Below are 57,671 nucleotides of genomic sequence, written 5' to 3'. Positions count from 1 at the left end.
TTTCTCGCCACGTAGTGACATAATATGTATTTACATACGATACATTTATCGTGTACATACGAAGGCAAGAGGTTAGCACTTTGTAAGGGGTGTGAAAATATGTTTAAATTTAATGATGAAAAAGGTCAATTAAAATGTTCTTTCTGTGGTAAAACACAAACGCAAGTTCGAAAGCTAGTTGCAGGTCCAGGTGTTTACATTTGTGACGAGTGTATCGAGCTTTGTACTGAAATTGTACAAGAGGAGCTTGCGAAGGACGAAGAAGTAGAATTCAAAGATGTACCGAAACCGGTAGAAATTCGTGAAATCTTAGATGAGTATGTCATCGGACAAGATAACGCGAAAAAAGCACTAGCGGTAGCGGTATATAACCATTACAAACGCATTAATTCTAACAGCAAAATTGATGATGTAGAATTGGCGAAGAGTAATATTTCACTTATTGGGCCAACTGGTAGTGGTAAAACATTATTGGCACAAACATTAGCGCGTATTTTAAATGTTCCATTTGCGATCGCGGACGCAACATCTTTAACAGAAGCTGGATATGTAGGGGAAGATGTAGAAAACATCTTACTAAAATTAATCCAAGCAGCTGATTATGATGTAGAGAAAGCGGAAAAAGGAATCATTTATATTGATGAGATTGATAAAGTGGCACGTAAGTCCGAAAATCCATCAATTACACGTGATGTATCTGGTGAAGGCGTACAGCAGGCACTTCTGAAAATTTTAGAAGGTACTGTAGCAAGCGTTCCACCTCAAGGTGGTCGTAAGCACCCGCATCAAGAGTTTATTCAAATTGATACAACGAACATCCTATTCATTTGTGGTGGAGCGTTTGATGGCATCGAGCCTATTATTAAACGTCGCCTTGGTGAGAAAGTAATTGGATTTGGTGCTGAGAAGAAAAATGCTGATGTAAATGAGAAGCATGTTTTATCTCACGTTTTACCAGAGGATCTTTTAAGATTCGGTTTAATTCCGGAGTTTATCGGTCGTCTTCCAGTTATTGCGAACCTAGAGCCGCTTGATGAAGATGCTCTTGTAGATATTTTAACTAAACCGAAAAATGCACTTGTTAAGCAATTCCAAAAACTATTGGAGCTTGACGATGTTGAGTTAGAGTTTGAAGAAGGTGCACTAGTTGAGATTGCGAAAAAAGCAATTGAACGTAAAACAGGTGCTCGTGGACTTCGTTCTATTATTGAAGGCTTGATGCTTGATGTAATGTTCGAACTGCCATCTCGCAAAGATATCGAGAAGTGTATTCTTACGAAAGAAACAGTAGCTGATAATGAACCGCCGAAATTGGTGTTACAAGACGGCACTGTACTTGATACAAAAACATCTGCATAATGCGAAGAAGAAACAGCAATTTTTATAATTGCTGTTTTTCTTTATGTTTAGCACTATTCCTCCCAGGAAATACTAAAAGGTAAAACATAGCGGGAGGAAATGAATTATGAGCTGGACAAATATATTTTTACTTGTTCAACTTGTTTTTGGCGTAATTGTCGGATTGTATTTTTGGCACTTACTTCGAAATCAGCGAACACAAAAAGTTTCAATTGATCGAGAATCGAAAAAAGAATTAGAGCAGCTTCGTAAAATGCGTGAGGTTTCTTTAACAGAGCCACTTGCGGAAAAGGTACGTCCTACATCCTTTATAGATATTGTAGGGCAAGAAGACGGGATTAAGTCGTTAAAAGCGGCTCTTTGTGGTCCTAATCCGCAACATGTGATCATATACGGTCCGCCAGGTGTCGGAAAGACAGCGGCAGCACGCCTTGTATTAGAAGAAGCGAAACGAAATCCGAAATCTCCATTTCGTACAAATGCAACATTTATCGAACTTGATGCAACGACAGCTAGGTTTGATGAGCGTGGTATTGCGGATCCATTAATTGGTTCAGTGCATGACCCGATTTATCAAGGAGCAGGTGCAATGGGGCAAGCGGGTATTCCGCAACCGAAAAAAGGGGCTGTAACAGATGCGCATGGTGGTATTTTGTTCATTGATGAGATTGGTGAATTACATCCAATTCAAATGAATAAAATGCTGAAGGTGTTAGAAGATCGGAAAGTATTTTTGGAAAGTGCGTACTATAGTGAAGAAAATTCGATGATTCCAACGTATATACATGATATTTTTCAAAAAGGTTTACCTGCAGATTTTCGCTTAGTTGGTGCAACGACGCGTTCACCAGAGGAAATTCCTCCTGCAATTAGGTCGCGTTGTTTAGAAGTATTCTTCCGTGAGTTAGATACAGAAGAAATTCAAAAAGTAGCGAAAAATGCAGCTGACAAAGTGGAAATGCAAGTAGGTGAGAACGGTATCGAAATGATTGGAATGTATGCAAGAAATGGACGAGAAGCAATTAATCTCGTGCAAATTTCTGCTGGTATGGCGATAAATGAAGAACGACCTTTCATTAAAGATGAAGATATTGAGTGGGTTGTTCATTCTAGTCAGCTTACACCAAAGTACGAAAAACGTATTTATCCAATTCCGAGAATCGGTCTTGTGAACGGGCTTGCTGTATATGGGCCGAATACAGGTACGTTATTAGAAATTGAGGTAACAGCTATTCCTGCGAAAGATAAAGGGTCAGTAAATGTCACTGGAATTGTAGAAGAGGAAAGTATTGGTAGCCAAACGAAATCAATTCGCCGTAAAAGTATGGCGAAAGGTTCTGTTGATAATGTGTTAACAGTCCTTCGTTCTCTAGATGTGTTGCCAGAAGGGTATGATATACATATTAATTTTCCTGGTGGTATCCCGATTGATGGTCCTTCAGCAGGTATTGCTATGGCAACAGGTGTCTATTCAGCAGTGCATCGTACGTATGTAAATAATGAAGTAGCGATGACAGGTGAGATAAGTATCCACGGAGAAGTGAAGCCTATTGGTGGTGTGTACGCAAAAATAAAAGCTGCGAAAAAAGCGGGAGCTAAGAAAGTCATCATTCCAGCTGAAAACATGCAACCATTTTTGTATACAATAAAGGGAATTGAGATCATTCCTGTTCGCAAATTAAAAGAAGTATTTGAATTAACATTTATGCAGGAAAATATGCATCGTGAGCTTGATGCACATACTGCTTTGGACGAAACAGATGCGCAATCAATGTGAGAATATATAATAATAAAAATTTGCCAGACTTCGTTTAAGTTTGTATGCTTAAGCGGAGTCTTTTTTCTTTTCGTGAGGCACAAAAAAACAGGGGATTTACAATTGCGAAGAATCTCTGCAATTGCATCTAGATGTATTGTAATATAAAATAGTTGAACAGGAGTTTAATTTATTATGGAGGTGCTATGTCTAGTATGAATACGAATGAAAGAATTGTGCCCCTCCTACCATTAAGAGGCATTCTCGTATATCCAACGATGGTTCTGCATCTTGATGTAGGACGTGATAAATCGATACAAGCACTAGAGCAGGCGGCAATGGATGAAAATATCATCTTTTTAGCAATGCAAAAAGAAATGAATATCGACGATCCGAAAGAAGATGACATATATAGTGTAGGTACAGTGGCGAAAGTGAAGCAAATGTTAAAATTGCCGAACGGTACGCTTCGTGTCCTTGTAGAAGGTTTACATAGAGCAGAAGTAGTAGAGTTTATCGAAGAAGAAAATCTGGTACAAGTTTCTATTAGAACAGTAACTGAAGAAGTAGAAGATGATTTAGAAGAGAAGGCTCTTATGCGTACGTTACTGGAGCATTTCGAACAATATATTAAAGTTTCGAAAAAAGTTTCAAATGAAACATTTGCAACGGTAGCTGATGTAGAAGAACCCGGAAGACTAGCTGATTTAATTGCTTCTCACTTACCGATTAAAACGAAGCAGAAACAAGAGATTTTAGAGATTGTATCTGTGAAAGAACGACTACATACACTTATTTCAATTATTCAAGATGAACAAGAGTTACTTAGCCTAGAAAAGAAAATTGGACAAAAAGTGAAACGTTCAATGGAGCGCACGCAAAAAGAATATTTCTTACGTGAGCAAATGAAGGCGATTCAAACTGAACTTGGTGATAAAGAAGGCAAGGGCGGGGAAGTTGAAGAACTTCGTGAGAAAATTGAACAGTCGGGAATGCCTGAAGAAACAATGCAGGCTGCACTGAAAGAATTAGATCGTTATGAAAAGTTACCTGTAAGTTCTGCTGAGAGCGGTGTAATTCGTAATTATATTGATTGGTTATTAGCGCTTCCGTGGACAGAAGCAACAGAGGATATGATTGACCTCACTCATTCGGAAGAAATTTTAAATAAAGATCATTACGGTCTTGAAAAAGTGAAAGAGCGAGTACTTGAATATTTAGCTGTACAGAAGTTAACGAATTCATTAAAAGGACCAATTCTTTGTCTAGTAGGCCCTCCTGGGGTTGGGAAAACTTCGTTAGCGCGTTCTATTGCAACATCGTTAAATCGTAATTTTGTACGTGTTTCTCTTGGTGGTGTGCGTGATGAATCTGAAATTCGTGGTCACCGTCGTACATATGTAGGAGCGATGCCAGGACGTATTATTCAAGGTATGAAAAAGGCGAAAACAGTTAATCCAGTCTTCTTATTAGATGAGATTGATAAAATGTCTAACGATTTCAGGGGAGACCCATCAGCGGCGTTACTTGAAGTGTTAGATCCAGAGCAAAACCATAACTTCAGTGATCATTACATTGAAGAGCCATATGATTTATCGAAAGTTATGTTCGTTGCAACTGCTAATACACTTGCAAGTGTTCCGGGCCCATTGCTTGACCGTATGGAAATCATTTCGATTGCTGGTTATACAGAACTTGAAAAGGTGCATATTGCTCGTGAGCATTTATTGCCGAAACAATTAAAAGAGCACGGCTTGCGAAAAGGTAATTTGCAAGTGCGTGATGAAGCGCTTCTTGAAATTATTCGTTATTATACACGCGAGGCTGGTGTTCGTACGTTAGAGCGTCAAATTGCAAAAGTTTGCCGTAAAGCAGCAAAAATTATCGTTACAGCAGAACGCAAGCGCATTGTTGTGACAGAGAAAAATATTGTTGATTTACTTGGTAAGCATATATTCCGTTATGGTCAAGCTGAAAAAACAGACCAAGTTGGTATGGCAACAGGTCTAGCTTACACAGCAGCGGGCGGCGATACACTTGCAATTGAAGTGTCTGTAGCGCCAGGAAAAGGGAAATTAATTTTAACAGGGAAACTTGGGGATGTTATGAAAGAATCCGCACAAGCCGCGTTTAGCTATATTCGTTCTCGTGCAGAAGAACTTCATATTGATCCGGATTTCCATGAGAAAAACGATATTCATATTCATGTTCCAGAAGGAGCAGTTCCAAAAGATGGACCGTCAGCAGGTATTACGATGGCAACGGCACTTATTTCTGCACTAACAGGTATTCCTGTAAGTAAAGAAGTTGGTATGACAGGTGAAATTACACTTCGTGGTCGTGTATTACCAATTGGTGGTTTGAAAGAAAAAACATTAAGTGCTCACCGCGCGGGATTAACAAAAATTATTTTACCGGCGGAAAATGAGAAAGATTTAGATGATATTCCAGAGAGCGTAAAAGAAAACCTTACGTTTGTGCTTGCATCTCATTTAGACGAAGTATTGGAGCACGCATTAGTAGGAGTGAAACAATGAAAGTAACAAAAGCAGATATTGTAATTAGTGCCGTTAAACCGGAACAATATCCAGACAGTGATTTACCAGAAATTGCCTTAGCAGGTCGTTCTAATGTCGGGAAGTCTTCCTTTATTAATAAAATTTTAAATCGTAAAAAGTTAGTACGTATTTCTTCTAAACCAGGAAAAACGCAAACGCTGAACTTTTTCTTAATCAATGAAATGATGCATTTTGTTGACGTTCCAGGTTATGGATATGCGAAAGTATCTAAAACAGAGCGCGCGGCATGGGGCAGAATGATTGAGACTTACTTTACAACACGTACGCAATTAGACGCAGCTGTATTAGTAGTTGATTTACGTCACCAACCAACAAAAGATGACATTATGATGTATGATTTCTTAAAGCACTATGAAATCCCAACAATTATTATTGCAACGAAAGCCGATAAAATTCCGAAAGGGAAATGGCAAAAGCATTTAAAAGTTGTAAAAGAAACGCTTGCTGTTGAAATTGGCGATGAAATCGTTCTATTCTCTTCTGAAACAGGTCTTGGAAAAGAAGAAGCATGGAAAGCAATTCATAAAATGACAAAAACGAAAAACGCGTGACGAATGTCGCGCGTTTTTTTTTATTTACTAAACTTTTAGCGTACGTTTAATGTAACTTCAATATTTCCTCTTGTTGCTTTAGAGTAAGGACATACACCGTGAGCGGCTTCTACAAGTTCTTGTGCTTCGGCATGAGAAACACCAGCAACATGTACGTCAAGTACAGCAGACAGTCCGAAACCACCATCTGTATCTTTATCGATAGAAACGTGTGCAGTCACTTCTGTACTTTCCACTTTCACACGTTTTGTACGAATTACAAGTTGCAATGCGCTATCAAAGCAAGCTGCATAACCAGCTGCAAATAATTGTTCTGGATTTGTTGCCTCTCCGCCTGCGCCACCTAGTGCTTTTGGCATTTTTACATCAAGATTTAATATGCCATCATCTGAAACTACCTTACCGTTTCTTCCACCTGTAGCTGTTACTGAAGCAGTATATAATTTATCCATGTTTATTCCCCTTTTCTATTATTAATTTTTTTCATTGTTTCAATTAATGTGTTTAATTGGATTAATAAAGAATGATATTCTTGCTCTGTAATTCCTAAATTTGTAGCCATCGTTGTCGGTAATGAACAAGCTATTTCTTTTAAATCTTTACCTTGTTCTGTTAATTCAATACAAACTTTTCGCTCGTCTTCTTTTGAACGAACACGTTGTACAAGTTTTAATGATTCCATCCGTTTTAACATAGGTGTTAAAGTACCAGAATCTAAAAATAGACGTTCTCCAATTTCTTTTACTGTTAGTCCGTCTCGTTCCCAGAGTACGAGTAAAGTAATGTACTGGGGATACGTAATGCCCATTTCTTCTAAATAGGGTCGGTAAAAACGAGTAACCTCTTTAGAACAAGCGTAAATAGAAAAACAAAGTTGGTTATCTAGATGTAGAGGATTTTCTTTCATAAGCAACTCCTTATGTTTTTTGAATTGTGCACAATTTAATTTTGTAAAATCAATATAACGAAAAATAAATACAATGTCAAATGCATTGCATTGAGAAAGTGAGTACTATATTTTGGAACAATCATACATATTTTCCTTCATGATGAAAGAAGATAGAAAAGATGATGTTATAATTAATATGGAATAGTTTCCATCACTTGATTATGAGGACTTTTTTTGGTAACGTACAAATAGAGTTATTATTTTATAATCATTATAAAGTAGAGAGTTCTTTATTAATCTTACTGAAGCTCCTTTATTACATATGGAGAAAAAATAATCAGTTGTTCACACGATTGTCAGATTCATAAGAGGAAAGTTGTATTATGATAGTAGATAAAGTGATAAAACGGGTGAAGGGGGACATGCTGCGTGCATATTCTTGTTGTTAGTGTAAATTATCGAACAGCCCCTGTAGAATTTCGTGAGAAACTCACATTTCAGGCAGCAGAGCTAGAGCAAGCAATGACTACATTACAAAACCAAAAGAGCGTACTAGAAAATGTCATTGTATCAACTTGTAATCGCACTGAGATTTACGCTGTTGTCGATCAATTACACACGGGACGGTATTACATTAAGAAGTTTTTAGCTGATTGGTTTCAGCTTGAAATAGAAGAAGTCGCACCATACTTGTCTATTTTTGAACAAGATGGCGCAATAGATCATTTATTCCGCGTAACGTGCGGTCTAGATTCTATGGTTGTTGGAGAAACGCAAATTTTAGGTCAAATAAAAGATAGCTTTTTAGAAGCGCAACAAGTAAAAGCGACAGGTACAATTTTTAATGAGTTGTTTAAGCAAGTGGTTACGTTAGCAAAACGTGCGCACTCAGAAACAACGATTGGTGAAAGTGCGATGTCTGTTAGTTATGCTGCTGTTGAGCTCGGAAAGAAAATATTTGGCGATTTAACAGATTGTCATGTACTTATTCTTGGTGCTGGTAAGATGGGTGAACTTGCACTGCAAAACTTATACGGAAGCGGTGCTCGTAAAGTAACAGTTATGAATAGGACGCTTACGAAAGCGGAAGTGATGGCTGAGAAATATATGGGACATGCAAAGCCTTTAAGTGAATTGCAATGTGCATTATTAGAAGCGGATATTTTAATTAGTTCAACGGGTGCATCAGAATATGTCATTACGAAAGAGATGATGACGAAAGTAGAGAGAATGCGCTCTGGTCGTCCGTTATTTATGGTTGATATTGCAGTACCACGTGATATTGATCCTGCGATTGATGAATTAGAAGGCTCTTTCTTATATGATATCGACGATTTGCAAGGTGTAGTTGAAGCAAACCGTGCTGAACGTTTAAAAGAAGCAGAGAAAATTCAATTTATGATTGAAGAGGAAATGGTTTTATTTAAAACGTGGTTAAGTACGCTTGGTGTTGTACCGTTAATATCGGCTCTTCGTGATAAAGCGCTAGCAATTCAAAGTGACACGATGGAAAGTCTTGAGCGAAAAATACCAAACCTTAGTGATCGTGAGAAAAAAGTAATTAGTAAACATACGAAAAGTATTATTAACCAATTGTTAAAAGATCCAATTTTAGTAGCTAAAGAATTAGCTGCTGAAGAGGGAGCTGGCGAAAAATTAGCTTTATTTGCGAAGATTTTTGATTTAGAAGTGGAAGAAGCGGGAAATACGGAAGAAGTAGAACATAAAAGAGCGTGGACACCATCCGTTCCATCTTTATAACTTGGAAGGATGATCGGATGAGTTTTTTAAATAACAGTATTATTTATCATATTGCAATTATTTTATATGCTTGTAGCATTAGTTTATATTTTATAGATTATTTTCAAAGTAACCGAAAGGCGAACCGATTTGCTTTTTGGTTACTTTCGATTGTATGGGTATTGCAGTCTATCTTTATGTTGCTTAGGGCTACAGATTCAGAAACGAATCCTATTTTAACTTTATTGTCAGGGATTTATTTTTATGTTTGGTTATTGATTACGATGTCATTAGTCATTAATCGATTTATGCGCATTGACTTTTTAGTCTTTTTTACAAATGTTGTAGCATTTGGCGTAAGCGCTTTTTCTATTTTTACACCGCTCGGAAAGATGTCGCCAGTACTTGCAGAGCAATTAGTTTCAGAACTTGTATACGTGCATGTCGGTATGGCGATTATTTCTTATGCAACGTTTACTGTATCGTTTATTTTTTCTATTATGTATTTATTGCAATATCGGCTATTAAAAAAGAAAAAATGGAATGCGAGATTAAGAAGGTTAGGGAATTTGCCGAAGCTTGAATCTATGTCTTACGGATTAAATTTATTTTCTGTTCCGTTTTTCTTATTAGCAATTATATTAGGATGCATATGGGGATATACAAAATTGGATAATTTCCATTGGTATGATACGAAAGTAATCGGGTCTTTTGTCGTTCTATTTGTATATTGTGCGGGCTTATATTTACGAGCGGCAGATGTGTTGCAAGGTAAGAAAATTGTGCTGTGGAATATCGGGGCATTTCTCGTAATGCTAGTTAACATTTTTCTATTAAGCAGTTTATCTAATTTCCACTTTTGGTATTTATAATGAGGAGAGAGAATTATGCGCAAAATTATTGTAGGTTCACGAAAGAGTAAACTAGCATTAACACAAACAAATTGGTTTATCGATCAATTAAAAGCGCTTGGTTTACCATATGAATTTGAAGTGAAAGAAATCGTCACAAAAGGTGATGTTATTTTAGATGTTACTCTTTCAAAAGTAGGCGGAAAAGGTTTATTTGTAAAGGAAATTGAACATGCGTTACTTACGAAAGAAATTGATATGGCTGTACATAGTATGAAAGATATGCCAGCTGTACTTCCAGATGGATTAACGATTGGTTGTACGCCAAAGCGCGTTGACCCTCGTGATGCTTTTATTTCTAAAAACGGAGAATCGTTTAAAGACTTAGCAGAAGGCGCGATCTTAGGGACGAGTAGTTTGAGACGTAGTGCACAATTACTAGCTGCGAGACCAGATTTACAAGTGAAATGGATTCGTGGGAATATCGATACACGCTTACGTAAGTTAAAAGATGAAGATTACGATGCAATTATTTTAGCGACAGCTGGATTACAGAGAATGGGCTGGGACGGAGAAGTTATTACAGAACATTTAGACGAAACGTTATGTGTACCAGCCGTAGGACAAGGTGCATTAGCGATTGAATGTCGTGAGGATGATAAGGATTTACTTCAGTTGTTAGCACATATTAATGATGCAGTAACAGAAAGAACAGTGGCTGCTGAACGAGTATTTCTTCATAAACTTGAAGGTGGATGCCAAGTTCCAATCGCTGGATATGCAACTCTTAAAGAAAATGATGCAATCGAATTAACAGCGCTTGTCGGTTCTATGGACGGTTCTGTTTTATTGAAAGAAATAGTAGTAGGCACTGATCCGAAGCAAGTAGGATTAGAGGCTGCGGACCGTTTAATTAAACAAGGAGCAAAAGAGCTCATTCTTGCTGCAAATAAGGAGCAACAATAAATATGGATGCTCTCGCTGGCAAAATAGTATTGATTACACGTGCCCAGCATCAAGCGAAACAAATGAGTGTAGCAGTGAAAGAAAGGAGCGGAATTCCATTGGAAATTCCGCTTTTGCGTATGGAAGGCACATCTCATAGGCAAATTCAACGTATAACAAGGCAACTACATTCGTATGACTGGGTTATTTTTACGAGTAAAAATGGAGTAGCTTTTTTTCTAGATGGTTTGAAAAAGAAAATACCATTAACTATTAAAATCGCTGCGGTAGGCGTGAAAACAAAATTAGAGTTAGAAAAAAGGGGCTATCAAGTTCATTTTGTTCCGACCTCATTTGTTGCAGAAGCATTTGCCGAAGAGTTTCTAAAAGAATTAAGTGGAAACGAGCGTATTTTATTTCCGAAAGGGAATTTAGCAAGAGATGTAATCCCGGTTAAACTTAGGGAGTTTGGTGTTTTTCTAGATGAGCTAATCGTATATGGTACGAAGGTGAATGTAGAGAAAAAACAAGAACTTATAGCAGCATTGAAATTAGGGGAAGTAAATATTATTACATTTACGAGCCCGTCAACTGTTGATAGTTTTGTTCATTTACTTGGGGGTACAAACTGGAGAGAATGGACAAAAAAATGTACAATTGCTTGTATAGGGCCTATTACGGAAAAAGAGGCGAACCTTTATTTTCCACATGTTATTGTGCCAAAAGAGTACACTGTAGAAGCATTACTGCAATGCATTTGTGAATCTATAAAATAAAAGAATGGGGATAGAAATCTATGAATTCTTTACAATTTAATCGTCATCGTCGTCTAAGACAAAGCGGGGGCATGCGTGCACTTGTGCGTGAAACATTTTTACATACAGAAGATTTTATTTACCCTATTTTTGTATTAGAAGGAGAAAATACTCGTAATGAAGTTCCTTCTATGCCAGGCGTATATCAAATGTCGTTAGACTTATTGCAAGCTGAAATGCAAGAGGTCGTTGATTTAGGTATTCGTTCTGTTATTGTATTTGGTTTACCTGCTGAAAAGGACGAAGTTGGATCATCGGCATATTGTGAGCATGGAATTGTACAGCGTGCAATTAAGCAAATTAAAGATGAGTTCCCAGAGCTAGTAGTAGTTGCAGATACATGTTTATGTCAATTCACAAGCCATGGTCATTGCGGTGTTATAGAAGATGGCGTTATTTTAAATGATGAGTCTCTTGCAGTTCTTGCAAAAACAGCTGTAAGTCAAGCGAAAGCAGGCGCAGACATTATTGCACCATCAAATATGATGGACGGATTTGTAACAGCAATTCGTCATGCATTAGATGAAAATGGTTTCGCACATGTACCAGTTATGTCGTACGCTGTGAAATATTCATCAGCATTTTACGGGCCGTTTCGTGATGCAGCACATGGTGCACCGCAGTTCGGTGACCGTAAAACATATCAAATGGACCCAGCGAATCGTATGGAAGCATTCCGTGAAGCAGAATCAGATGTAATGGAAGGGGCAGACTTCTTAATTGTAAAGCCAGCTCTTTCTTATTTAGATATCGTTCGTGATGTGAAAAATAGCTTTAACTTACCAGTCGTTGCTTATAACGTAAGTGGTGAATATTCGATGATTAAAGCAGCAGCGCAAAATGGTTGGATTAATGAAAAAGAAGTTGTACTTGAGAAATTAATTAGCATGAAACGCGCAGGAGCAGACTTGATTATTACGTATCATGCAAAAGATGCAGCAAGATGGTTACAAGAAGGAGGCGCTAAATAATGAAAAAGTTCGATAAGTCGATTGCGGCGTTTGAAGAGGCACAAAATTTAATGCCTGGAGGCGTAAATAGCCCTGTTCGTGCCTTTAAGTCTGTTGGTATGAATCCGCTGTTTATGGAGCGCGGAAAAGGCTCTAAAGTATATGATATCGATGGGAATGAATACATCGATTACGTATTATCGTGGGGACCTTTAATTCATGGTCATGCGAACGACCGTGTTGTTGAGGCTTTAAAAGCTGTTGCTGAAAAAGGAACAAGCTTTGGTGCCCCAACAGAAATTGAAAATAAATTAGCGCAGCTTGTTATTGAGCGCGTGCCATCAATTGAGATTGTACGTATGGTTAACTCTGGAACAGAAGCGACAATGAGTGCACTACGTTTAGCTCGAGGTTATACAGGGCGTAACAAAATTTTGAAATTCATTGGTTGTTATCACGGTCATGGTGATTCTTTATTGATTAAAGCAGGTTCGGGTGTAGCAACGCTAGGTTTACCAGATAGCCCTGGTGTACCAGAAGGTGTAGCGAAAAATACGATTACAGTAGCGTACAACGATTTAGAAAGTGTAAAATATGCTTTCGAACAATTCGGTGATGACATCGCTTGTATAATTGTAGAACCAGTGGCAGGGAATATGGGTGTTGTTCCCCCGCAACCAGGATTTCTAGAAGGACTTCGTGAAGTGACAGAGCAAAACGGTGCACTACTTATTTTTGATGAAGTAATGACTGGATTCCGTGTTGCTTATAATTGTGGACAAGGTTACTACGGCGTAACTCCTGACTTAACTTGTTTAGGTAAAGTAATCGGTGGTGGCTTGCCGGTAGGAGCATACGGTGGTAAGGCAGAGATTATGCGTCAAGTTGCACCAAGCGGACCGATTTACCAAGCTGGAACATTATCGGGTAATCCACTTGCAATGACAGCAGGCTATGAAACGTTAGTGCAGTTAACACCAGAATCATATGTGGAATTTGAGCGTAAAGCAGAAATGTTAGAGGCTGGACTACGTAAGGCAGCTGAAAAGCATAATATCCCGCATCACATTAATCGTGCAGGTTCTATGATTGGTATTTTCTTTACAGATGAGCAAGTTATTAATTATGATACAGCAAAATCTTCAAACTTAGAATTCTTTGCAGCTTACTATCGTGAAATGGTAGAACAAGGTGTATTTTTACCACCTTCTCAATTTGAAGGTTTATTCTTATCGACAGCACATAGTGATGCAGATATTGAGGCGACAATTGCGGCGGCCGAAATTGCAATGTCAAAATTAAAAGCATAATTTCTTAGAGAAAATCGCTTTCCATTAGGGGAGCGATTTTTTTTATTCATAAAGTAGCCTTAGGGAACATAAATCTGTAATGACCTATAGTTTGGGAGGGGGAAAAGAAGTGGCAACAGATCATTCATTACGATTTTCATTAAAAGAATCTGTTTGGTTCCAGAAGGGACAGGAAGTCGAAGAACTTTTGTCAATTTCGTTAGATCCAGACGTTGAGATAGAGGAGCTCGATCATGAAGTTATCGTGAGAGGGCAATTAGATTTAACGGGAGAGTACGTTGCAAGGCAAGATGATTCAGCTTATTCATTAAGAGAGCTATCACCAGCAAAGGCAATTGATTATGTAGAAACAAGGGCAGATGGGGTTAATGAGCTTGTCCATTCCTTTCCGCTCGAAATATCAATTCCAAGAAATCGAGTGAAAGTAATTGAAGAATTATATGTATCAATCGAGGAATTTGATTATGAATTAAAGGAAAATGGTTGCTTACAACTATTAGCGGATATATCTATTACAGGTTTATGTGACGAAGAAAGAACCGAGGATGAAGAGGAAGAGACGGCGTATGCCGAGTTGGAAGCTGATTCAGCTGATTCAGCTGAAGATGATGAAAGTAGACCTGCGCCGCACGAAGAGGTACCAGCCTATAAAGAATCAGATGGATGGGAAGATTATGCATTTGAACCGTTTCAGTTAGAAGAAAGAAAAGAGCAAGAAATAGAAGAAGAGGAATTAGAAGAACATGAACTTGTGGAGCGTGAAGAGGAGCAAGAAACGACGCCACAATTTGAATTGTTTGGGCGGAAAAATTTCAAGAAAGAAAAAGCGAAAAAGCAGGAAGAGCCAGAGGAAGAAGCATATTCACAGCGAGATGAAAATGCACTTTATTTAACGAAATTATTTACGAAAGAACCAGAAGAAGAATTTACGAAGTTAAGAATGTACTTCGTACAAGAAGGAGATACAATTGAAGCTGTTGCAGAACGTTATGAAACGACTGTACAAAGCTTATATCGTGTAAATCAATCAGAAGATATATATTTAACTACAGGGCAAATTATATATATTCCTGTTTCAAAAGCAACAGCGAAATAAGTGAGTGAGTTTTTTCACTCACCTCTTTTCTTTTCCTAGAAGCTATGTTTTGAATAAGAAAGGGTTATTCGTATGGATATTGAATTACGAAATCGCTATGAACCCATTGTGAGGCAATATAGATTGGACACTCAACATATGGAAGAGCACGGAAGTGTAATGAAAATTTATACGAATCAAGGTCCGTATGCGTTAAAGAAAATACAAGATAGAAAATTAGAGCGGAATAATTTTTTGCACCATATTCAATATTTGAAGGAGAAAGGTTTTTCGAATTATGTACCTATCTATCATGCGACGGACGGGAATTATGTTTTAAGTGATGGGACGTATAGCTATTATTTAATGCCTTGGTTAGAACGTGCGGAAGGAAATGGCGAAGATAATGATCAATACCATAAGATGTTTCAAACGCTCGGGACGTTGCATCAAAAAACGGTGAAAGAGGAAACTTATACAGAAGAAGATTTAGAAAAACATTATACAAATATATCCGAACGTTGGGAAAATGATGGTGAGATATTAGAAGAGTTTCTTGTAGAATCTGAAGCGAAGTGGTATATGTCGCCATTTGAATTACAATATTGTACGTATTATCACCATGTTATGAGAGCACGTGAGTTCGCAACGAAACAATTAAGTGAATGGCATGATGCAATGAAAGAAAAGGAAACGACACGTACTACTTTCGTTCATGGAAATGTATCGCTTAATCACTTTTTATTTGATTATGAACGAAACGGTTATTTTATTAGTTTAGAAAAGTCTCAGTTTGCTACACCGGTACAGGATATCGTCAGCTTTTATTCAAGGTCTTTAAACACATATCCAATTGCGCGGAGTGACCGCTTTGAATGGTATCAAATGTATCAAAAAAATTTTCCATTTACGAAAGAGGAGCAGATTCTTATGTTTGCGTATATGACGTACCCGTCGCATTTTATTCGGCAAATTCAGTCGTATACGAAAAGAAGAAAGAGTCGTAATGAAGAAAATGAGCTTCGCGGGGTGAAAAGCCTGCAGCAATCGCACTGGCTCATTAGCAATACAGAATATTTCCTTTCGCAATTACAAGCTGCCCAGCAAGGGAACGGATAAAGTGAAACTTTAATCAGTGGGGGTTTTGTTCATCCCCCACTGATTATTAGCCTTCACCAATCGGGCGTTTACGGGCAGTGGATCTCCCACCTAACTACTTTGTTTCAGCCGGATTTTGAGGTGGGGGTCTTACTGCTCGTTAACGCGGGATAAAGAAGATAAGTAGGGAGAACCCTGCTTATCTTTTTTTATTAGTTCCATAAAGAGATAAAGGTCATAGTTTCAAATTTATCTTGACGAATAAGGTTTCGTTTTTTACACTATTGTATATAATAATTAACAATCACATAAATGCAACGAAGGGGAAGAGTATAACATGAAACGTCTTCAGAGAGGGGAACCATTGGCTGGGAGGTTCTCTAGATAGTTATGTTAGAAGGTAGCCCTGGAGCATCTTTTCTGAACGGAATGGTTCTCATTAGGAAAAGACGGATTTGTCCGTTATCAAATTAAGAGTATAAGCAAATTCTGAATTTGTTTGTAAATAAAGGTGGTACCGCGATGTCCCTCGTCCTTTTTTGGATGAGGGGCATTTTTTATTTTAAGGAGGGAAAATAATGTCAAATACGGAAAAGAATTTACCAACTAAATATGATCATATGTCCGTTGAAGAAGGCCTTTACAAGTGGTGGCTTGAAGGCAAATATTTCGAAGCAACAGGAGACGAGAAGAAACAACCATATACAATTGTAATCCCACCTCCGAACGTAACTGGTAAGTTACACTTAGGTCATGCTTGGGATACAACTCTTCAAGATATTTTAACTCGTACAAAGCGTATGCAAGGTTATGATGTATTATGGCTTCCAGGAATGGACCATGCTGGTATCGCAACGCAAGCGAAAGTAGAAGGGAAACTTCGTGAAGAAGGTATTTCACGTTACGATCTTGGCCGTGAGAAATTCCTTGAAAAAGCTTGGGAATGGAAAGAAGAATACGCTTCTCACATTCGTCAACAATGGGGGAAAGTTGGTTTAGGACTAGACTATTCTCGTGAACGCTTCACATTAGATGAAGGTTTATCTAATGCTGTTAATAAAGTATTCGTTCAATTATATGAAAAAGGCTTAATTTACCGCGGTGAGTATATCATCAACTGGGATCCAGCAACACGCACAGCTCTTTCTGATATTGAAGTAATTCATAAAGAAGTTCAAGGTGCATTCTACCATATGAACTATCCGCTAACAGACGGTTCAGGTCACATTCGCCTTGCAACTACTCGTCCAGAAACAATGCTTGGTGATACAGCAGTAGCAGTTCATCCAGAAGATGATCGTTACAAACATTTAATCGGAAAAACAGTAACACTTCCAATTGTAGGCCGTGAGATTCCGATTATTGCTGATGAATACGTAGAAAAAGACTTCGGAACAGGCGTTGTAAAAATTACACCAGCTCATGACCCGAATGACTTTGAAGTAGGTAACCGTCATGACTTACCACGTATTTTAGTAATGAACGAAGATGGAACGATGAACGAAAAAGCTGGTAAGTACAACGGTATGGATCGTTTCGAATGTCGTAAAGAGTTAGTGAAAGACTTACAAGAAGCTGGCGTATTAGTAGAAATCGAGCCTCATATGCACTCAGTAGGTCATAGTGAGCGTAGCGGTGCAGTTGTTGAGCCTTACTTATCAACACAATGGTTCGTAAAAATGGCTCCACTTGCAGAAAAAGCGGTAAAACTTCAACAAAAAGAAGAAGAAAAAGTAACGTTCGTACCAGAGCGTTTTGAAAACACATACTTACGCTGGATGGAAAACATTCATGACTGGTGTATTTCTCGTCAATTATGGTGGGGTCACCGCATTCCAGCTTGGTATCATAAAGAAACTGGTGAAGTATACGTAGGTACAGAAGCACCAGCGGATATTGAAAACTGGAATCAAGATAACGACGTACTTGATACATGGTTTAGTTCAGCACTATGGCCTTTCTCAACACTCGGCTGGCCGAATGAAGATGCAACAGACTTTAAAAAGTTCTATTCAACAGATGCTTTAGTAACTGGTTATGACATTATCTTCTTCTGGGTATCTCGTATGATTTTCCAAGGTTTAGAGTTTACAGGAGAGCGTCCATTTAAAGATGTATTAATTCACGGTTTAGTTCGTGATGAGCAAGGACGTAAAATGAGTAAATCTCTTGGTAACGGTATTGATCCAATGGATGTTATCGAGAAGTACGGTGCAGATGCAATGCGCTATTTCTTATCAACAGGAAGTGCACCAGGTCAAGATTTACGTTTCAGCATGGAAAAAGTAGAATCTACTTGGAACTTCATTAATAAAATTTGGAACGCATCACGTTTCGTATTAATGAACATGGATGACATGAAGTATGAAGAAATCGATTTAACTGGTGAAAAATCAGTTGCAGATAAGTGGATTTTAACTCGCTTAAACGAAACAATCGAAAGTGTAACACGTAACATGGATAAATATGAGTTCGGTGAAGCTGGTCGTTCATTATACAACTTCATTTGGGATGATTTCTGTGACTGGTATATTGAGATGGCGAAACTGCCACTATACGGTGAAGATGAAGCAGCTAAGAAAACAACTCGTTCTATTTTAGCTTACGTATTAGATCAAACAATGCGTCTATTACACCCATTCATGCCATTTGTAACAGAGAAAATTTGGCAGCATTTACCGCATGAAGGCGAGTCTATTACAGTAGCAGCATGGCCAACAGTTCGCGAAGATTTACAAGATAAAGAAGCGGCAGCAGAAATGCACCTTCTAGTTGATATCATTCGCTCTGTTCGTAACATCCGTGCGGAAGTAAATACGCCAATGAGCAAAAAAGTTCAAATGCAAATTAAAGCAAAAGATGAGGCAGTACTAGCTCAGCTTACGAAAAACAGCTCTTACATTGAGCGTTTCTGTAACCCAAGTGAACTAACAATTAAGATTGATTTACAAGCGCCAGAAAAAGCGATGACTGCAATTGTATCAGGTGCAGAGTTATTCTTACCGTTAGCTGATCTTATCAATCTTGATGAAGAGAAAGCGCGTCTTGAAAAAGAACTTGAGAAGTTCGGTAAAGAAGTAGAACGTGTACAGAAGAAACTTTCAAACCAAGGATTCGTAGCGAAAGCTCCTGCAGAAGTTATTGACGGAGAGCGTGCGAAAGAGCAAGATTATCTAGAAAAACGCGAAGCGGTTCGTCAACGTCTAGCTGATCTTGAAAAATAAAATGTTTTTCAGAGACTCACTATATTGGTGAGTCTCTTTTCTTTGCGTATAATAGAATTATGAAGTTTGTCTTTTGAAAGGGGAATAGCAAACGTGATACATACATACGAAGAAGCGATAAGCTGGATTCATAGCCGATTGAAATTTGGGATAAAACCAGGACTAGAAAGAATGCAATGGATGTTAGAAGAACTCGGAAATCCAGAGCGTCATATAAAATGTGTTCATCTTGCCGGCACAAATGGAAAAGGTTCAACTTTAACATATATGCGCTACATGTTAGAAGGCGCGAAATATAAAGTAGGAACGTTTACATCGCCTTACATAGAAACATTCAATGAACGTATTAGTATAAACGGAATACCGATTGCAGATGAAGAGATTGCGGAACTTGTAAATATGGTAAAGCCAGTCGTTGAAAAATTAGATGAGACGGAATTAGGAGAAGCGACTGAATTTGAAATCATTACAGTAATGGCAATTTGTTATTTCGGTAAAGTTAATTTCTGTGATGTTGTTTTATTTGAAACGGGGCTTGGGGGAAGATTTGATTCTACAAATGTTATTCATCCGGTTCTCACGATTATTACGAATATCGGTCACGATCATATGCATATTTTAGGCAATACACTAGGAGAAATTGCATATGAAAAGGCAGGAATTATTAAGTCTGGTGTTCCAGTTATTACTGGTGTGAAAAATGAAGAAGCATTACAAGTAATTCAAAAGGTTGCTAAGGAAAATCATGCAAGCTTATATGAATTTGGAAAACAGTTTACAACATTACATAAACATTCTAATGAAGATGGGGAACATTTTGATTTTGCTTGTCCATTCGCCTCATTTGAAAATGTTCGGATTTCAATGAAAGGTATTCATCAAGTAGGCAATGCAGCGCTAGCGCTTATGGCAGTCATGTATTTAAAAACATATTTATCATTTTTAATTGATGAAGAGGAAATAAAAGCTGGCTTACAAGAAGCATACTGGATTGGTCGATTTGAAAAGTTACAAAGTAATCCAGATATTATAATAGATGGTGCCCATAATCCAGAAGGTATTGAAAGTCTTGTAAAAACAGTAGAGGCACATTATAAAAAGAAGAATGTAATAGTTTTATTTACTGCTCTTGGTGACAAACAGTTACATAACATGGTAGGGCAATTAGAAAAAGTTGCTGATGAAATAATATTTACGACGTTTGCCTTTGATCGTGCCATTTCTGCTGACAAGCTTGCATCGTATTCACAACAAGAGTCAAAATTAGTTTTTGAAGATTGGAAAGAGGCAATTGATACAAAAGTTGGTATGATTGGAGAAAATGATGTCTTTATCATAACAGGTTCTCTTTATTTCATTTCTGAAGTTCGAAAATATATTCGTGAGAAAAACTAGATAGTCTTTGCTATCTAGTTTTTTGTTCTACAAATGAAGTCAAATGCATACATATAAGATAAATATATAGGGTTATTTGGCGAATTTCTCTGACAAATATCTCGTTTTTTTGCGAAGTGAATATGATATGATGCGGACAACGATAAGAGGTGAGGTGTGAGTGTATGGACAAGCAATCACGAACGATCTCAGTGAAAGTAAATGGAACAGAAGCGAAGTATGAGGAAAAGAAGAAAGATGAGTTTGACTGGATGGTAGTAGAAAGTGAAAGACTAAAAAACGTTGTTCCGTTTCAAAAAGCGAAATTAGTGTCTAAGGAAAAAAAACGAAAGAAGTGGAGTAATACAATAATTGCAATCGTTGCAACTGCAATTGTTATTGGTACGGCGTTTGGAATGGGAATGCTGCATTTACTTAAAGGACAAGGAACGACAGGGGGAAGCGAAGTAACAGCTTCGAAGCAGATGGGGAATGAAGAATCAAAGGTGGGTGGAACGGCAGAACAAACACCGGCACCAAAAGAGGAAAAACAAAAAGCGCAGGTAGGAACGTCATTAGACCCGATGAAATTATTTTTTGTTCAAGGAGGGATTTATTCCTCTGAAGAAAAAGGACAGGCTGCTATTGAAGAGTGGAAAAGTAATGGGGGCGTGGCTACTTTGAAACCGAGTGGTGATAAGTATGCGTTAGTTGTTGGTATTACGAGCGATGAACAGGGTGTTAATCAATTAATAGATCAGTATAAGCAAGATGGTGTGTCAGTTTTGAAAAAAAATTGGGATATTACAGATACAGCATTGCTCAAAAATGATAAAGAAGTAGGAATGTTTTTAGCGAAAGTGCAGCCATTATATACTCATTTAACAAAATATGTGTCCAGCGTACAAACTAGTGGAAAAAGTAATTCAAAAGATGTAGAGGCGATTGAAAAAGAGTGGAAAGCTATTGAAAAGGAAGGGAAGAGTATGAAGCGTGAAGATGCGAAGAAGCTTTATACGTATACGTCAATAGCGGTGCAAACGATTAAGGAAGGGAAGAGTGATAAGGGATCTGTGGCTAAATTAAATCAAGTTATTATTGATGGATTACTTTCGTACGAAAAAATGGTTTCACAAAAAGTAAAATAACAAGATAATAAGATGAAGGAGAAAGAAGTATATATACTTCTTTCTTTTCTTTTGAATTTAGAGCAAAGTGCTTTCTGTATGGGCAGAATATAATCGTATTTAAACAGAACTATTATTTTGTTTAGAGAAAATGATATTTCTAGAATTTGTGGGGAAACTATTCCTTTGATACGATTGATTTGAATTATTCTGCTTCATGCGAGAAGGGAAGGAGAAAATATGAGGAAAATTATTTTAGCTTCAGGATCACCTAGGAGGAAGGAACTGCTTGAATTAGCTGATGTGCCATTTGAAATCGTTGTTAGTGAAGTAGAAGAGACGATTGGTGCATATTTGTCACCTTCTGATATTGTTATGTCGCTTGCTTTGCAAAAAGCATCTGCTGTGGCAGAAAATCATAGTGATCACGTTGTATTAGGTGCAGATACAATTGTTACATATGATTCACGTATTCTTGGAAAGCCGTCTAATGAGGCTGAGGCGAAAGAAATGTTACGATTATTATCGGGGAAAACACACGAAGTATACACAGGTGTTGCAATTATATTGAAAGAAAAAACGGTAACTTTTTATGAACGTACAGAAGTAACATTTTGGGAATTAACAGAAGAGGAAATAGACGTATACGTTGCATCGAAGGAACCACTTGATAAAGCAGGAAGCTATGGAATTCAAGGTAAAGGGTCTATTTTTGTTCAACATATTCAAGGGGACTACTACAGTGTAGTTGGCTTGCCAATTGCGCGTCTTGTCCGTGAATTAAAACAGTTTGATAGCGATGTAACCCATGCGTAAAATTGCATGGGGTTTTCTTTAGGAGAAATCGTAAAAAAAGGGGTGGAGAGATGAACGGTATTCGTGATGTTGTGAGAGAAGAACAGCCACGGGAGCGTTTATTGTTAGAAGGAGCAGGAAGTTTATCGAATCGAGAACTTCTTGCAGTTTTACTCAGAACGGGTTCTAAAGAAGAAACGGTGTTAACGTTATCAGATAATATTCTACATCATTTTGACGGCTTACGAATGTTAAAGGATGCAACGTTAGAAGAGATGATGAGCATTCATGGTGTTGGGATTGCAAAGGCGTCGCAGCTTATGGCTGCTTTTGAATTAGGTAGAAGAATGGTACGTTTAGAATATCAAAATAGATATAGTATTCGAAGTCCAGAAGATTGTGCGAGTTATATGATGGAAGAGATGCGTTTTTTGCAACAGGAGCATTTTGTTTGTTTATATTTGAATACGAAAAATCAAGTTATACATAGGCAAACTATTTTTATTGGAAGTTTAAATACGTCGATTGTGCACCCAAGGGATATCAAGACTTTTATTTTAAATAAACATATTTGTAAGGCTTTTTACGTTATTTATATGTATTCTATGTAGAATTTCGTACTGACATAAACAAATGAGACAAATAAAAACGCCTTATGTTGAAAAACGGGTATTGAGCCTTTTCAAAGCAACGTGGAGGTGTTTTTTCTAGGGGAACTAGAGTTAGTTCTCCAATTGAAGTGAAAATAAAAGAACTCTTATTATTGATAATATCGCATAACAAATAAAGCTCAGAAAAAAATTGAAAAAACTGAGCCTGGAGAAGGATCACATTGAATTGATAGGTAAATCAAAAAACAGCAACATTCTTCAGAGAATATAGATAAGGCTTGTGCTGTGTAGAAATAATAAAGTTGTTTAATTTAGATGAGATACTCGGTTATTAGATGTACATTTTTAAAAAATATAATAGTTTTTTTGTAAAGCAGAACATTACTATCCATATTTTTCGTGACTGGAACTAAAGACATTAATTTTATTTTGCTGTCGTACATTTATCCATTTGTGGAACAAAAGTTCTGGAAAAAAATTAGGTGTTTATATATAATTATAAAAATGATATGATAATAAATTTGCTGTAAATGGGGATAAAGTTATGAATAAAGAAGTGTATTTAAAGATGATTATAGATTCACTTTCGATTTTGAAATATCAAGTAGAATGTAGAAATGCGATAAATTTATATGATATTAATATTATTTCTGAAGATTTTTTTAGGGGTTTATTAAATAAGGTATACGGTTATGACCTAGTTAACTTAAATATCTTAGAGAAAAATTCAGCAGCGATAGATTTAGGGGATTTAGAATCGAAGATTTCAATACAAGTGACTTCCACTAATGATAGTAGTAAAATTGACAAAACAATTACCAAATTTATTGAAAAAAAACTATATCATAAGTATGATAAATTAATTTTTTTAATGCTCGTTAATAAAAAAAAATATACAAAGACGTTTGATACAAAAGGATTGTTTGTATTTGATAAAAGTGCCGATGTAATTGATGTTTCTGATGTTATTAAAAAGATTAAGGAAAAAGATACTGATGAAATACAGGAAATAGCTGATTTTATGAAAATAGAATTAGATGACAAAGTTAATAAAGTAAAGAAAACTCAAGCAAGTGAAATAGAAACTATAGTTAAGTTAATAGAGCATCTAAGTAGTAATAAAAATATAGTTGCAAATAAAAAAGCATCAGTAACAGATCCAGATCATAAAATATATACTAGATTCAAAGAATATTCTGAATTTTTAACGCGACTTTATATAGGTTTAGTTACTATATATGGTGCTACTGTAGAAAGTGCGTATCAAACATTAGGATTAGATAGTGTTAAAAGCTTATTGATAAGTTTTTATTTACAGGATATAAGTAACACGTTTTTAGATGAAGCAGAAGGTAATCCTAAAAAGGCTTTAGAAAATCTTACTGTTCATTTTGAGGAACTGATTAGTACGTCTGGTATGAAATACGATACAATGGCTATAAAATTTTATTTAATATCAGAAACAATAAAATGTAATGTTTTTCCAAATGGTGGTGAATAAAATGAGTCAGTTGGTTGCTAATAATGAAGATATAAAATCATCAGCAGTATATATTGGTTTTTTAATACTTAAAGAAATAAATAAAAGTAGTGTGAAAAAGATATCTATATATAAGATTTCGGATGAGCTTAAGAAAAATGGTATTGTTCATAGCAGACAAATAGTTTTCGGATTATCATTTTTATATTCATTAGGAATTATAAAATTTGAGGAGCCATATATATGGAAAGAATAGTTAATAGAATAAAATTAAAAAAGTTGTATTCATGTCCGGAAATTTTTGAGCCCATTATTTTTGAAGATGGTGTTAATATAATTTTGGGAGAAAGGTCGGATGCATCAACTATCCGTGGAAGAAAGACAAATGGTGTAGGAAAATCAATGTCTATAGAATTTTTAAATTTTTGTTTACTTAAAAAATATAGTGATAGTCGAATTAAGTTAATTCCCAATGATGTTTTAAAAGATGATGTGCTTATTAAATTAGATATGGAAATAGGAGATGTTGCTCTAACAATATGTAGAAATAGAGGAGAGCAGGAAAAACCTATTATTATTAGAGATGGTAATAAAATTACATTTGAGAAGTTAGATGAAGCTCAAATATATATTAAAGATCTTTTGTATAATAACTTTAGAGGAGAAATTGTTCCTTCCTTTAGAGAATTGATATCTCCTTTAATAAGAGATGAAAGATCAGGGTTTAAAAAGATTTTAGAGTGTTTTGATATGAGTAGAAAAATACCAATTAATTTTACACCATTTTTGTTTTACCTAGATATTTCATTACAACTATATAAAAAAATCTTAGATACGGTAAAAAAAATCAAAGAAATAAAAGAAATTGTGAAAAATACAAAAAAAGAAGTTACAGATGGTAATCGTAAAAAGATAAGCGATGTAAAGGCTGAACTAAATGAACTTGATTATGAACTTCAAAAAATAAGTGGGGCTATTGAAAGTTTTAAAAATAATGATGCTTTTGATTCATTAGAAAAGGACCTTTTGCGTTTAGAAGATTTACTTGATAAATTACGCTTAAAGCAGAACTCTTTAAAATATGAGTTACAAAAAATAAATTCTTTGCCTAAACCTGAGACAATCGAGAATGATGAAATTGAAATTGCCTATAATCAATTTAAAGAAGGATTGGGAGATTTGATTGTTAAGTCTTTAGAGGAAACAATAGGCTTTAAAATGAAAATAGAAAAGTTTCAAAGATCTTTAGTGAATCAAAGAGCAGATGATATCCAAAAAGAATTATATAATTTAGCAGATGATATAAGAAAAGTGGATGAAGAGTATTCTAATAAGATAAAAATTATAGATCAAAAAGGTGTGCTGAAAAATTTAAAAATAAGCCTGAAAATTTTCGAGCAAAAGAATATAGAATATTCGAAGAAGAAAATTCTATATGAAGAGTATGAGCGTGCTGAAAAAGAAAAAAAAGCTTTGTTCTTAAAAAAGACACAGGAAATTGCAGAATTAGATATTGCAATTGACGAAAAAAAGCCATTATTGGATAGTTTTTTAATGACTTTATTAGACATCCATCAAGTTATAATGGGAAATAAAGAGTGTTCTTTTAGTATTGATACTATTAATAGTAAAACAAATAATAAAGTGGTTGATATAGAAATGAGAATTTTTGATGATGGCAGTCATAGTGTAGATAGAACGAAAGTTTTTATTTTTGACATGGCATTATTATTTAATGAGTATACAAGGAAGCGACATCCAGGGCTATTGATACATGATAATATTTTTGATGTGGATCAGGATACGCTTATTCAAAGTTTAAACTTCTTATCAAGCCAAGAAAGTAAATATCATGATTTTCAATATATACTTACTCTTAATAGAGATAAAATTGAAAATGAAGAAACCTTAAAGCATGTTGTTCTTGATATTGATATCCATCAGAGAGCTAAATTTACTAAAATGTCTAAGTTTTTAAAGCAAGATTATCAAGAAATATAAGAAGGATGAACACATTGAATTCATCCTCTTATAACTATAGTGAGTACATCCTTGCTAACTAAACCAGTATGATCGTTCAGCATCTACCCTTTTTCTGTTTATAAAAACATTGAGGATGAAAAGTTTAGGTAGTATATATTGAAGAATAAGGCAGATGCTTTTAATTGTTTAAAAATATCTTTTAAAGGGAATTAAATAAAAAATCTTTTGGAATTAGAGAAATGATAAAGTGAAACTTTTATCAGTGGGGGATTAATGTCTATTGATATAAGGATGAAGCTAAGATAAATAAGTTTATTGGGGGTAGCTACTATTCTTAGGTTGATGGGCATGAGGTGCTACCCCATTGTCATCAACCTAAGAAATCAAGTCATCCCCAAAACGAAAAAGCTAACTTCTTATCTGAAAAAAGATAAGAAGTTAGCTTTTTTTGATACTACCGATAATGATGGATATAGAAGGAGTTGATTATTAGTGAAAATTAATAGAGAAGCGTTTGATGAATTTAATCAAGTGTGTAATGATTACTTTGAAAAAGACGCAAATCAACATTTTGACAGAAACACTAAAATTATGTCAGCTAGAGCAGTTATAAATTATGCTTTGCAAGATATAAACAATAAAAATGATGATATTAATGTGTATGAATTAATATCAGTTTCAGACAAAATATTAACATCAATAGAATATTTGTTAAGAAAATTAACAGTCTATGACAAAAAGAACGACAAAGACGAGTTTTATGGTGCTAAAAGTATAAATAGGGATAAATATGATTATTTCAAAGCGATTAGATCATATATAATTGCTCATCCTCTAGAAACAACATATAAAGAGTATTTAAGATTTGGATTTGGTGAAAATGTAGTATTTGAGGATATTCAAAAGACAAAAGAATTTCATAAAACTTTAATGAAAGAAATAATAGAAAATATTGAAGCGGCTGATTATGTTATGACGTTTACAAGAATTAATTTTGATTTTGAAAATAGTGATATTGAGAATATTGATAACTTGGGCGAAACGTTTAGAAAAGGACTTAATATAGAAGAAGACATATTGAGTCTAATTAGATATGCTATTGATAATATGAAGGTCATAACAGAGCATTTAAAAGTTATGTTTTCTCAAAATGAGACTACAATAAATGGTGTTGAATAAATCGAGAATGGAGGTTTACGATATGAAAAATATACAGGGATTCCTGAAAAATCCATTTATTAAATACCCATTAGCCTTAATTTCAGCTATAGCTATAATAAAAACAGGCTATGAATTAGGCTATTTTATTATAAAGTTAAAATACATTTAAATCATAAAAAAGAAATTAATCTTTTTAAACAAAAGATTAATTTCTTTTTTTATCGTAACTTTCTTTGAACTTTTCTTTCAAAATGGATTCTTCTTATTTGTCTTAAATTCACTTAAATTACCCGGATTTTGGTGAGGAGATGTCGAATCTCCCGAGTGAGAATATGTTTTTTCTTTTTTAAAGTTTATCGTATAATTTTCCGAGAAGGAGTTTATTTTCACCAGTAAGTTTCTTATTTTCTTTTTCTAACTCTTTAACTTTATGTCTTAAGGCTTCAATAATTGTATCTTTACTTTTGTCACTTGTATTATGTTTAATTGATTTTACATTTTTAACTTCATTTTGTTGTCTGCGTAAAGTTTCAATTCTCACTCTAAAATCTTTATTATTATAAAGATAAGATTTTGAAACATTTGCAGAGGTAGCTATGCTATTAAAATTAATTCTTGCTCGTTCCTTTATTGCTTTTTTAATGGCATTTTCAACTCTTGTTGATGTCGCTTTACTTTTATGCATCGCATGTTTTAAAACGCCATCAGTATTACGCTTATGATTCATGAATAAAATTCTCCTTTGAAATCTTAGCATTTAAAAGTACCTTTTTTGCATTTATACCATTAAAAGAAGCTCCATTACTTATTAAGTCTCTAATTCTGTTAAGATTTTTAAGTTGTTTTTGATTTTTCTCATTAAATATTGGCATGTCTTTAGTTCTTTCTATGACTTCTTTTACATTTTGTATTTCTTTCTCAAATTCTGAAATATGTTCTGGAGTAGTACAAAAGTTTGGACAATTATCAAGACAGGGAGTGATTACAAATGGACATCCCTCTTTTTTTGAGGCCATACAGTAACCTAATGGAACTTTTGCTGCCTCTATATTACTCTTAATATATTCCCAATGAATTAGGTCATCATCTAATTTAATCTCTTGTACAGTCCCTTGGCTAATATTTACTTTTAAAAGTGGTCCTTTTTTTTCAAGCGCTTTTTCCCATTCTTTTCTTAAAGTATCATCAGCTAACTTTGCATATGTCAACGTCATTTCTGGAGATGCATGTGCAAACCATTTCATTATGTGTGTTAAATTCATACCTAAATTGATTAATTCTACACCTTTTGAATGCCTAAAAGCATGATTCCTAAAGTGGAATACTTCACCTTTTGAATCAACAATATTATATCTAAGTGCCCAGTTGTTTAGATTTCTTTGAACAGAGGTAGTTGCAAATGGTCTGCCCATACGCTTTCCACTTGTCCGTACAAAAAGGAAACGATTAGGATTGTTTTGATCATTTGATTTTTCCCTAGTACTTTCAATTACCGTTTGAAGAACCATTGCTATATCTTTATCTACAGGAACACGATGATTATTTACCTTAGTCTTATTTATATCTCCTTGAAGATAATATTTTTCACTATTAATTACTATTAGGCAATTATCGTATCTTAGATTTAAGATATCACTTATTCTCCAACCAGTAGCTATTAATAATACTATAATTGGTACATACTCCAATTCCTTTCCGGTCATTTTGGGGGTCAGCTTAGAAGGGTCATAATTTAGTAAATTTTGAAGCTGATTCAAAATATCTTCAGGTATATACTTAATTTCATTTTCATTTAGATTTCTCTTTTTTGAAGGTATATCTTCTGGGAAAACAATACTTAGAATAGGTTTGGTGGGGCCAATAGGTAATTCATTCTTTTGAAGATATTCAAGGAAAAGTTTAACTCCTGAAATATAAGGATGTTTTGTTGAATCAGTACAATTCTTAAAGCTTGTATGAAAAAACACTAAAAACTTTTCAAAGTCTTTTCTTGAAAGAGCACTCAAATCGTTCCAATGTCCGAAATATTTAGAAATAAATTCAAAAAAACATTTTATTCCAACTAAGTCTGCATTATAAATCCTTCCTGATGATTTAAACGTCAGGGAGTACCAACAATATTGTTTAACAACTGTTCTAAACTTCTTGTCAATACTTTCAAAGTTAAGTTTAAAGCGGGAATAATTAATTTCTACTGAAGCATGGGGGATATTTCTTACATCCCATATGTCCTTATCAAACTCATCTCTCATGTCATAAAAATCATATAGAAATTCAAAAAAGGTAGTAAAAAAATGAATATTTGCCTTTATGGAACTAATCCTCTCTTGTCTTAAGAAGAACTTATATTTGGACAAAGCTTTTTCAAAAGGAATATCTATAAAACTGTTAATATTGAAATAATATTTTTCTAAAAATCTACCTAAGCGCTTAAAGGTTTGTCCATATGTATATATAGTTCTTATTGAAAATCTATAATTTAATAAACTATGAAAAAGAAAATACTTGGCTTCCAATGAAACTAGGTTTGGAAGTGAATTAAACCTAATTGTTGAGTTTTTAGATGCACCCTTTTCTTCAATTTTTCCATATTCCCTAAAAACTGGGGAACTTAATAACCATACATCATCACTCCAGGGGGATTTAAGAGACGTTACAAGCTCTCTAACTTTTAAATTAGTAACATCTGGTTTGAACTTAGATATAATCATTACATCACTCCACTGTTGTTTTTTTTGCCATTGCATTTTCCCAGTCCTGTCTAATATCTTCTTCTGAAGGATGCACGTACATCTGCATAGTAGTTTGTATATGAGCATGTCCAGCCCGTTCTTTAAGAGTTTCAGGCCGCATCTCGCCTGTTCTCCATAATTCGGTAAGGTTAGTATGTCTAAACATATGTGCAGTTACAGGGATTCCTGTCCGTTGTTCTAATCGGTTAAATATTTTTTGGGTAGAGAGGTAATCTAATGGTTCAAACTTATTAGAACCGGTTAATTTAATAAAAATAAAGTCAGTATCAACCTCTTCGGTATGAATATCAAATATGTAAGTCCGGTACAGGCTAGCTAGACTTTCAGGAATATCTAGTATGCGGGGACTACACACTGTTTTTATTTCTGCGCCATTTATTAATTCTCCACGGTCTTGTATATATAATTTTTTCATTGCTGGTACAATATCGCTTAAATGAAGAGATAATGCTTCTCCTATACGCATTCCAGTTTCATAAAGAAGTAATAGAAGAAACTTATCGCGTATGTTTTTACAAGCATTAATAAGTGTCTCAACTTCATCTCTTGTTAAAATTTTTAAACGTTCTTTTGGTTCGGGGACTTTTAATATTCTTTTCATACTTGCTCGATTGTTTTTAATGTGGTAAAGAAAACTTTTGTAACCAGATATATTTCCAGAGATTTGTTTTTTTAACCTTTCAGACAAGGTTAATGTATAATCCTCGTGTCTCATAATGTATTCATAAAAATTATATACCTTATTTATATATTGATTTATTGTCCTAGTCTTTCTTATTTTATCTTTATTCTTAGGAGTTATTGTAATTACTTTAAGTTCTTGATAGGGATTTTGTAGCCACCTAATATATTCTGCAAAATCGTCGATACCAACATCATAGTAGAGGAGTTGTTTTTGTTCCAAAAATTTAAAGTATAAGCATAGTCCATAAGCATATGACCGAAGAGTCCCCCTTGCAGAGTTACTGTTATCTTTGAATTTAAGAAATTTATTGACTGGATCCACTAAATTACCTTTTTTGTCCACTAATACATACCTTGTTTTGTTATCTGTTGTAATTATTTCTTCTACTCTCACTAATAATTGCCCCCCATATTTATTAGGACTTGTTTAGGTTATTAATTTTATATTAATAATAATCCTATTTCGTGGCTACTATAACTACTGTGAAAAAACGGTATAGTTTATTTATACTTTATGAATAGATAAATTGTATTCGTCCTTCATAGATTACTTTGAATTCTATATTTTATTATAGTCTAGTTTTCAAGGGAAGTTTTTAAAGAAGCGTTCCGTCGGGCAGCAGCCTCTATTATATGTCTTCATAACCATCCCTCAGGAGATCCGGCGCCGAGCCGTGAAGATATTGAAGTTACAAAACGACTAGTAGAATGTGGTCGGATTATTGGAATTGAAGTGCTTGATCATATCATAATAGGTGACCATAAATTCGTGAGTTTAAAGGAAAAAGGTCATATTTAAGACTATTCTTTTTACCTATTTTGTTTTATAATGTGATTTATGAGTTTTTTGTAGAAAATTATCTACAAGAAGGATACAGATATAAAAAAACGTACTGTTTTTATAAATATAAAGTAAGAAAAATGAGTCCGTGAAAATAAGAAGGGAAGATAAATGATATGTTTGGATTTGGTGGATTTACTCGCGATCTTGGAATTGACTTAGGAACAGCGAACACGCTTGTATATGTGAAAGGAAAAGGTGTAGTTTTACGTGAACCTTCAGTAGTAGCATTACAAACTGATACGAAACAAATCGTTGCGGTAGGTAGCGATGCAAAACAAATGATTGGTCGTACACCAGGAAACGTAGTGGCACTTCGCCCTATGAAAGATGGTGTAATTGCTGATTATGAAACAACAGCAATAATGATGAAATACTACATTCAGCAAGCTCAAAAATCAAATGGATTCTTCTCACGTAAACCATACGTAATGGTATGTGTACCATCTGGTATTACAGCTGTAGAAAGACGTGCGGTAATCGATGCGACTCGTCAAGCTGGTGCTCGTGATGCTTATCCAATCGAAGAGCCATTTGCAGCAGCAATTGGTGCAAACTTACCTGTTTGGGAGCCGACTGGTAGTATGGTTGTTGATATCGGTGGTGGTACAACAGAAGTTGCAATTATTTCTTTAGGTGGTATTGTAACAAGTCAATCAGTTCGTGTTGCTGGTGATGATATGGACGATTCAATCATTCAGTACATTAAGAAAAGCTACAACTTAATGATCGGTGAAAGAACAGCTGAAGCACTAAAATTAGAAATCGGTTCTGCAGGCGAGCCAGAGGGTATCGAGCCTATGGAAATTCGCGGTCGTGATTTAGTAAGTGGTTTACCAAAAACAGTACTAATTCAACCAGAAGAAATTGCAGATGCATTAAAAGATACAGTAGATGCAATTGTAGAATCAGTTAAAAACACGTTAGAAAAAACTCCACCTGAATTAGCAGCGGATATTATGGACCGTGGTATCGTATTAACAGGTGGGGGGGCATTACTACGTAACTTAGATAAAGTTATTAGTGAAGAAACAAATATGCCAGTTCTTGTTGCAGAGGATCCATTAGATTGCGTAGCAATTGGAACGGGTAAAGCATTAGACAATATCGACCTTTTCAAAACTGCTGCTCGATAATATTGCAAAATAAAAATCAATGAAATTAAGAGGGTGTGAACGTGCCACAGTTTTTCTTAAACAAAAGATTAATTGTTTTGTTAGTTAGTATTATTCTTCTCGTGGCATTGATTGGAATCTCATTGAAAGAACGGAACAGTTTATCATGGCCAGAGCAGTTTATTAAAGATACTGTCGGTGTTGTAGAACGTGTATTCCAAAAGCCAGCGAATTATGTTGCCGGATTCTTCGAAAACGTAGAAGATGTAAAGCGCACGTATGAAGAGAATAAAAAGCTGAAAGCAAAATTAGATACTACCGCAGATTTATCTGTAGTAGTGAAAAATTTAGAGGATGAGAATAAAAAACTACGAGAATTAACTGGTAAAGAAAAGTCCCGTGGTGATTATACGGAAGTACAAGCTAGTGTGGTTTCTCGTAATCCCGATAAATGGTACGATTTAGTTGCAATTGATAAAGGAGCACAGCAAGGGATTAAAAAAGATATGGCTGTTGTAACTCCGAAAGGTTTAGTTGGACGCGTAAAAAGTACATCTCAGTTTACATCGTCAGTAGAGTTGTTAAGTTCTATGAGCCGAACAAACCGTGTTTCTGCTATTGTACAAGGACAAGAAAATATCTTTGGATTGATTGAAGGTTACGATAAAGAAAAACAACTACTTCTTTTCACAAAGATTAGCTCTGATGCAAAAGTAGAAAAAGATCAACTAGTTGTAACATCTGGACTTGGTGATATCTTCCCAAAAGGTCTTGCGATTGGGAAAATTGTTGATGTTCAGCCAGATCCATACGGTTTAACAAAAACAGCTTATGTAAAACCATCCGCTGATTTGAATGATGTAGAGCATATTATAGTTGCAAAACGTGATATGACTACAGCGTCGTTAGAATAGGAGGGGGAGAAGAGATGATGACGATTTTAAAAAGAGCAGCTCTTCCTCTTCTGCTCCTTTTTGTTTTTTTATTTGAAAATATGTTCTCTACTGTTGTTCCAACAGACGTCTTTTGGAAAAACAGTATAGCAGCACCGCATTTCTTTATAATTGTGTTATGTTTTATTACAGTGTACTATAGTCCGATTCAAGGGATTTACTACGGACTATTATTTGGTTTCTTATTTGATACCGTATACACAGAACTTGTCGGTATATATATTTTTGCTTATCCGATTTTAGCTTATTTAGTTTATAGTGTGATGAAGGTATTACAATTGAATTTATTTATTGTCGCTTCTATCGTACTGGCTGGCATTGCAGCATTAGAGTATTATGTGTATGGGTTTTTAACTTTGTTAGGACGTACTCACATGTCAGCATCTGTCTTTTTCACAGATCGTCTCCTTGCTACTTTATTGCTAAATGGAATTTTCTTGTTAATAGTTTGTTTCCCACTGAGACGATATTTAGTGCGTCTTTCAAAAGCGATAGAAGAAAAGGAAAAAAGGATTTTCTAATTTTATGTCGAATTGAATCGGTGGGGTGAACTTTAGTGGAAGAAAAAAAGCAACAAAATGTAACGATAAAAGGGACAAAAGATGGAATAACACTTCATTTAGATGATTGCTGTTCATTCTCTGAGCTACTAAAAGAATTGGATGAAAAGCTTTCTACACATTACTATGAGGGTGACGGACGTTCTTTAATTGAAGTGCGTGTTAAAGTAGGAAATCGCTATTTAACAGAAGTACAACAAGAAGAGATTCGTACGTTAATTCGCAATAAGAAGAACCTTGTTGTGGAATCAATCGAAAGTGATGTTATAACAAAAGCAGAAGCAATAGCTTGGAAAGAAGAAACAGAAATTGTCCCTATTTCCAAAATTGTTCGCTCTGGACAAGTGTTACATGTAAAAGGCAATTTATTATTAATTGGAGATGTTAATCCAGGCGGAACGGTTATCGCTGGGGGGAATATTTTTGTCTTGGGATCATTAAGAGGAATTGCACACGCGGGGTATGATGGAGATTCAGAAGCTGTTATTGCTGCATCTAGTATGAACCCTATGCAACTTCGAATTAGTGATGTGACAATGCGGGCTCCGGAAGAGAAAGAAGACGGAGCAGAGGCGGCAGAATGTGCGTACATTAATGAGAACAATCACATTGTTGTCGATCGCCTGCAACTTCTCACTCATCTTAGACCTAATTTAACCAAGTTAGAAAGGGGAATTGTATAGCTGTGGGAGAGGCAATAGTAATTACATCTGGAAAAGGCGGAGTAGGTAAAACTACAACGTCTGCGAACATTGGTACAGCCCTTGCGTTATCTGGAAAAAAAATATGTTTAATTGATACAGATATCGGTTTACGCAATTTAGACGTAGTAATGGGGCTGGAAAATCGTATTGTATTTGATCTTGTTGATGTCGTTGAAGGACGTTGTCGTTTACCTCAGGCTCTTATTAAAGATAAGCGTTTTGATGATCTTTATTTATTACCTGCAGCACAAACGAGCGATAAATCGGCGGTAACACCTGAACAAATGGATGAATTAATACAAGTATTACGTCAAGATTATGATTACATATTAATTGATTGTCCTGCGGGGATTGAGCAGGGGTTTAAAAATGCAGTAGCAGGTGCGGATAAAGCAATCGTTGTAACAACACCAGAAGTATCCTCAATGCGTGATGCGGATCGTATTATCGGGCTTTTAGAGAAAGAGGATATTGAACCACCGAAACTTGTCATTAACCGTGTGCGTAGTCATATGCTTCATGAACAGGATATGTTAGACGTTGATGAAATCGTACGTACACTGTCAATCGAGCTTCTTGGAGTTGTCGAGGATGATGATGAGGTTATTCGTGCTACGAATACAGGTGAACCTGTAGCACTGCAACCTAGTGGGAAAGCAGCAATAGCTTATCGTAATATTGCAAGACGCTTGTTAGGTGAGAATGTACCATTACAAGCATTTGAACAAGAAAAAGTATCGGTATTTACAAAGATGAAAAATTTCTTTGGAATCCGTTAAAAGCACTTCGCATAAATGCGGAGTGCTTTCTTTTTTCTTCGCATGAATATCTTCCTTCTATAACTCATACATATGTACAAACTGTATATAACTGTTTCTATTTGAATAAGGCTAACGAAAGAAAGGAGACAGTATGAAGAATAGACGTGTGGAAGAAATTAAAAAGCGGATTGCGAAAAGGAAAGCAGAGCAAGAAAGGATGGAGGAAGAGCGGTATTTTGCGGGAGGAGATTTTGATAGCGAAACGGTCTTTATTGAAGAGGGGGAGAAGGAAATTCATCCTCTATTTCGAAAAGAAGTTTTTCTCTTCAAAGTGTTGCTATCAGCAATATTAGTTCTTTCTGTTGCTATTTTATACAAGAACGCTCCTTCTTCTTTCGATGGTGCTAAAGCTGTTACAGAAAAAGTGATGAAAGAGGAGTTTCAGTTTGCCACTGTAGCGAAATGGTACGAAAAGCAGTTTGGAAAACCTCTCGTATTCTATTCGCCTAATGAAAGAAAGGAAGGAACGATTCAGCAAAAAGATTATGCAATTCCTGCCTCTGGAAAGGTGATGCAAGGCTTTCAAAAAAATGGTCAAGGTGTATTTGTCCAAACAGCTACAAATGCAACAGTTGAGTCAGTGAATGAAGGGCTAGTTGTTTTTGCGGGCAAGAAAGAGGAACTTGGAAATACAGTTCAAATTCAGCACGCTGATGGCACGGAGTCATGGTATGCAAATTTAAATGATATGTCAGTAAAATTATATGATTACGTTTCAAAGAAACAAAAAATTGGAATAGTGAGTAATGATGAAAATAATAAAAATGGGAAATTTTATTTTGCAATAAAAAAGAATGAAAAATTTATTGATCCAATTCAGGTGATTTCATTTGATTAAATATAGGGATGTTTTCACGAAAATTTCCGTGCATCCGTTGTTTTGGGTTATTATTGTCATTGGTATTTTTACGGCGCGTTTTAAAGAGTTACTATTGTTATTTTGTATCGTTCTCATTCATGAACTTGGGCATGCTTTTGCCGCAGCGTATTATAATTGGCGTATTAAACAAATTCAGCTTTTGCCGTTTGGTGGCGTAGTTGAGATGGAAGAGCATGGGAATAAATCGTTAAAAGAAGAATTAATTGTCGTTATGGCGGGGCCAATTCAGCATATATGGATGATTGCAGCCGCTTACATTTTGTATCAAGCGGGCTGGGTAACTGATGATTTGTACCATTTCTTTGTATGGAATAATGTCATTATTTTAGGGTTTAATCTATTGCCTATTTGGCCACTTGATGGCGGAAAAGTATTATTTAATGTATTATCATATCGTTTTCCCTATTTACAAGCACATGAAAAGATGATGAAATTGTCATGTGTTTTTTTTAGTGTAATATTAGGATGGCAGTTACTTTGGAATAGTAATAACATTATGATGTGGGTATTACTCGTTTTTCTAGCGATTTCTTTATATCAAGAATGGAAACAAAGACGGTACGCATTTATGCGTTTTTTATTAGAGCGTTATTATGGGAATAAAAGAGATATTGAAAAAATAGCACCTATTGAGGTGAAAACGGAAGATCATTTATATACGATTTTCACAAAATTTCGCAGAGGATATAAACACTCTATTATCGTCCATGGAAAATATAAAGAGCATTACACATTGGACGAAAATGAATTGTTGTATGCGTATTTTGCTGAAAAACGAACAACCTCATCTGTTGAAGAATTAATTGGTTAGTGTTGACGACGACACTAACCTTTTATATTGTAAGGAAAAGAAGTGAAAAGTGAGGAAATAATTTTGAAGACGTTATATATTAACTACACTGGTTCGGAAAAGCGTGTTGCGATAGAAGAGAAACAAAAAATTGTCGAGCTTTTATGGAAACGGAATGAAGAGCAGGAGATCGTCGGACATATTTATGTTGGGCGTATCGTAAGAACAATTGCTGGAATGAACGCAGCCTTTGTAAATATCGGATTAGAAAAACATGCATATCTTTCGTTTGATGATGTACCATCTTCATATCGCATACATGAAGGGCAGGCGATACTTGTACAAGTTGTGAAAGAGGCAATTGATACGAAGGGGCCAAAATTAACGGCGAAGGTAGAATTTACCGGAAAATATGTCGTTTACATGCCGTATGATGACATGCGCGCTGTTTCTCGGAAAATAAAAAATAATAAAAGAAGACAACAGTTACTGGGAATTGAAGTAGAAGGAACGGGTGGATACATTTTCCGTTCTGCTTCTGAAAAAGGAACAATCGATGAAATACAAGCTGAAATGCAAGGGTTGCAGAAGTTATATGAAGAGTTAAAAAGAAAAGAAGATCAAGGGAAGGCGCCCTTACTACTTCATCAACCAGCGACGTTTTTAGATCGTGTATTTCAGGAGAACCCAATTGAAACAATTGAAAAAATAGTTGTAGATACGAGAAGTATAGTAAAAGAATTAGAAGAAAAAGTAGGGAAAGAAAGAGTATCCTTTTATAATGAAAAATCTTCGATGTTTAACCATTTTGGAATAGATCGTGAAATCGAGAAAGCACTTCAACAAATTGTGTGGCTACCAAATGGTGCCTATCTAATTGTAGAACAAATGGAGACGATGACTGTAATTGATGTGAATACAGGTAAATTTACTGGAAAACAAAATTTACAAGATACCGTATTTCGCACAAATGAAATGGCTGCTGAAGAGATTGCTCGTCAATTAAGACTTCGTGATATTGGCGGAATGATATTAATTGATTTTATTAATATGAAAAGACGGGAAGATAAAGAGAAGGTAAGAGAACGCCTCATAGCTGCTATGCAAGATGATCGCACATATACAAGAGTGCTTGGGTTTACAGAGTTAGGTATTTTAGAGATGACGCGAAAACGTAAGAAACATTCGTTACGTGACGTATTATTAGAAGAATGTGTACCTTGTAAAGCGACGGGGTATGTTATGTCTTATGAAACAATTGCATATGAGCTAGAGAGAGAGTTAATTACATATGGCAATATAGAAGATGAAGCAGTATTAATCGCTGCACCAAAAATTTTGCAAAAACATTTTTCACAAAAAAAATTACAAAAAAATATTCCATTTGAAATTTATTTCAAAGATGATATTATCGAAAAGTATGCTATTATCCGTTTTGGAAGTAAGAAAGAAATTGTAGAACGGAAAAAATAGTTAGCAGAACATTCATTGACAATAGTCAATGAGTCATGGTAATATTTTTATGTTATAGTTTATAGCACCTAAACTGCTATATGCTACAACCGCACAAGACAGGTTCCCTAAAGACATTTTATGTCTACCTCGTTTTTGGCGAGTCTTAGTAATTAAGAGGAGGTGCAAGTATGTACGCAATTATCGAAACAGGTGGAAAACAAATTAAAGTTGAAGCTGGTCAAGCAATCTACATTGAAAAATTAGATGTTGAAGCTGGTGAAACTGTTACTTTTGACAAAGTTCTTTTCGTTGGTGGCGAAAACGTGAAAGTTGGTAGCCCAGTTGTAGAAGGTGCAACAGTTACTGCGAAAGTTGAAAAACAAGGTCGCGCTAAGAAAATCATCGTTTTCAAATACAAAGCGAAAAAGAACAATCGTAAGAAACAAGGTCATCGTCAACCTTACACTAAGCTAGTAGTTGAAGCTATCAACGCTTAATTCTGGTTAAGATGATTAAGATTACGATAAGTCGCACGAAACTAGGAAGTATCCAATCATTTAAAATGACTGGACATGCCAATTATGCGCCACATGGACAAGATCTTGTCTGTGCTGGAACTACAGCGGTTGTGTTTGGTTCTATAAATGCAGTGGAAGAACTTTGTAATGTGCAGGCAACTATTGAACTCGGAAGTGATGGCGGATTCTTGACGTATGAATTGCCTAATGATTTAGACGCTCATACAGCAGAAAAAGCACAAATACTTTTAGAAGGATTGGTTGTTTCACTTAAGACGATTGAACTTGATTACGGAAAATATATCCGTTTAATAGAAAAAGTGCAGGAGGTGTAACGTATGTTAAGATTAGATCTTCAGTTTTTCGCATCTAAGAAAGGTGTAGGTAGTACAAAGAACGGTCGTGACTCTCAGTCAAAACGTCTTGGTGCTAAACGCGCAGATGGTCAAACGGTTTCAGGTGGTTCAATTCTTTACCGTCAACGCGGTACAAAAATTTATCCAGGTGTTAACGTTGGTCGTGGTGGCGATGACACTTTATACGCGAAAGTTGACGGCGTAGTACGCTTTGAGCGTCTTGGTCGTGACCGCAAACAAGTGAGCGTATATCCTGTTGCTCAAGAAGCATAAGAACTCACGGAAAACTCTAACCTGAGTGCAGGTTAGAGTTTTTCTATATTAAGGGGTATCTAAATGAATGAAAAATGGACAATTATAGATGCGTTGAGCCACTCAAGACATGATTGGCTCAATCGTTTGCAGATGGTTAAAGGAAATCTTTCCCTTGGAAAAGTGGAAGAGATTCATATGCTCATCGATCGTTTTGTCCAAGAAGCGAGACAAGAATCCAATCTGATGGGGCTATCAATGCCTTTATTTTCAGAGTGGATTTTAACATATAATTGGAAACAGCAACCGTGCTTATTGGAGTACGAAGTATTAGGGAAATTACATAACTTATCTCATCTAGATGAGACTGTATGTACATGGACGAATCAGTTTTTCTTAATGCTTCAGCATAGTTTAGACGTATATGTTGAAAATTATGTTTGTATCACAATTGAATGTGACGCGGAGAATGCTCGTTTCTTTTTTGATTTTCGTGGAAAGCTAACGAATGTAGAAGAACTACAAACGTGGCTTGCGAACCAAAACAATAAATGGTATTCCATTTCTTATACAGTACGAGACGAAGAAGTCTCAGTTATATTACAACTAATCGAAAAAAGTGTGGTGAAATAATGTTTGTAGATCAGGTCAAGATATATGTAAAAGGCGGCGACGGTGGTAACGGAATGGTTGCGTATCGTCGTGAGAAGTATGTACCTAAAGGTGGCCCAGCAGGTGGCGACGGTGGTAAAGGTGCAGATGTTGTTTTTGTTGTTGAGGAAGGCTTACGTACATTAATGGACTTCCGCTACCAACGTCATTTCAAAGCTGATCGCGGTCAGCACGGAATGAGTAAAGGTCAGCACGGTCGTAAATCTGAAGATTTAATCGTAAAGGTTCCACCAGGAACAATAGTGAAAGATGAAAAAACAGGTGAAATTCTTGCCGATTTAGTAACGCATGAACAAACAGCTGTAATCGCAAGAGGTGGCCGTGGTGGCCGTGGTAACTCACGTTTCGCAACAGCGACGAACCCAGCGCCAGAAATCGCTGAGAACGGGGAACCAGGTCAAGAACGTGATGTCACGCTAGAACTTAAAGTGCTAGCAGATGTTGGACTTGTTGGATTCCCAAGTGTAGGTAAATCTACATTATTATCTGTTGTATCATCAGCGCGTCCGAAAATTGCAGAATATCACTTTACAACAATCGTTCCGAATCTTGGTGTTGTTGAAACTGGTGATAACCGCAGCTTCGTTATGGCTGACCTTCCTGGACTAATTGAAGGCGCACACTCGGGCGTTGGACTTGGACACCAATTCTTACGTCATATCGAACGTACACGTGTAATTGTGCACGTTATCGATATGTCTGGTTTAGAAGGACGTGAGCCATATGAAGATTATGTCACAATCAATAATGAACTAAAAGAATACAATATGCGTTTAACTGAGCGTCCACAAGTTGTTGTTGCAAACAAAATGGATATGCCAGATGCAGAAGAAAACTTACAAGCATTTAAAGAGAAATTGGGAGACGAAGTGAAAATTTTCCCAATCTCAGCTGTAACGAAACAAGGTGTTCGTGACTTACTATTTGAAGTAGCGAACTTATTAGAAACAACACCAGAATTCCCAATGTACGATGATGTAGAAGAATCTGAAGCAAGTGTAATGTACAAATTTGAATCTGAATCTAATTTTGAAATTACACGCGAAAGTGATGGTACATTTGTTATTTCTGGTTATGACATTGAGAAAACATTCAAGATGACAGACTTCTCACGTGATGAATCTGTACGCCGATTTGCTCGTCAAATGCGTGGAATGGGTATTGATGAAGCCCTTCGTGCACGTGGTGCAACAGACGGAGATATTGTAAAAATTCTTGAATATCAATTTGAATTTATCGATTAAGACTGCCGAAATATGGCGGTCTTTTTTTTTTCACTATTTGAGTCCAGTAAAGATCTGATTCGTATAGGTGAACCATAAGTCGATATAGGAAAAAATCCCCATTGATTAAAGTTTCAATTTATAATAGAAAAAGGAGTGATTTTAGAAGAATATTTTATGGGGAGAAAAGGAACATGTATAAAATATTAATTGTAGAAGATGATGAAAAAATTGCAGAGATATTAGAGGAGCATTTAGAAAGGTATGGATATCAATCTTTCAGAGCGAGCGATTTACGGCATATAAAAGATGAGTTTGTAAAAGTAAGTCCTCATCTTGTGTTACTTGATATTAATTTACCATACTTTGATGGCTTCTACTGGTGCCGCCAAATCCGCATTGTATCGAATGCACCAATTATTTTCGTTTCTGCAAGGACAGGGGAAATGGATCAAGTGATGGCGATTGAGAATGGCGGGGATGATTATATTACAAAGCCGTTCCATTTAGATATCGTAATGGCAAAGGTGAAGAGTGCACTTCGCCGCGGGTATGGTGAGTATGCTTTGGCCGCGGAAAGTGATTGTTTAGGTGTTAATGGATTGTTATTATTTCCATCACAGCACACAGTAGAGTGGAAAGGGCAACAAACTGAACTTACAAAAAATGAATTTTATTTATTAGAATGTTTAATGAAACAAGCGAACCAATATGTAACACGTGAAGAGCTGTTAGAGGCTTTATGGGATGAAGTAGCTTTTGTTGATGATAATACATTAACTGTGAATGTAAAGCGTGTAAGGAAGAAACTTGAGGAGTTAGGCATTAAAAATGCAATTGTCACAAAGCGTGGGTACGGTTATGCTCTTCTTACTGAGTGGGGCGAAGGGCATGAAGGTTAAAAGCTACCTCATAGACCGTTTTTCCTTAATCCTTTCTTACATTATAAGCCTTTGTTTATTTGGGCTCGTATTGCAGTTGCAAAGTCTTTTAGAAAAGCGTTCGCTGGACTGGAGTACATGGCTATACGGACTGTTATTAGGGACAGTTGTGTTTAGTGTATACCTTATTTACGATTACCGAAAACGAAGTGTGTTTTTAAAGAGAATAGAACAGTATATTGCCGGTGGACATACATTACATGACTCTTTACTTATCGATACTTCTTATACGTCAGAGCAAGAACTGGTTGTTGAAGCGTTTACGCTATTAAGGCAGCAATATATGAATGAAGTTCATAAACAGCATGCAAAAGAGCAACAGCAAATGATTTTCATGAATCAATGGATCCATCAAATGAAAACACCAGTATCCGTTATTGAATTATTGTTACAGAAATATGGTAAGGAACACCGTGAAGCAAGGGGAACGATTGAAAGTATTCGTGAAGAAAATAACCGTATTTTAAATGGGTTAGATTTAGCGTTACATATGGCAAGGTTAGATCAGTTTTCGAAAGATTATAAAGTAGAAGTAGTAAATGTTATAGAGGTCATTCGAGATATTATTAATGAAAATCGAAAGTCGTTCATTCAATCTTCTGTATTTCCGAAACTGATGTTTGAAGAAGAGACTTGTATGATTGCGTCTGATAGAAAGTGGCTTAGTATCGCTATGAGCCAAATTGTTGTGAATGCAATTAAGTATACAAAAATTTCAGAAGCAGGGAAAAAAGAAATTCAATTTCAAATTGAAGAGAAAGATCAAAAGGTGCTATTACATATTAAGGACAATGGAATCGGTATTCCAGAGCAAGATGTAAAGCGTATATTTGACCCATTCTTTACGGGGGTAAACGGCCGTAAAACGAGGGAAGCGACTGGAATGGGCTTATATATTACGAAAGAAATTTGCGATAATTTACATCATAGAATTTATGTTCAATCGGCTGAAGGAGAAGGGACAACTTTTACGTTCCAATTTGCAAAAGATGAAGAATATCATACATTAATGAGAAAAATGACAAAACTGTAAGATAACAAAACGTTTTGTAAGGAAAATCACTCGTTTCTTTTTCTTATTTTTCTTATAGTAAATGTAAGAAGAAAACACATAGGGGGATTAGAAATGAGTGTTCTTGAAGTAAAAGGGTTAACAAAGGTGTATCAATCAAAAGGTTCAGTAGCGACGACTGCTTTAAATGATATAAATTTTAAAATTGAAGAAGGCGAATTTGTAGGAATTATGGGGCCTTCAGGGAGCGGTAAAACAACGCTTTTAAATTTATTAGCGACAATTGATAAGCAAACTTCAGGTCATGTGCTTGTAAACGGTGAAGAAATTAATCAAATGCGTGCTGCAAAATTGGCGGAATTTCGCCGTACACATTTAGGATTTATTTTCCAAGATTTCAACTTACTTGATACGTTATCCATTAAAGAAAATATTATTTTGCCGCTTGTAATGGCGAAGAAGTCTGTAAAAGAAATTGATGCGAAAGTACTTGAAATTGCGAGGTTTTTAAACATCGAAGAAATTTTAAATAAAAAAGTATACGAAGTATCAGGCGGGCAACAACAACGTGCAGCTGCTGCAAGGGCAATTATTCATGACCCAACATTAATTTTAGCGGATGAGCCAACTGGAAACTTAGATTCGAAATCAGCGAAATCATTAATGGGAGCACTTCAAGATTTACATGAGCAAAAGAAAGTAACCATTGCAATGGTAACGCATGATCCGGTAGCGGCTAGTTATTGTGAGCGTATCCTCTTCATACGTGATGGAGAGATCTTCTCAGAAATACATAAAGGAAGAACGAAACAAGCCTTTTTCCAAGAAATTTTGGACGTACTTGCGATGCTAGGGGGGGAATATCATGAACTTTCGCCAGCTCGCGCTTAACAATGTAAAAGGAAATTGGCGTAATTATAAAGCGTTCCTTATTAGTAGTTGTTTATCGATTGTCGTATTTTTCATGTATGCTTCCTTCATTTATCATCCAGATGTCGTAAGCGGTAATATTAGTATGAAGACGATGATTACAAAAGGATTAGAATCGATGAATTATATTGTAGTCATCTTCTCAGCGCTCTTTATTTTATATGCGAATTCAACGTTTTTACGAGCAAGAAAAAAAGAATTCGGTTTATTAACATTAATAGGTGGAACGAAGTCTCAGCTCGGCCGAATGATTATATTAGAGCAACTGATGTTAGGTAGTATTGCCATTGTAGTAGGTATTGGGATTGGAATGCTTTGTTCAAAACTTTTCTTCCAAGCATTAAGTGTATTGTTGAAAATAGATAAAACACTTCCGCTTGTATGGAATGGAAAAGCAGTTCTTATTACAGCTGGCATATATTTTATCCTCTTTTTAATCCTATCACTGTTTAGTGTTTGGACAGTAGGACGCTTGCAAATTATTGATTTATTAAGAGAGGCAAGAAAACAAAAAGTAGAGCCTTTTGCATTTACATGGTTAGGTGTAGCTGGTATAGGATGTATTATTGCCGCATATGTGCTTAGCTTCCAAGTGACATTTATGAATTTTATAATGCTGTTTTTACCGATTGTAGGGCTGACAATAGGCGGAACGTATTTACTGTTTACGCAAGGTAGTACAGTCGTATTAAAAGCATTGCAAAAAAGAAAACAATCTTTTTATACGTATCCAAATATGTTCGTACTTAGCAATCTTATTTACAAAATGAAAGATAATGCTCGTTTTCTATTTGTCATTTCTATCATTACAGCAGTTGTTTCTTCAGCAGTTGGTACACTGTACGTGTTCTTTGAGGATATGAGTTATAAAACAGTAGCTAGTGCTCCGCATGCTATTTCGTATGAAGAAAAGGGGGTAAATACGCATAACATCATCAGTGAAGGGAAAGCACAAGAACTAATAAAAAAACACGGATTTGAAGAAGCGCGAAAAGTAACGTATGTAAAACTTCCTGCAACTCAAAAGGTAACGATGTTTAACGGTGAACATGAGATGCCGTTAGGGATTATCTCTGAAAAGGAATATAATAAAGAAGCGCGTAAACAGAACGTGCCAGAAGTGCAAAATAAGCCGGGAAGTGCAACGATGGTTGTAGTTGATATGATGAATGATATTGTCAAGCCGGATCTTACGAAGCCATTTGAATTTAAATTGAACGGACAAAAACAGTCTATTAAGCTAAATGATCCAGTATCAAAGTCTGTTTTTAATGATGGTGGCTATTTGATTGTGAATGATGAGGATTTTGTGAAATATTCACAGCTCGTAGCAGATGAAGAAAAGACGAAATATTATGGATATTATATTGAAGATTGGAAAGGAACAGAAAATCTTGTACTAGACTTAAAGAAAGAAATTGCACAAGAACAACAACAGAATTTCCACAATTCTATCCTTACGTATAAAGCGATAAAGGAGCAAGGAGCAATTACAATGTTCATCGGCTTCTTCGTAGCAGTACTGTTCTTCTTCTTTGCTTGTAGCATGACATACTTTAAATGGTTTAATGATAAAGAACAAGATCGTATTCAATTTAAGTCATTAAAAAGAATTGGTATGACAGATAAAGAAATTCGTAAAATTGCAATTCGACAAATGGGTGTTATCTTCTTTATCCCAATTTTAATCGGTACAATTCATAGTGGATTTGCCCTTCATACGTTAGGAGAAATGCTTTATATCGATTTATGGAAATCAGGTGCGATTGTAATTGGAGCATATATTTTAGCTTCTGCCATTTACTTTATGATCGCGCAAAGAGGATATTTAAAACACGTAAAAAGCTAGGGAAACCTCTAGCTTTTTACGTGTGTAGTAAGTTACAGGAGGACGGTAGATGAACATTAGGCAACTAGCGCTGCAAAATATAAAGGGGAATTGGCGTAATTATAAAGTGTTTTTCTTAAGTAGTTGTTTTGCAATATTTGCTTCTTATGCATATATGTCTGTAATTGTACATCCGTATATGCAAGAGACAATGTGGTATCAAAATGTACGCTGGGGACTTATCGTATGTAATGTTATAATTATTTCTTTTTTCGTTATATTTATTTTGTATTCTACTTCTATTTTCATAGAGGCACGCAAGAAAGAATTAGGACTATATATGTTAATGGGAGCGACGAAGTCTAACGTAATAGGAGTGATTATGACCGAGCAAATATTGATCGGGATTTTCGCTAATATTTTCGGTATCGGGCTTGGCATGATCTTTTTAAAACTCTTTTTTATGGTGTTTAGCATGTTACTTCGCCTTCCGAAAGAACTTCCTGTTATATTTGACATGAGAGCGATTGGTGTAACGTTTGTTACATATATGGTCGTATTTATTTTCTTATCTTTTATAAGTGCTTTACGTATATGGAATATAAAAATCATTCGGTTATTAAAAGAATTTCGAACAGATAAACGGGAGAGGAAAACATCAAAGTGGCTTTGTTTATTCGGTTTTGCTTGTTTAGTGGGCGGATATGCGTTAGCGCTACAAGTGACGATGACAACGATAGCATTATACTTTTTTCCGGTTGTTATACTCATTTCTTTTGGGACGTATTTCTCATTTACACATGGCGCTACACAAATATTAGAAGTGATAAAAAGAAATAAAAGGATTATGTATACATATCCGTATTTATTTATAGTGAATCAATTGTCACATCGAATGAAGGAAAATAGTCGCTTTTTCTTTCTGTTGTCTATGGCAACAACGTTTGTCGTTACGGCGACAGGTACGGTGTTCTTATATTTTTCTAGCATGCAAGATATGTGGCGTGGCGGAGGAGTACACTCATTTTCATACATAGAAAAAGGCACTTCTGCTCATGAAGTTTTCGAGAAAGACAAGGTTGAAAACTTATTACATCAATATGGATATGATGATTTTCAATCTATGAGTTTTGTTGGAGTGTATGCATCTTTTCAGTCCAATAAGGGAGAAACAGAAGTCGCACCGCTTATAAAGGAAAGTGAATACAATCAAGAGGTAAGGAAACAAAAACAGAAAATGTATCATCCTAAAAAAGGAACAGTTACACTTGTTTATTATAATCAACGCAATTATCCAAAACTATATAATCAAAAAGAGATTCAATTGCAAGTAATGAATCAAACATATCAATTTGTATATAACGGTCAGAAAGAAGGGATACAATTTAACTATCATCCTTCATACATTAATGGTCTGTTTTTCGTCATGAATGATGAAGATTTTAACAGTATAGCAAATAAAATTCCGGATTCTGAAAAAATGATATATAGAGGCTACACATTACCAAATATCGAAAATACGAAGAAATTAAATGCAGATTTACGGAAACATATGAAACAAGATAATAATGATGCATTTCGAAGTAATATGGAGTTATATGTGAATATGAAAGAAGGCGGCGATATTACTCTATTTGTAGGTTCATTCATTAGTATATTATTCTTTCTTACTTCATGTAGTATCGTATATTTTAAATGGTTTCATAATATTGCATCGGATCGAAAGCAGTACGGAGCACTATCTAAAATTGGAATGACGAAGGAAGAAGTGTGGAAAATTTCTCGTTGGCAATTATGTATGTTATTTTTTGCGCCTATTATAGTAGGAAGTATGCATAGTGCAGTTGCGTTATATACGTTTCATAATACTCTTTTTATGGACGGATCATTAAGAAAAGTGGGCTTGTTTATTCTGTTTTACATTGCTGCATGTATCATCTATTTCTTCTTCGCTCAAAGAGAATACAAGAAACATTTAGACTAGCGAACGCTAGTCTTTTTTTAATATTCGAAATTCTCATAGAAGAATATAAAAAAGTATGGTATAACAGTAAGAAAATGAAAAAGAGGGAAAAGACGATGATTCGAGTAGGATATTTAGGACCAGAAGCGACATTTACAAATATGGCGGTGAGTCGTTTTTTTCCGGAAGCAGAGCATGTACCGTATCGAACGATTCCGGATTGTATTGATGCAGCCGCAAATGAAAATGTAGATTATGCGGTCGTACCGTTAGAGAACGCCATAGAAGGTTCAGTTAATATAACGGTTGATTATCTCGTACATGAGCAGCCGCTTTCCATTGTAGGAGAAATTACAGTGCCAATTCAGCAACATTTACTCGTACACCCGCAGTACGAAGAAGTGTGGAAAGAAGTATACGCTGTACATTCTCATCCGCATGCCATTGCGCAGTGTCATAAATTTTTAAATGAGGAATTAAAAGGCGTAACCGTTCGAGATATGACATCAACAAGCGCTGCTGCGCAATATGTGAAAGAACATCCTGCAGAAAAAGTTGCCGCCATTGCAAATGAAGCAGCGGCAGAAAAATACGGATTAACAATTGTAAGGCGTGACATTCATACGCATAAAAACAATCATACGCGTTTCCTTGTTTTGCATAAGAAAAAGAAAGCAGTACTCCCAAACAACGGAGAAAATCGCGGTGAGAAAACGACGCTTATGATAACGTTACCTGCGGATTATGCAGGAGCGCTGTATCAAGTGTTATCAGCTTTCGCATGGAGAAAATTAAACTTATCAAAAATCGAATCTCGCCCGATGAAAACAGGTCTTGGAAATTACTTTTTCTTAATCGACGTAGATAAAGCATATGATGACGTATTATTGCCAGGCGTAATGATGGAACTTGAAGCACTTGGCTTTTCTGTTACTGTTCTGGGGAGTTATTCTTCTTATTGGTTGTAAGAATCGAGGAGGCTGTTAAACTTGCTTGAAACGAAACGTACCTTCGCGTAAACTTTTAGAAAAGTTACGTATGAAGTTAATTCAAACGTATTATCGGTTTGGGGCAGAGCAAGCTGTCTATTCTATTGAAGTAGCAGAAGCGATTTTGCTAGATTAATAAAAACCCACCTGCAGAAGGTGGGTTTTTTATTTCAACTTCGCAAGACGATCCGCCAACTGACCACGCCAAATATCAGCTAGTTCTGGAACAGCAAGAATCTTTTCAAGGCCATCTTTATCTTTTCTATTATGAAAATAGATTTCGTTAGAGAAGAGAACAGATACATTGCTTGGATGACGCTCTAGTAATATGATTTTAGAATCTTTACGCACAGTACCTTCTTGTAGAACGCGGCATAAGTATCCAGTATATCCGGTTGCTACAATGCGTGGTAAAATGCCAGGAATACCGAGACGTTTTGAAATTGTGCTACAAGGTACGCGAGCTTGTGTAACTTGAATAATTGCCTCACCTAATTGATATGTATCTCCGATGCAAACATCACGTTCTAACATATTTGTTACGGTAATGTTTTCTCCAAATGTGGAAGCTGGAAGTGTTGTTTGAAATTCTTCTTCCCATAGTGCGTAATGTTCATATGGATACACACAAACAGCGCGGTCAGGTCCACCGTGATGTTTTAAATCAGCTACATCATCACCAAGGAATCCATCTTTTGAGAGAAAAGCCTCTTCTGTAGGATCTTTACATATACCTGTTATCATTTCTTTATCTTCGTTATATTTCATTTGTTTCGGTTTACCGGTGCTAAAGTGAACGAGTTCAATTCCCATATTTAATACTCCTTTACAATTGTTTACAATATTATATCATCTACAAAATAAAAGCACAGAGAATGATGAAAACCTCTGTGCTTTACATTAATAAACGAGAAATCCAGCTTTATCTAGTGCCTCACAAGCTGCATCTAATTTCTCCTTAGAATCTGCTTCAATTGTATGTAAGTGAATACCGTCTGTTAGTTGCGAAAGATAGGAAGCGTTTGTGTTTTCGATTTTTTGTAAATATTGCTCTACATCAAAGCGATTACTTACCATAATCGATGCTGTTAAGTCGCCGTATACAGGGTGCTCAACTTTTACGTCTTTAATCGTAACGCCGTGGTCAACTAACATGGTAAGTTCTTGACGTACTTCTGCCGGTTTATGTTGGCATACGATTACGCGTTCAAAAGCTTGTTGTCTTGTTTGTGGTTTTAAATATAAATACCCTTGTGCAGTTGCAATAATTGGTTCATTTCGTGCTTTTAGTAAGGAAATGTCTTGCACGATAACTTGCCTACTTACGTTTGTCTTTTTAGATAGCTCATTCCCGGATAACGGTTCATTTGCAGCAAGAAGCCACTCGAGGATGAGTTGTCGTCTTTCTTCGCCTAAAATCTTTTTTTGATCATTTTGTTTCATTATGATTTAACACCTCTATAAAATTGATTTCCAATTGTGTGTAGTGCATGAATAGTTGTATCAATTTGTTCTTTCGTTGTGTGATGTCCGAAAGAAAAGCGGACATATTGTTTTGCCTCTTCATACGTTTTTCCAATTGCAAGCATTGTGTTTGAAGGGTCTTGTTTACCGACTTGGCAAGCACTTCCAGTTGAAATGGCTATACCATGACGGTTACATTCTAACATTGTATACTGACCTTCTATTCCTTTTATTGTAACCCCAATAATATGTGGTAAACAAGAAGTAGAATGTCCTTTCACTTCAATTTCTAGAGGAAGTGTTTGTAATTGCCCTAAAAAATAAGATCGTAATTGTTTAAAACGAACGCTCTCTTCCTTTTGATTCTTTAATATATGCTCTGCGGCTGTTAAAAAAGCAGCGATTCCAGGAACGTTCACTGTACCAGGGCGAAAGCCTTTTTCATGAGAAGTTCCAGGGAATATTTGTTCCCAGCGAACTTGCGGATTTATATAGCAAGCTCCAACTCCTTTTGGTCCGTATATTTTATGGGCTGAAACAGAGAGACTATCAATCTCCATCGCTATAACGTCTATTGGAAGTTTACCAAACGTTTGAACACAATCCGAATGAAATAAAACATTATATTTTTTTAAAAGTGCTCCGATTTCTGCAATGTTTTGAACAGTTCCTATTTCAGAGTTTCCGTGCTGTATACTTGCTAGAGCAGTATCTTCTGTAATAGCTGCTTCTAAATCTACTAAATGAATTATCCCACTTTTATCAACAGGAATCTCAGTAATAGTATAACCTTGCGATTGTAAGGATTGAAAATAACTTCGAATCGATGCGTGTTCCATAGGTGTCGTAATAATGTGCTTTCCATTTCTAGCATTTAGAAGGGATTGAATCGCAAGGTAGTTAGATTCTGAACCGCCGCTTGTAAAGAATACACCTTGTTCCTTACCCCCAATCATTTCTGCAAATGTTTCTCTACAAACTTGTAATAAAGATGATGCACTTCCGCCGATATCGTGTAAACTTTGTTCATTTCCGAAATATGTTTTTGCCGCTGCTATATATGTTTCTAAAGCTTCTTCGCTCATAGGTGTTGTCGCTGCATAATCTAGATATATCATCATGTAATTTCCTCTCTTCAGTAAGAGTGACATTTGTTTTCGTTTTTAGAATGGTAGTGAAAATAAGAATTGTAAAAAAACTCTTGTCATTATTTTAAAACTATGTAAATATAGGTGTCAAGACAGTTGAAAAGTGTAAAGTAGGAGGCAACAATTATGCCAAGTGCAGATGTCTTGATTATTGGAAGCGGTGTTGCAGCGCTTCGTGTTGCGAAAGAGCTTTGTCACGAAAAGAATGTGATAATTATCACAAAAAAAACAGGACGTAATAACAATACACATTTAGCTCAAGGAGGAATTGCAGCAGCTGTTGCTACATATGACGATCCGAGTGGGCATTTTGAAGATACATTAGTGGCAGGTTGCCATTATAACAACGAAGAAGCAGTTCGTTATTTAGTTGAAGAGGGGCCGAAAGAAATAAGTAAGCTTATTACAAATGGAATGAAATTTGATGGGGATGAAAAAGGGCTCCACCTTGGTAAAGAAGGAGCGCATCGAAAACGGCGTATTTTACATGCGGGAGGAGATGCAACTGGTAAAAATCTATTAGAGCATTTCATACAAGAAGTAGTTCCGAATGTTACTGTTGTTGAGCATGAAATGGTGCTCGATTTTATTATAGAAAATAATAAATGCATAGGAGCTTTAACGCGAAATAGTGAAGGGAAGCTGAAGCGTTACTATGCTGATAATACGGTGTTAGCATCAGGAGGAATAGGTGATTTGTACGCCTTTACATCGAATGATGAGACAATTACAGGCGATGGACTTGCGATGATATATCGAGCTGGGGGAGAACTTGTTGATTTAGAATTTGTACAATTTCATCCGACGATGTTATACGTGGACGGGCGATGTTGTGGTCTCGTTTCTGAAGCAGTCCGTGGTGAAGGAGCTGTCCTTATAAATGGAAAAGGACAGCGTTTTATGATGGATATACATCCCGGGAAAGATCTCGCACCGCGTGATGTAGTGGCAAGGGCTATTCATGAACAACTCCTTGCGGGTGAAACAGTGTACTTAAACATCGAAGCCATTCAAAACTTTGAACAACGTTTTCCAACCGTCTCATCATTATGTAAAAAGAATGGCGTTGATTTAAAAGGAAACCTTATTCCGGTCGTACCGGGTGCTCATTTTCATATGGGCGGCGTGAAGACGAATTGTGACGGAGAGACGTCCATTTCAAACTTATATGCGGTCGGTGAAGTGGCTTGTAATGGAGTTCATGGTGCGAATAGATTGGCGAGTAATTCATTATTAGAAGGTCTTGTGTTTGGAAGACGAATAGGAAAACACATTTCAGCTAAACCAGCAGAGGAAAGAAAAAATGTGCCGGAAGAGAGAGGGAAAAGTTTTATAGCTCTTAATGATTTACCGCTGAAAGAAGAAATACAAGAATACATGATGAAGCATGTTGGGATTGTGCGAACTGAGAAAAATTTATCATATGTTAAGAGATGGTTTAGTAGGTACGGTGTGCTAAATATGATCTTACAATATGATGCACTTACAAATGAAGAGATAACGCTTATTAATATGTTAACAGTTTGTGAGCTTATAACAGTATCAGCTTTGCAAAGAGAAGACAGTATTGGTGGTCATTATCGCATTGATTATCCAGAAAGAAATAGCGTAAAAAAAGAGATTATCCGAGTGAGAAGAAAACTACAACTTGTTTAATAAGGGGAAGAGGGGTTTTATGAATACGTTAAAAGTTAAGGAAGCATTAAATCGATTTTTTCTAGAAGATATAGGAGAAAGAGATGTAACATCTCAGCTTATCTTTCCCGATAATGCACTTGCGAAAGGAACGTTTCTTGTAAAGGATACAGGGGTATTTGCAGGGCGCTTAGTAATTGAAGAAGGATTTAAATTAATTGATCAGAGAATTGAAGTTGAACTTCATAAAAAAGATGGGGATCTTGTAGAAAAAGGCGAAATAATTGCAACCGTGCAAGGCCCAATCGCATCATTATTAACGGCAGAGCGCGTTATATTAAACGTTATTCAGCGTATGAGCGGGATAGCGACGATGACACGTAAGGCGGTTTTTGCTTTAGATAGCAGTCATACACGCATTTGTGATACGAGAAAAACGATGCCAGGACTACGTATGTTTGATAAATATGCGGTAGTATGCGGGGGCGGATTTAACCACAGATTCGGTTTATATGATGGTGTCATGATTAAAGATAATCATATCGCTTTTGCTGGCTCGATTACAAAAGCTGTTACATCGGTGAAAGAAAGATTGGGACATATGGTGAAAGTAGAAGTCGAAACAGAGACAGAGGCGCAAGTAAGAGAAGCGGTAGAGGCCGGCGCAGATGTTATTATGTTCGATAATCGTACGCCAGAAGAGATTCGTGAGTTTTCAAAAATTGTACCAAGTGCCATCGTTACGGAGGCTTCAGGTGGTATTACAATTGAAGATTTATCAAAATACGGAAAAACAGGGGTGGATTATATTTCACTTGGAGCGTTAACACATTCAGTGAAAGCACTTGATATTAGTTTTAATATTGAGGCTTAATGAGAGTGGTTTAGAGGGGGAGAATCATAAATGGGTATTTTAGAGAAAGTTCAGCCAATCGAAGTCATGTTACCAGAGCGTTATCAAACGATGTCTACATTAGAGATGGAAGAGCGTGTCCGTGAAATTAAAGAAAAAATGGGGGCATTACTATTTATTCCAGGACATCATTATCAAAAAGATGAAGTGGTGCAATTTTCAGATTCAGCAGGGGACTCACTTCAACTCGCGCAAGTTGCAGCGAATAATAAAGAGGCAAAATATATTGTGTTTTGTGGTGTGCACTTTATGGCAGAAACGGCAGATATGTTAACGACAGATGATCAAATTGTCATCTTACCAGATATGCGTGCCGGCTGTTCTATGGCAGATATGGCAGATATTGAACAAACAGAAAGAGCGTGGAAAGAGCTCACGAAATTATTTGGGGATACGATGATTCCATTAACGTATGTAAATTCAACAGCTGCGATCAAAGCGTTTTGCGGTCGTAATGGAGGGGCAACAGTAACCTCTTCTAATGCAAAACAAATGGTGTCTTGGGCGTTTACACAAAAAGAGCGTCTCGTCTTTTTACCAGACCAACATTTAGGGAGAAATACAGCGTATGATTTAGGTATTCCGTTAGAAAAAATGGCAGTGTGGAACCCGCATACAGATTCGTTAGAGTACGATGGAGATATAGAAGAAATTCAAGTGATTTTATGGAAAGGCCATTGTTCTGTTCATCAAAATTTCACTGTGAAAAATATTGAAAATGTGCGAAAAAATCATCCGGATATGAATATTATTGTTCACCCTGAATGTTGTTATGAAGTTGTTGCCGCTTCTGATTATGCAGGATCAACGAAATATATCATTGATATGATTGAAGCTGCTCCAGCGGGAAGTAAGTGGGCGATTGGTACAGAGATGAATTTAGTGAACCGAATTATTCAGCAACATCCTGATAAAGAAATTATTTCGCTAAATCCGTTTATGTGTCCTTGTTTAACAATGAACCGAATTGACTTACCTCACCTATTATGGGCACTTGAGAACATAGAAAGAGGAGAACAGATTAACGTTATTCGTGTGGAGAAACAAGTAACAGAAGAGGCAGTTCTTGCATTAAATCGTATGTTAGAGCGTGTTTAAAGCAGCGGAATTTTCGTTGCTTTTTTTCGTACATATAATCATAACAAGAACGAAAGAGGCATACATTGTGTTGAGGAAATCATTGCGATTTTTCTATGCTTATTCCACTTCGAATCATATTGAAAATAGAAGAAGTGATAAAAGTAAAAGAAGTTAATGTTGTTTAGAAAGTGTTACTTCAAAGTGTTTTTTACTTATAGATAAGTTATACAGGAGGGGGAAAATTTGAAAATTCATATCGTGCAAAAAGGGGAGACCCTTTGGAAAATTGCAAAAAAGTACGGAGTGGATTTTGAGACGCTAAAAAAAACAAATACACAGCTTAGCAATCCAGACCTAATTATGCCAGGGATGAAAATTAAAGTGCCATCGAATAGCGTTCATGTGAAGCAACAGACTGGATCGGGTTCAGCGCCCCCGAAACAATATGTAAAAGAGGTACAGCAAAAAGAGTTTGCATCAACACCAACCCCGCTCGGAATAGAAGATGAAGATGAGATTACGTATCAATCAGCACCTATTACACAGCAGCCAGCTATGCAACAAACGCAAAAAGAAATGCAGGTAAAACCGCAAAAAGAAATACAGGTGAAACCGCAAAAAGAAATACAGGTGAAACCGCAAAAAGAAATACAGGTGAAACCACAAAAAGAAGTACAGGTGCAGCCACAAAAAGAAAAACCAGTCGAAAAACCAGTTGAAAAACCGTCAGTCATTCAAAAACCATCTGTTATAGAAAAACAAAAGCCGACTACGAAGGAGAACACTAAATTTTCCATTAATGTATTGCCACAGCCACCGCAACCGCCAATTAAAGCGAAAAAAGAATATAAAATTTCAGATGTAATAAAAAAAGGAAGCGAGTTAATTGCTCCTCAAATTAATAAAATGAAACCTAACAACGTCATTTCTCCGCAAACGAAAAAAGAAAATATAGGAAACATAGTGTCACCGCAAGTGAAAAAAGAAAATATAGGAAACATAGTGTCACCGCAAGTGAAGAAAGAAAATGTAGGGAATATAGTGTCACCGCAAGTGAAGAAAGAAAATGTAGGAAGCATAGTCTCACCGCAAGTGAAAAAAGAAAATGTAGGAAGTATAGTGTCGCCGCAAGTGAAGAAAGAGAATGTAGGGAATATAGTGTCGCCGCAAGTGAAAAAAGAAAATGTAGGAAGCATAGTGTCGCCGCAAGTGAAGAAAGAGAATGTAGGGAACATAGTCTCACCAAACGTATCAAAAGAAAGTGTTATTATCCCGCAAGTAATACCGCCTAATATTCAAGTGCCGAATATAATGCCAATAATGGATAACAATCAACCACCAAATATAATGCCGATAATGGATAATAACCAAATGCCAAACATGATGCCGATAATGGATAACAATCAAATGCCAAACATGATGCCGATAATGGATAACAACCAAATGCCGAACACGATGCCGATAATGGATAACAATCAAATGCCGAACATGATGCCGATAATGGATAACAACCAAATG

54 protein-coding genes, 1 pseudogene and 2 other annotated features are annotated in these 57,671 nt (G+C 36.0%); of the genes and pseudogenes, 47 read left to right on the top strand and 8 right to left on the bottom strand.

The window, feature by feature from the left end:
- Positions 1-99: 99 nt before the first annotated feature.
- The 4 genes from clpX (at position 100) to yihA (ending at position 6,245) form a co-directional block, all read left to right on the top strand.
- A complete protein-coding gene (clpX, locus tag JTF23_RS07400) occupies positions 100-1,359 on the top strand; it encodes an ATP-dependent protease ATP-binding subunit ClpX (RefSeq protein WP_000472285.1) in 1,260 nt (419 codons plus the stop codon).
- Positions 1,360-1,465: 106 nt separating this feature from the next.
- Complete coding sequence (gene lonB / locus JTF23_RS07395; RefSeq protein WP_002112070.1) at positions 1,466-3,136, top strand: ATP-dependent protease LonB; 1,671 nt, start codon at positions 1,466-1,468, stop codon at positions 3,134-3,136.
- 185 nt (positions 3,137-3,321) lie between these two features.
- Positions 3,322-5,652 carry an endopeptidase La gene (gene lon, locus JTF23_RS07390; protein ID WP_002112067.1) on the top strand — a complete coding sequence of 777 codons (2,331 nt, stop codon included), beginning with the start codon at positions 3,322-3,324 and terminating at the stop codon, positions 5,650-5,652.
- Positions 5,649-6,245: a ribosome biogenesis GTP-binding protein YihA/YsxC gene (yihA, locus tag JTF23_RS07385; protein ID WP_002088829.1), complete on the top strand. Its 597-nt coding sequence runs from the start codon at positions 5,649-5,651 to the stop codon at positions 6,243-6,245. Before lon ends, yihA begins: the two co-directional genes overlap by 4 nt.
- A gap of 35 nt (positions 6,246-6,280) precedes the next feature.
- Here yihA and JTF23_RS07380 read toward each other — a convergent pair whose 3' ends face one another.
- Together JTF23_RS07380 and JTF23_RS07375 are read right to left on the bottom strand one after the other, a co-directional pair.
- Positions 6,281-6,697, bottom strand: a complete 417-nt coding sequence (locus tag JTF23_RS07380; RefSeq protein ID WP_204208410.1) for an organic hydroperoxide resistance protein — start codon at positions 6,695-6,697, stop codon at positions 6,281-6,283.
- A 2-nt stretch (positions 6,698-6,699) separates the two neighbouring features.
- On the bottom strand, positions 6,700-7,152 hold the full coding sequence (locus JTF23_RS07375) for a MarR family winged helix-turn-helix transcriptional regulator (RefSeq protein ID WP_204208408.1): 453 nt from the start codon (positions 7,150-7,152) through the stop codon (positions 6,700-6,702).
- Positions 7,153-7,563: 411 nt separating this feature from the next.
- Here JTF23_RS07375 and hemA point away from each other — a divergent pair, with 411 nt between their 5' ends.
- The 18 genes from hemA (at position 7,564) to JTF23_RS28100 (ending at position 27,842) form a co-directional block, all read left to right on the top strand.
- Positions 7,564-8,895 carry a glutamyl-tRNA reductase gene (hemA, locus tag JTF23_RS07370; protein WP_002112063.1) on the top strand — a complete coding sequence of 444 codons (1,332 nt, stop codon included), beginning with the start codon at positions 7,564-7,566 and terminating at the stop codon, positions 8,893-8,895.
- Positions 8,896-8,912: 17 nt separating this feature from the next.
- Positions 8,913-9,746 (top strand): cytochrome c biogenesis protein, encoded by an 834-nt coding sequence (locus JTF23_RS07365; protein WP_002112062.1) that lies wholly within the window; start codon positions 8,913-8,915, stop codon positions 9,744-9,746.
- Between the two features lie 15 nt (positions 9,747-9,761).
- Complete coding sequence (hemC, locus tag JTF23_RS07360; protein WP_002199254.1) at positions 9,762-10,691, top strand: hydroxymethylbilane synthase; 930 nt, start codon at positions 9,762-9,764, stop codon at positions 10,689-10,691.
- A 2-nt stretch (positions 10,692-10,693) separates the two neighbouring features.
- Positions 10,694-11,446 (top strand): uroporphyrinogen-III synthase, encoded by a 753-nt coding sequence (gene hemD / locus JTF23_RS07355; RefSeq protein WP_204208406.1) that lies wholly within the window; start codon positions 10,694-10,696, stop codon positions 11,444-11,446.
- Between the two features lie 20 nt (positions 11,447-11,466).
- Positions 11,467-12,456 carry a porphobilinogen synthase gene (gene hemB, locus JTF23_RS07350; protein ID WP_002112058.1) on the top strand — a complete coding sequence of 330 codons (990 nt, stop codon included), beginning with the start codon at positions 11,467-11,469 and terminating at the stop codon, positions 12,454-12,456.
- Positions 12,456-13,745 (top strand): glutamate-1-semialdehyde 2,1-aminomutase, encoded by a 1,290-nt coding sequence (gene hemL, locus JTF23_RS07345; RefSeq protein WP_002112056.1) that lies wholly within the window; start codon positions 12,456-12,458, stop codon positions 13,743-13,745. Before hemB ends, hemL begins: the two co-directional genes overlap by 1 nt.
- Positions 13,746-13,824: 79 nt before the next feature.
- Positions 13,825-14,841, top strand: coding sequence for a stage VI sporulation protein D (gene spoVID, locus JTF23_RS07340; protein WP_204208404.1), 1,017 nt, complete (start codon positions 13,825-13,827; stop codon positions 14,839-14,841).
- A gap of 72 nt (positions 14,842-14,913) precedes the next feature.
- A complete protein-coding gene (gene ysxE / locus JTF23_RS07335; RefSeq protein WP_002112053.1) occupies positions 14,914-15,939 on the top strand; it encodes a spore coat protein YsxE in 1,026 nt (341 codons plus the stop codon).
- A gap of 287 nt (positions 15,940-16,226) precedes the next feature.
- Positions 16,227-16,458: a binding site (T-box leader), on the top strand.
- Between the two features lie 38 nt (positions 16,459-16,496).
- Positions 16,497-19,142: a valine--tRNA ligase gene (locus JTF23_RS07330; protein WP_204208402.1), complete on the top strand. Its 2,646-nt coding sequence runs from the start codon at positions 16,497-16,499 to the stop codon at positions 19,140-19,142.
- Positions 19,143-19,235: 93 nt separating this feature from the next.
- The gene (locus JTF23_RS07325; RefSeq protein ID WP_002160357.1) at positions 19,236-20,537 is read left to right on the top strand and encodes a bifunctional folylpolyglutamate synthase/dihydrofolate synthase; all 1,302 of its coding nucleotides are present in this window, start codon (positions 19,236-19,238) and stop codon (positions 20,535-20,537) included.
- Positions 20,538-20,701: 164 nt separating this feature from the next.
- Positions 20,702-21,664, top strand: coding sequence for a stage II sporulation protein B (locus tag JTF23_RS07320; protein ID WP_204208400.1), 963 nt, complete (start codon positions 20,702-20,704; stop codon positions 21,662-21,664).
- A gap of 219 nt (positions 21,665-21,883) precedes the next feature.
- Complete coding sequence (locus tag JTF23_RS07315; RefSeq protein WP_002112047.1) at positions 21,884-22,459, top strand: Maf family protein; 576 nt, start codon at positions 21,884-21,886, stop codon at positions 22,457-22,459.
- 50 nt (positions 22,460-22,509) lie between these two features.
- Positions 22,510-23,049, top strand: a complete 540-nt coding sequence (gene radC, locus JTF23_RS07310; protein WP_286674624.1) for a RadC family protein — start codon at positions 22,510-22,512, stop codon at positions 23,047-23,049.
- 544 nt (positions 23,050-23,593) lie between these two features.
- Positions 23,594-24,550, top strand: coding sequence for an SMEK domain-containing protein (locus JTF23_RS07305; RefSeq protein ID WP_204208399.1), 957 nt, complete (start codon positions 23,594-23,596; stop codon positions 24,548-24,550).
- A 1-nt stretch (position 24,551) separates the two neighbouring features.
- Entirely contained in the window at positions 24,552-24,785 is a 234-nt protein-coding gene (locus JTF23_RS07300; protein WP_204208397.1) for a hypothetical protein, read from the top strand.
- Positions 24,773-26,530: a DUF2326 domain-containing protein gene (locus JTF23_RS07295; protein ID WP_204208396.1), complete on the top strand. Its 1,758-nt coding sequence runs from the start codon at positions 24,773-24,775 to the stop codon at positions 26,528-26,530. Before JTF23_RS07300 ends, JTF23_RS07295 begins: the two co-directional genes overlap by 13 nt.
- 474 nt (positions 26,531-27,004) lie before the next feature.
- Entirely contained in the window at positions 27,005-27,691 is a 687-nt protein-coding gene (locus tag JTF23_RS07290; RefSeq protein WP_204208395.1) for a hypothetical protein, read from the top strand.
- A gap of 22 nt (positions 27,692-27,713) precedes the next feature.
- Positions 27,714-27,842 (top strand): hypothetical protein, encoded by a 129-nt coding sequence (locus JTF23_RS28100; protein WP_286674623.1) that lies wholly within the window; start codon positions 27,714-27,716, stop codon positions 27,840-27,842.
- 177 nt (positions 27,843-28,019) lie between these two features.
- Here JTF23_RS28100 and JTF23_RS07285 read toward each other — a convergent pair whose 3' ends face one another.
- Genes JTF23_RS07285 through JTF23_RS07275 form a run of 3 tightly spaced genes read right to left on the bottom strand, consistent with a single transcriptional unit; the run spans position 28,020 to position 31,504 of the window.
- Complete coding sequence (locus tag JTF23_RS07285; protein WP_252188001.1) at positions 28,020-28,400, bottom strand: DUF6262 family protein; 381 nt, start codon at positions 28,398-28,400, stop codon at positions 28,020-28,022.
- On the bottom strand, positions 28,390-30,420 hold the full coding sequence (locus JTF23_RS07280) for a site-specific integrase (protein WP_204208394.1): 2,031 nt from the start codon (positions 30,418-30,420) through the stop codon (positions 28,390-28,392). The genes JTF23_RS07285 and JTF23_RS07280 overlap by 11 nt, the downstream gene beginning before the upstream one ends.
- Positions 30,389-31,504 carry a tyrosine-type recombinase/integrase gene (locus tag JTF23_RS07275; RefSeq protein WP_204208393.1) on the bottom strand — a complete coding sequence of 372 codons (1,116 nt, stop codon included), beginning with the start codon at positions 31,502-31,504 and terminating at the stop codon, positions 30,389-30,391. The genes JTF23_RS07280 and JTF23_RS07275 overlap by 32 nt, the downstream gene beginning before the upstream one ends.
- A 192-nt stretch (positions 31,505-31,696) precedes the next feature.
- Between JTF23_RS07275 and radC (JTF23_RS07270) the strand changes: the two are divergent.
- The 21 genes and pseudogenes from radC (JTF23_RS07270) to JTF23_RS28095 form a co-directional block, all read left to right on the top strand.
- Positions 31,697-31,909, top strand: a pseudogene (radC, locus tag JTF23_RS07270) (DNA repair protein RadC); the annotation flags it as partial.
- Between the two features lie 158 nt (positions 31,910-32,067).
- Entirely contained in the window at positions 32,068-33,087 is a 1,020-nt protein-coding gene (mreB, locus tag JTF23_RS07265; RefSeq protein ID WP_002015369.1) for a cell shape-determining protein MreB, read from the top strand.
- 41 nt (positions 33,088-33,128) lie between these two features.
- On the top strand, positions 33,129-33,980 hold the full coding sequence (mreC, locus tag JTF23_RS07260; protein ID WP_204208392.1) for a rod shape-determining protein MreC: 852 nt from the start codon (positions 33,129-33,131) through the stop codon (positions 33,978-33,980).
- Positions 33,981-33,994: 14 nt separating this feature from the next.
- Positions 33,995-34,540 (top strand): rod shape-determining protein MreD, encoded by a 546-nt coding sequence (gene mreD, locus JTF23_RS07255; RefSeq protein ID WP_002160360.1) that lies wholly within the window; start codon positions 33,995-33,997, stop codon positions 34,538-34,540.
- Between the two features lie 35 nt (positions 34,541-34,575).
- The gene (minC, locus tag JTF23_RS07250) at positions 34,576-35,262 is read left to right on the top strand and encodes a septum site-determining protein MinC (RefSeq protein WP_002160361.1); all 687 of its coding nucleotides are present in this window, start codon (positions 34,576-34,578) and stop codon (positions 35,260-35,262) included.
- A 2-nt stretch (positions 35,263-35,264) separates the two neighbouring features.
- Positions 35,265-36,062 carry a septum site-determining protein MinD gene (gene minD / locus JTF23_RS07245; protein ID WP_204208391.1) on the top strand — a complete coding sequence of 266 codons (798 nt, stop codon included), beginning with the start codon at positions 35,265-35,267 and terminating at the stop codon, positions 36,060-36,062.
- Positions 36,063-36,195: 133 nt separating this feature from the next.
- Positions 36,196-36,942 carry a M23 family metallopeptidase gene (spoIVFA, locus tag JTF23_RS07240; RefSeq protein ID WP_204208389.1) on the top strand — a complete coding sequence of 249 codons (747 nt, stop codon included), beginning with the start codon at positions 36,196-36,198 and terminating at the stop codon, positions 36,940-36,942.
- On the top strand, positions 36,935-37,795 hold the full coding sequence (locus JTF23_RS07235; protein ID WP_002145592.1) for a M50 family metallopeptidase: 861 nt from the start codon (positions 36,935-36,937) through the stop codon (positions 37,793-37,795). Before spoIVFA ends, JTF23_RS07235 begins: the two co-directional genes overlap by 8 nt.
- A gap of 63 nt (positions 37,796-37,858) precedes the next feature.
- Positions 37,859-39,247 (top strand): Rne/Rng family ribonuclease, encoded by a 1,389-nt coding sequence (locus tag JTF23_RS07230; RefSeq protein ID WP_204208387.1) that lies wholly within the window; start codon positions 37,859-37,861, stop codon positions 39,245-39,247.
- A 77-nt stretch (positions 39,248-39,324) separates the two neighbouring features.
- Positions 39,325-39,403, top strand: a sequence feature (ribosomal protein L21 leader region).
- A 14-nt stretch (positions 39,404-39,417) separates the two neighbouring features.
- Positions 39,418-39,726, top strand: coding sequence for a 50S ribosomal protein L21 (gene rplU / locus JTF23_RS07225; RefSeq protein ID WP_000270907.1), 309 nt, complete (start codon positions 39,418-39,420; stop codon positions 39,724-39,726).
- A gap of 11 nt (positions 39,727-39,737) precedes the next feature.
- The gene (locus JTF23_RS07220; protein ID WP_002160364.1) at positions 39,738-40,082 is read left to right on the top strand and encodes a ribosomal-processing cysteine protease Prp; all 345 of its coding nucleotides are present in this window, start codon (positions 39,738-39,740) and stop codon (positions 40,080-40,082) included.
- A 3-nt stretch (positions 40,083-40,085) separates the two neighbouring features.
- A complete protein-coding gene (rpmA, locus tag JTF23_RS07215; RefSeq protein WP_000944957.1) occupies positions 40,086-40,376 on the top strand; it encodes a 50S ribosomal protein L27 in 291 nt (96 codons plus the stop codon).
- Positions 40,377-40,439: 63 nt separating this feature from the next.
- On the top strand, positions 40,440-40,988 hold the full coding sequence (locus JTF23_RS07210) for a Spo0B C-terminal domain-containing protein (RefSeq protein ID WP_002112037.1): 549 nt from the start codon (positions 40,440-40,442) through the stop codon (positions 40,986-40,988).
- Complete coding sequence (gene obgE / locus JTF23_RS07205) at positions 40,988-42,271, top strand: GTPase ObgE (protein WP_002015378.1); 1,284 nt, start codon at positions 40,988-40,990, stop codon at positions 42,269-42,271. Before JTF23_RS07210 ends, obgE begins: the two co-directional genes overlap by 1 nt.
- A gap of 173 nt (positions 42,272-42,444) precedes the next feature.
- On the top strand, positions 42,445-43,152 hold the full coding sequence (locus JTF23_RS07200) for a response regulator transcription factor (RefSeq protein ID WP_078179613.1): 708 nt from the start codon (positions 42,445-42,447) through the stop codon (positions 43,150-43,152).
- Positions 43,142-44,224 carry a HAMP domain-containing histidine kinase gene (locus tag JTF23_RS07195; protein WP_204208385.1) on the top strand — a complete coding sequence of 361 codons (1,083 nt, stop codon included), beginning with the start codon at positions 43,142-43,144 and terminating at the stop codon, positions 44,222-44,224. The genes JTF23_RS07200 and JTF23_RS07195 overlap by 11 nt, the downstream gene beginning before the upstream one ends.
- A 93-nt stretch (positions 44,225-44,317) precedes the next feature.
- The gene (locus tag JTF23_RS07190) at positions 44,318-45,094 is read left to right on the top strand and encodes an ABC transporter ATP-binding protein (protein ID WP_078179612.1); all 777 of its coding nucleotides are present in this window, start codon (positions 44,318-44,320) and stop codon (positions 45,092-45,094) included.
- A complete protein-coding gene (locus JTF23_RS07185; protein ID WP_204208383.1) occupies positions 45,069-46,982 on the top strand; it encodes an ABC transporter permease in 1,914 nt (637 codons plus the stop codon). The genes JTF23_RS07190 and JTF23_RS07185 overlap by 26 nt, the downstream gene beginning before the upstream one ends.
- A 49-nt stretch (positions 46,983-47,031) precedes the next feature.
- On the top strand, positions 47,032-48,945 hold the full coding sequence (locus JTF23_RS07180; RefSeq protein WP_204208381.1) for an FtsX-like permease family protein: 1,914 nt from the start codon (positions 47,032-47,034) through the stop codon (positions 48,943-48,945).
- 95 nt (positions 48,946-49,040) lie between these two features.
- Positions 49,041-49,892, top strand: a complete 852-nt coding sequence (pheA, locus tag JTF23_RS07175) for a prephenate dehydratase (protein WP_002112030.1) — start codon at positions 49,041-49,043, stop codon at positions 49,890-49,892.
- A 25-nt stretch (positions 49,893-49,917) separates the two neighbouring features.
- Positions 49,918-50,049: a hypothetical protein gene (locus tag JTF23_RS28095; RefSeq protein ID WP_286674622.1), complete on the top strand. Its 132-nt coding sequence runs from the start codon at positions 49,918-49,920 to the stop codon at positions 50,047-50,049.
- A gap of 29 nt (positions 50,050-50,078) precedes the next feature.
- Here the strand turns inward: JTF23_RS28095 and JTF23_RS07165 are convergent, their stop codons facing one another.
- The 3 genes from JTF23_RS07165 to JTF23_RS07155 all read right to left on the bottom strand — a co-directional run bounded on the left by JTF23_RS07165 (position 50,079) and on the right by JTF23_RS07155 (position 52,498).
- Positions 50,079-50,726 (bottom strand): MOSC domain-containing protein, encoded by a 648-nt coding sequence (locus JTF23_RS07165; RefSeq protein ID WP_204208379.1) that lies wholly within the window; start codon positions 50,724-50,726, stop codon positions 50,079-50,081.
- A gap of 87 nt (positions 50,727-50,813) precedes the next feature.
- Positions 50,814-51,356, bottom strand: a complete 543-nt coding sequence (locus JTF23_RS07160) for a transcription repressor NadR (protein WP_002160371.1) — start codon at positions 51,354-51,356, stop codon at positions 50,814-50,816.
- On the bottom strand, positions 51,356-52,498 hold the full coding sequence (locus JTF23_RS07155; protein WP_204208377.1) for an IscS subfamily cysteine desulfurase: 1,143 nt from the start codon (positions 52,496-52,498) through the stop codon (positions 51,356-51,358). Before JTF23_RS07155 ends, JTF23_RS07160 begins: the two co-directional genes overlap by 1 nt.
- A gap of 153 nt (positions 52,499-52,651) precedes the next feature.
- Here JTF23_RS07155 and nadB point away from each other — a divergent pair, with 153 nt between their 5' ends.
- The 4 genes from nadB to exsA form a co-directional block, all read left to right on the top strand.
- A complete protein-coding gene (nadB, locus tag JTF23_RS07150; protein WP_204208375.1) occupies positions 52,652-54,181 on the top strand; it encodes an L-aspartate oxidase in 1,530 nt (509 codons plus the stop codon).
- 19 nt (positions 54,182-54,200) lie between these two features.
- Entirely contained in the window at positions 54,201-55,034 is an 834-nt protein-coding gene (nadC, locus tag JTF23_RS07145; protein WP_002112024.1) for a carboxylating nicotinate-nucleotide diphosphorylase, read from the top strand.
- Between the two features lie 30 nt (positions 55,035-55,064).
- Entirely contained in the window at positions 55,065-56,171 is a 1,107-nt protein-coding gene (nadA, locus tag JTF23_RS07140; protein WP_204208373.1) for a quinolinate synthase NadA, read from the top strand.
- Positions 56,172-56,396: 225 nt separating this feature from the next.
- A partial coding sequence (gene exsA / locus JTF23_RS07135) for a SafA/ExsA family spore coat assembly protein (protein ID WP_204208371.1) occupies positions 56,397-57,671 on the top strand: 1,275 nt, incomplete at its 3' end.

It is taken from the genome of Bacillus sp. RIT 809 (assembly GCF_016892495.1).
Classification (GTDB): domain Bacteria; phylum Bacillota; class Bacilli; order Bacillales; family Bacillaceae_G; genus Bacillus_A; species Bacillus_A cereus_U.
This window is presented reverse-complemented; position numbering and strand designations above follow the sequence as displayed.

What these genes read in the sequence shown, in the direction of transcription:
- clpX (WP_000472285.1), top strand. Translation starts at nt 100, where the DNA reads ATGTTTAAATTTAATGATGAAAAAGGTCAATTAAAATGTTCTTTCTGT.
- lonB (WP_002112070.1), top strand. Translation starts at nt 1,466, where the DNA reads ATGAGCTGGACAAATATATTTTTACTTGTTCAACTTGTTTTTGGCGTA.
- lon (WP_002112067.1), top strand. Translation starts at nt 3,322, where the DNA reads ATGTCTAGTATGAATACGAATGAAAGAATTGTGCCCCTCCTACCATTA.
- yihA (WP_002088829.1), top strand. Translation starts at nt 5,649, where the DNA reads ATGAAAGTAACAAAAGCAGATATTGTAATTAGTGCCGTTAAACCGGAA.
- JTF23_RS07380 (WP_204208410.1), bottom strand. Translation starts at nt 6,697, where the DNA reads ATGGATAAATTATATACTGCTTCAGTAACAGCTACAGGTGGAAGAAAC.
- JTF23_RS07375 (WP_204208408.1), bottom strand. Translation starts at nt 7,152, where the DNA reads ATGAAAGAAAATCCTCTACATCTAGATAACCAACTTTGTTTTTCTATT.
- JTF23_RS07365 (WP_002112062.1), top strand. Translation starts at nt 8,913, where the DNA reads ATGAGTTTTTTAAATAACAGTATTATTTATCATATTGCAATTATTTTA.
- hemC (WP_002199254.1), top strand. Translation starts at nt 9,762, where the DNA reads ATGCGCAAAATTATTGTAGGTTCACGAAAGAGTAAACTAGCATTAACA.
- hemD (WP_204208406.1), top strand. Translation starts at nt 10,694, where the DNA reads ATGGATGCTCTCGCTGGCAAAATAGTATTGATTACACGTGCCCAGCAT.
- hemB (WP_002112058.1), top strand. Translation starts at nt 11,467, where the DNA reads ATGAATTCTTTACAATTTAATCGTCATCGTCGTCTAAGACAAAGCGGG.
- hemL (WP_002112056.1), top strand. Translation starts at nt 12,456, where the DNA reads ATGAAAAAGTTCGATAAGTCGATTGCGGCGTTTGAAGAGGCACAAAAT.
- spoVID (WP_204208404.1), top strand. Translation starts at nt 13,825, where the DNA reads ATGACCTATAGTTTGGGAGGGGGAAAAGAAGTGGCAACAGATCATTCA.
- ysxE (WP_002112053.1), top strand. Translation starts at nt 14,914, where the DNA reads ATGGATATTGAATTACGAAATCGCTATGAACCCATTGTGAGGCAATAT.
- JTF23_RS07330 (WP_204208402.1), top strand. Translation starts at nt 16,497, where the DNA reads ATGTCAAATACGGAAAAGAATTTACCAACTAAATATGATCATATGTCC.
- JTF23_RS07320 (WP_204208400.1), top strand. Translation starts at nt 20,702, where the DNA reads ATGGACAAGCAATCACGAACGATCTCAGTGAAAGTAAATGGAACAGAA.
- JTF23_RS07315 (WP_002112047.1), top strand. Translation starts at nt 21,884, where the DNA reads ATGAGGAAAATTATTTTAGCTTCAGGATCACCTAGGAGGAAGGAACTG.
- radC (WP_286674624.1), top strand. Translation starts at nt 22,510, where the DNA reads ATGAACGGTATTCGTGATGTTGTGAGAGAAGAACAGCCACGGGAGCGT.
- JTF23_RS07305 (WP_204208399.1), top strand. Translation starts at nt 23,594, where the DNA reads ATGAATAAAGAAGTGTATTTAAAGATGATTATAGATTCACTTTCGATT.
- JTF23_RS07300 (WP_204208397.1), top strand. Translation starts at nt 24,552, where the DNA reads ATGAGTCAGTTGGTTGCTAATAATGAAGATATAAAATCATCAGCAGTA.
- JTF23_RS07295 (WP_204208396.1), top strand. Translation starts at nt 24,773, where the DNA reads ATGGAAAGAATAGTTAATAGAATAAAATTAAAAAAGTTGTATTCATGT.
- JTF23_RS28100 (WP_286674623.1), top strand. Translation starts at nt 27,714, where the DNA reads ATGAAAAATATACAGGGATTCCTGAAAAATCCATTTATTAAATACCCA.
- JTF23_RS07285 (WP_252188001.1), bottom strand. Translation starts at nt 28,400, where the DNA reads ATGAATCATAAGCGTAATACTGATGGCGTTTTAAAACATGCGATGCAT.
- JTF23_RS07280 (WP_204208394.1), bottom strand. Translation starts at nt 30,420, where the DNA reads ATGCAATGGCAAAAAAAACAACAGTGGAGTGATGTAATGATTATATCT.
- mreB (WP_002015369.1), top strand. Translation starts at nt 32,068, where the DNA reads ATGTTTGGATTTGGTGGATTTACTCGCGATCTTGGAATTGACTTAGGA.
- mreD (WP_002160360.1), top strand. Translation starts at nt 33,995, where the DNA reads ATGATGACGATTTTAAAAAGAGCAGCTCTTCCTCTTCTGCTCCTTTTT.
- spoIVFA (WP_204208389.1), top strand. Translation starts at nt 36,196, where the DNA reads ATGAAGAATAGACGTGTGGAAGAAATTAAAAAGCGGATTGCGAAAAGG.
- rplU (WP_000270907.1), top strand. Translation starts at nt 39,418, where the DNA reads ATGTACGCAATTATCGAAACAGGTGGAAAACAAATTAAAGTTGAAGCT.
- JTF23_RS07220 (WP_002160364.1), top strand. Translation starts at nt 39,738, where the DNA reads ATGATTAAGATTACGATAAGTCGCACGAAACTAGGAAGTATCCAATCA.
- rpmA (WP_000944957.1), top strand. Translation starts at nt 40,086, where the DNA reads ATGTTAAGATTAGATCTTCAGTTTTTCGCATCTAAGAAAGGTGTAGGT.
- JTF23_RS07210 (WP_002112037.1), top strand. Translation starts at nt 40,440, where the DNA reads ATGAATGAAAAATGGACAATTATAGATGCGTTGAGCCACTCAAGACAT.
- obgE (WP_002015378.1), top strand. Translation starts at nt 40,988, where the DNA reads ATGTTTGTAGATCAGGTCAAGATATATGTAAAAGGCGGCGACGGTGGT.
- JTF23_RS07200 (WP_078179613.1), top strand. Translation starts at nt 42,445, where the DNA reads ATGTATAAAATATTAATTGTAGAAGATGATGAAAAAATTGCAGAGATA.
- JTF23_RS07195 (WP_204208385.1), top strand. Translation starts at nt 43,142, where the DNA reads ATGAAGGTTAAAAGCTACCTCATAGACCGTTTTTCCTTAATCCTTTCT.
- JTF23_RS07190 (WP_078179612.1), top strand. Translation starts at nt 44,318, where the DNA reads ATGAGTGTTCTTGAAGTAAAAGGGTTAACAAAGGTGTATCAATCAAAA.
- JTF23_RS07185 (WP_204208383.1), top strand. Translation starts at nt 45,069, where the DNA reads ATGAACTTTCGCCAGCTCGCGCTTAACAATGTAAAAGGAAATTGGCGT.
- JTF23_RS07180 (WP_204208381.1), top strand. Translation starts at nt 47,032, where the DNA reads ATGAACATTAGGCAACTAGCGCTGCAAAATATAAAGGGGAATTGGCGT.
- pheA (WP_002112030.1), top strand. Translation starts at nt 49,041, where the DNA reads ATGATTCGAGTAGGATATTTAGGACCAGAAGCGACATTTACAAATATG.
- JTF23_RS07165 (WP_204208379.1), bottom strand. Translation starts at nt 50,726, where the DNA reads ATGGGAATTGAACTCGTTCACTTTAGCACCGGTAAACCGAAACAAATG.
- JTF23_RS07160 (WP_002160371.1), bottom strand. Translation starts at nt 51,356, where the DNA reads ATGAAACAAAATGATCAAAAAAAGATTTTAGGCGAAGAAAGACGACAA.
- JTF23_RS07155 (WP_204208377.1), bottom strand. Translation starts at nt 52,498, where the DNA reads ATGATGATATATCTAGATTATGCAGCGACAACACCTATGAGCGAAGAA.
- nadB (WP_204208375.1), top strand. Translation starts at nt 52,652, where the DNA reads ATGCCAAGTGCAGATGTCTTGATTATTGGAAGCGGTGTTGCAGCGCTT.
- nadC (WP_002112024.1), top strand. Translation starts at nt 54,201, where the DNA reads ATGAATACGTTAAAAGTTAAGGAAGCATTAAATCGATTTTTTCTAGAA.
- nadA (WP_204208373.1), top strand. Translation starts at nt 55,065, where the DNA reads ATGGGTATTTTAGAGAAAGTTCAGCCAATCGAAGTCATGTTACCAGAG.